This is a genomic window from Synechococcus sp. CB0101 (assembly GCF_000179235.2).
In the GTDB taxonomy this organism is placed as follows: domain Bacteria; phylum Cyanobacteriota; class Cyanobacteriia; order PCC-6307; family Cyanobiaceae; genus Vulcanococcus.
The window spans coordinates 1581540-1639210 of sequence record NZ_CP039373.1 but is presented as its reverse complement, the minus strand read 5'-3'; the positions used below and the strand labels follow the sequence as shown (position 1 = coordinate 1639210).

At 60.1% G+C, this 57671-nt stretch carries 46 protein-coding genes and 2 pseudogenes (2 of these 48 cut by a window edge); 21 read left to right on the top strand and 27 right to left on the bottom strand.

The genetic code is table 11. The features are described from left to right. The 3 genes in view from CB0101_RS08760 to CB0101_RS08750 are tightly spaced (each overlapping or abutting the next) and all read left to right on the top strand, a layout consistent with a single transcriptional unit that may run on beyond the window. Positions 1-1297: the 3' portion of an NAD(P)/FAD-dependent oxidoreductase gene (locus CB0101_RS08760; protein ID WP_010312511.1), read on the top strand. 14 nt of this gene lie to the left of the window's left edge; 1297 of the gene's 1311 nt are visible here — the last part of the coding sequence; its start codon lies off the left edge, out of view; the stop codon is at positions 1295-1297. Next, entirely contained in the window at positions 1294-1716 is a 423-nt protein-coding gene (locus CB0101_RS08755) for a GtrA family protein (RefSeq protein ID WP_010312512.1), read from the top strand. Before CB0101_RS08760 ends, CB0101_RS08755 begins: the two co-directional genes overlap by 4 nt. Beyond that, entirely contained in the window at positions 1716-3272 is a 1557-nt protein-coding gene (locus CB0101_RS08750; RefSeq protein ID WP_010312513.1) for an HAD-IB family hydrolase, read from the top strand. The genes CB0101_RS08755 and CB0101_RS08750 overlap by 1 nt, the downstream gene beginning before the upstream one ends. Before the next feature lie 204 nt (positions 3273-3476). Here CB0101_RS08750 and CB0101_RS08745 read toward each other — a convergent pair. Continuing rightward, positions 3477-5056, bottom strand: a protein-coding gene (locus tag CB0101_RS08745) for an IS3 family transposase (RefSeq protein WP_371413560.1) whose coding sequence is annotated in 2 segments (ribosomal slippage) — positions 3477-4595 and positions 4598-5056 — 1578 coding nt in all. Because the reading frame shifts where the segments join, the coding sequence is not laid out codon by codon here. 96 nt (positions 5057-5152) lie between these two features. Here CB0101_RS08745 and CB0101_RS08735 point away from each other — a divergent pair. After that, positions 5153-6490: a phospholipid carrier-dependent glycosyltransferase gene (locus CB0101_RS08735; RefSeq protein WP_168187968.1), complete on the top strand. Its 1338-nt coding sequence runs from the start codon at positions 5153-5155 to the stop codon at positions 6488-6490. Between the two features lie 8 nt (positions 6491-6498). On the opposite strand, the gene CB0101_RS15795 is transcribed toward CB0101_RS08735, so the two are convergent. The 6 genes from CB0101_RS15795 to rfbA are packed head-to-tail and all read right to left on the bottom strand — an operon-like array spanning position 6499 to position 10921. Further along, complete coding sequence (locus tag CB0101_RS15795) at positions 6499-7818, bottom strand: sugar transferase (RefSeq protein WP_010312519.1); 1320 nt, start codon at positions 7816-7818, stop codon at positions 6499-6501. Beyond that, positions 7805-8704: a dTDP-4-dehydrorhamnose reductase gene (gene rfbD, locus CB0101_RS08725; protein WP_010312520.1), complete on the bottom strand. Its 900-nt coding sequence runs from the start codon at positions 8702-8704 to the stop codon at positions 7805-7807. Before rfbD ends, CB0101_RS15795 begins: the two co-directional genes overlap by 14 nt. After that, on the bottom strand, positions 8701-9114 hold the full coding sequence (locus CB0101_RS08720; protein ID WP_010312521.1) for a type II toxin-antitoxin system VapC family toxin: 414 nt from the start codon (positions 9112-9114) through the stop codon (positions 8701-8703). Before CB0101_RS08720 ends, rfbD begins: the two co-directional genes overlap by 4 nt. Next, the gene (locus tag CB0101_RS08715; protein WP_043718332.1) at positions 9111-9368 is read right to left on the bottom strand and encodes an antitoxin; all 258 of its coding nucleotides are present in this window, start codon (positions 9366-9368) and stop codon (positions 9111-9113) included. Before CB0101_RS08715 ends, CB0101_RS08720 begins: the two co-directional genes overlap by 4 nt. Positions 9369-9407: 39 nt before the next feature. Then, a complete protein-coding gene (gene rfbC / locus CB0101_RS08710; RefSeq protein WP_010312523.1) occupies positions 9408-10025 on the bottom strand; it encodes a dTDP-4-dehydrorhamnose 3,5-epimerase in 618 nt (205 codons plus the stop codon). Beyond that, positions 10025-10921: a glucose-1-phosphate thymidylyltransferase RfbA gene (gene rfbA / locus CB0101_RS08705; RefSeq protein ID WP_010312524.1), complete on the bottom strand. Its 897-nt coding sequence runs from the start codon at positions 10919-10921 to the stop codon at positions 10025-10027. Before rfbA ends, rfbC begins: the two co-directional genes overlap by 1 nt. Positions 10922-11031: 110 nt before the next feature. On the opposite strand from rfbA, the gene CB0101_RS08700 reads away from it, so the two are divergent. Next, positions 11032-11412: a clan AA aspartic protease gene (locus CB0101_RS08700; protein ID WP_029553194.1), complete on the top strand. Its 381-nt coding sequence runs from the start codon at positions 11032-11034 to the stop codon at positions 11410-11412. A gap of 1 nt (position 11413) precedes the next feature. Here the strand turns inward: CB0101_RS08700 and ribH are convergent, their stop codons facing one another. Both ribH and psbZ read right to left on the bottom strand, forming a co-directional pair. After that, entirely contained in the window at positions 11414-11893 is a 480-nt protein-coding gene (ribH, locus tag CB0101_RS08695) for a 6,7-dimethyl-8-ribityllumazine synthase (RefSeq protein WP_010312527.1), read from the bottom strand. A 22-nt stretch (positions 11894-11915) separates the two neighbouring features. Continuing rightward, a complete protein-coding gene (gene psbZ / locus CB0101_RS08690) occupies positions 11916-12104 on the bottom strand; it encodes a photosystem II reaction center protein PsbZ (RefSeq protein WP_010312528.1) in 189 nt (62 codons plus the stop codon). A 146-nt stretch (positions 12105-12250) separates the two neighbouring features. On the opposite strand from psbZ, the gene mutS reads away from it, so the two are divergent. Then, positions 12251-15022 carry a DNA mismatch repair protein MutS gene (gene mutS / locus CB0101_RS08685; protein ID WP_010312529.1) on the top strand — a complete coding sequence of 924 codons (2772 nt, stop codon included), beginning with the start codon at positions 12251-12253 and terminating at the stop codon, positions 15020-15022. On the opposite strand, the gene CB0101_RS08680 is transcribed toward mutS, so the two are convergent. Genes CB0101_RS08680 through CB0101_RS08670 form a run of 3 tightly spaced genes read right to left on the bottom strand, consistent with a single transcriptional unit; the run spans position 15023 to position 18070 of the window. After that, positions 15023-15415 carry a DUF6165 family protein gene (locus CB0101_RS08680; protein ID WP_010312531.1) on the bottom strand — a complete coding sequence of 131 codons (393 nt, stop codon included), beginning with the start codon at positions 15413-15415 and terminating at the stop codon, positions 15023-15025. Beyond that, a complete protein-coding gene (locus CB0101_RS08675; RefSeq protein WP_136644057.1) occupies positions 15415-17373 on the bottom strand; it encodes a tetratricopeptide repeat protein in 1959 nt (652 codons plus the stop codon). The genes CB0101_RS08680 and CB0101_RS08675 overlap by 1 nt, the downstream gene beginning before the upstream one ends. A gap of 28 nt (positions 17374-17401) precedes the next feature. After that, the gene (locus tag CB0101_RS08670) at positions 17402-18070 is read right to left on the bottom strand and encodes a precorrin-8X methylmutase (protein WP_010312539.1); all 669 of its coding nucleotides are present in this window, start codon (positions 18068-18070) and stop codon (positions 17402-17404) included. Positions 18071-18199: 129 nt separating this feature from the next. Between CB0101_RS08670 and CB0101_RS08665 the strand changes: the two genes are divergently transcribed. Genes CB0101_RS08665 through CB0101_RS08650 form a run of 4 tightly spaced genes read left to right on the top strand, consistent with a single transcriptional unit; the run spans position 18200 to position 22709 of the window. Beyond that, positions 18200-18934 carry a type II toxin-antitoxin system Phd/YefM family antitoxin gene (locus CB0101_RS08665; protein ID WP_010312542.1) on the top strand — a complete coding sequence of 245 codons (735 nt, stop codon included), beginning with the start codon at positions 18200-18202 and terminating at the stop codon, positions 18932-18934. Continuing rightward, positions 18934-19911 (top strand): DNA polymerase III subunit delta, encoded by a 978-nt coding sequence (gene holA / locus CB0101_RS08660; RefSeq protein WP_010312544.1) that lies wholly within the window; start codon positions 18934-18936, stop codon positions 19909-19911. The genes CB0101_RS08665 and holA overlap by 1 nt, the downstream gene beginning before the upstream one ends. 60 nt (positions 19912-19971) lie before the next feature. Continuing rightward, positions 19972-21825, top strand: a complete 1854-nt coding sequence (locus CB0101_RS08655; protein ID WP_010312546.1) for an aspartate kinase — start codon at positions 19972-19974, stop codon at positions 21823-21825. Then, complete coding sequence (locus CB0101_RS08650) at positions 21825-22709, top strand: hypothetical protein (protein WP_010312548.1); 885 nt, start codon at positions 21825-21827, stop codon at positions 22707-22709. The genes CB0101_RS08655 and CB0101_RS08650 overlap by 1 nt, the downstream gene beginning before the upstream one ends. 9 nt (positions 22710-22718) lie before the next feature. Here the strand turns inward: CB0101_RS08650 and purF are convergent, their stop codons facing one another. The 8 genes from purF to CB0101_RS08610 form a co-directional block, all read right to left on the bottom strand. Further along, a complete protein-coding gene (gene purF, locus CB0101_RS08645; protein WP_010312550.1) occupies positions 22719-24296 on the bottom strand; it encodes an amidophosphoribosyltransferase in 1578 nt (525 codons plus the stop codon). Between the two features lie 31 nt (positions 24297-24327). Beyond that, on the bottom strand, positions 24328-26682 hold the full coding sequence (gene purL, locus CB0101_RS08640; RefSeq protein ID WP_010312553.1) for a phosphoribosylformylglycinamidine synthase subunit PurL: 2355 nt from the start codon (positions 26680-26682) through the stop codon (positions 24328-24330). 38 nt (positions 26683-26720) lie between these two features. Continuing rightward, complete coding sequence (locus CB0101_RS08635; RefSeq protein ID WP_136644056.1) at positions 26721-27779, bottom strand: hypothetical protein; 1059 nt, start codon at positions 27777-27779, stop codon at positions 26721-26723. A 240-nt stretch (positions 27780-28019) separates the two neighbouring features. Further along, positions 28020-28817 carry an RNA methyltransferase gene (locus tag CB0101_RS08630; protein WP_010312557.1) on the bottom strand — a complete coding sequence of 266 codons (798 nt, stop codon included), beginning with the start codon at positions 28815-28817 and terminating at the stop codon, positions 28020-28022. After that, positions 28814-29944, bottom strand: a complete 1131-nt coding sequence (gene dnaN / locus CB0101_RS08625) for a DNA polymerase III subunit beta (protein WP_010312559.1) — start codon at positions 29942-29944, stop codon at positions 28814-28816. The genes CB0101_RS08630 and dnaN overlap by 4 nt, the downstream gene beginning before the upstream one ends. A 472-nt stretch (positions 29945-30416) precedes the next feature. Beyond that, positions 30417-31475 (bottom strand): threonine synthase, encoded by a 1059-nt coding sequence (gene thrC, locus CB0101_RS08620; RefSeq protein ID WP_050778823.1) that lies wholly within the window; start codon positions 31473-31475, stop codon positions 30417-30419. Positions 31476-31554: 79 nt separating this feature from the next. After that, a complete protein-coding gene (locus CB0101_RS08615) occupies positions 31555-32145 on the bottom strand; it encodes an alpha/beta hydrolase (protein ID WP_010312563.1) in 591 nt (196 codons plus the stop codon). Positions 32146-32172: 27 nt separating this feature from the next. Next, positions 32173-34290, bottom strand: a complete 2118-nt coding sequence (locus CB0101_RS08610; protein ID WP_246833727.1) for an AarF/ABC1/UbiB kinase family protein — start codon at positions 34288-34290, stop codon at positions 32173-32175. Between the two features lie 94 nt (positions 34291-34384). Here CB0101_RS08610 and recN point away from each other — a divergent pair, with 94 nt between their 5' ends. Further along, positions 34385-36058: a DNA repair protein RecN gene (recN, locus tag CB0101_RS08605; RefSeq protein WP_010312567.1), complete on the top strand. Its 1674-nt coding sequence runs from the start codon at positions 34385-34387 to the stop codon at positions 36056-36058. Positions 36059-36104: 46 nt separating this feature from the next. Next, entirely contained in the window at positions 36105-39071 is a 2967-nt protein-coding gene (gene uvrA / locus CB0101_RS08600; RefSeq protein WP_010312569.1) for an excinuclease ABC subunit UvrA, read from the top strand. A gap of 268 nt (positions 39072-39339) precedes the next feature. Here the strand turns inward: uvrA and CB0101_RS08595 are convergent, their stop codons facing one another. Continuing rightward, positions 39340-40518, bottom strand: coding sequence for a hypothetical protein (locus CB0101_RS08595; RefSeq protein ID WP_136644055.1), 1179 nt, complete (start codon positions 40516-40518; stop codon positions 39340-39342). Positions 40519-42301: 1783 nt separating this feature from the next. Between CB0101_RS08595 and CB0101_RS08590 the strand changes: the two genes are divergently transcribed. After that, positions 42302-42853: a hypothetical protein gene (locus CB0101_RS08590; protein WP_168187967.1), complete on the top strand. Its 552-nt coding sequence runs from the start codon at positions 42302-42304 to the stop codon at positions 42851-42853. Here CB0101_RS08590 and CB0101_RS08585 read toward each other — a convergent pair. After that, a complete protein-coding gene (locus CB0101_RS08585) occupies positions 42798-43859 on the bottom strand; it encodes a site-specific integrase (RefSeq protein WP_371413559.1) in 1062 nt (353 codons plus the stop codon). The two genes, CB0101_RS08590 and CB0101_RS08585, sit on opposite strands and share 56 nt — an antisense overlap. Positions 43860-44094: 235 nt before the next feature. Here CB0101_RS08585 and CB0101_RS08580 point away from each other — a divergent pair. From CB0101_RS08580 to CB0101_RS08570, 3 genes and pseudogenes are all read left to right on the top strand, one after another. Further along, positions 44095-44349 (top strand): annotated as a pseudogene (locus tag CB0101_RS08580) (hypothetical protein); the annotation flags it as partial. 100 nt (positions 44350-44449) lie between these two features. Then, a complete protein-coding gene (locus tag CB0101_RS08575; RefSeq protein WP_168187966.1) occupies positions 44450-44971 on the top strand; it encodes a C-type lectin domain-containing protein in 522 nt (173 codons plus the stop codon). Between the two features lie 391 nt (positions 44972-45362). Continuing rightward, positions 45363-45695 (top strand): hypothetical protein, encoded by a 333-nt coding sequence (locus tag CB0101_RS08570; RefSeq protein WP_136644052.1) that lies wholly within the window; start codon positions 45363-45365, stop codon positions 45693-45695. Positions 45696-46129: 434 nt separating this feature from the next. Here the strand turns inward: CB0101_RS08570 and CB0101_RS08565 are convergent, their stop codons facing one another. Further along, positions 46130-47296, bottom strand: a complete 1167-nt coding sequence (locus tag CB0101_RS08565) for a hypothetical protein (RefSeq protein ID WP_136644051.1) — start codon at positions 47294-47296, stop codon at positions 46130-46132. A 1783-nt stretch (positions 47297-49079) separates the two neighbouring features. On the opposite strand from CB0101_RS08565, the gene CB0101_RS08560 reads away from it, so the two are divergent. After that, on the top strand, positions 49080-49631 hold the full coding sequence (locus CB0101_RS08560) for a hypothetical protein (protein ID WP_168187965.1): 552 nt from the start codon (positions 49080-49082) through the stop codon (positions 49629-49631). On the opposite strand, the gene CB0101_RS08555 is transcribed toward CB0101_RS08560, so the two are convergent. After that, positions 49576-50637, bottom strand: a complete 1062-nt coding sequence (locus tag CB0101_RS08555; protein ID WP_371413558.1) for a site-specific integrase — start codon at positions 50635-50637, stop codon at positions 49576-49578. The genes CB0101_RS08560 and CB0101_RS08555 overlap by 56 nt on opposite strands. 236 nt (positions 50638-50873) lie before the next feature. On the opposite strand from CB0101_RS08555, the pseudogene CB0101_RS08550 reads away from it, so the two are divergent. Continuing rightward, positions 50874-51125, top strand: a pseudogene (locus CB0101_RS08550) (hypothetical protein); the annotation flags it as partial. A 28-nt stretch (positions 51126-51153) separates the two neighbouring features. Here the strand turns inward: CB0101_RS08550 and CB0101_RS08545 are convergent. From CB0101_RS08545 to queG, 3 genes are all read right to left on the bottom strand, one after another. Further along, the gene (locus CB0101_RS08545; RefSeq protein WP_010312597.1) at positions 51154-53658 is read right to left on the bottom strand and encodes a DNA topoisomerase (ATP-hydrolyzing) subunit A; all 2505 of its coding nucleotides are present in this window, start codon (positions 53656-53658) and stop codon (positions 51154-51156) included. Positions 53659-53720: 62 nt separating this feature from the next. Continuing rightward, positions 53721-54605 carry a tetratricopeptide repeat protein gene (locus CB0101_RS08540; RefSeq protein ID WP_010312599.1) on the bottom strand — a complete coding sequence of 295 codons (885 nt, stop codon included), beginning with the start codon at positions 54603-54605 and terminating at the stop codon, positions 53721-53723. A 26-nt stretch (positions 54606-54631) separates the two neighbouring features. Then, a complete protein-coding gene (queG, locus tag CB0101_RS08535; protein ID WP_010312601.1) occupies positions 54632-55567 on the bottom strand; it encodes a tRNA epoxyqueuosine(34) reductase QueG in 936 nt (311 codons plus the stop codon). 32 nt (positions 55568-55599) lie between these two features. On the opposite strand from queG, the gene CB0101_RS08530 reads away from it, so the two are divergent. The 3 genes in view from CB0101_RS08530 to nusB are tightly spaced (at most 56 nt apart) and all read left to right on the top strand, a layout consistent with a single transcriptional unit that may run on beyond the window. Further along, positions 55600-56250, top strand: coding sequence for an HpsJ family protein (locus CB0101_RS08530; RefSeq protein ID WP_029553196.1), 651 nt, complete (start codon positions 55600-55602; stop codon positions 56248-56250). A 56-nt stretch (positions 56251-56306) separates the two neighbouring features. Continuing rightward, a complete protein-coding gene (locus CB0101_RS08525; protein WP_010312605.1) occupies positions 56307-57056 on the top strand; it encodes a DUF502 domain-containing protein in 750 nt (249 codons plus the stop codon). Beyond that, positions 57056-57671 carry the 5' portion of a transcription antitermination factor NusB gene (gene nusB, locus CB0101_RS08520; RefSeq protein WP_010312607.1) on the top strand. 2 nt of this gene lie beyond the right edge of the window, so 616 of the gene's 618 nt are visible here — the first part of the coding sequence; it begins with the start codon at positions 57056-57058; only part of the stop codon is in view: it crosses the right edge, with 1 base visible at position 57671. The genes CB0101_RS08525 and nusB overlap by 1 nt, the downstream gene beginning before the upstream one ends.

The following is a 57671-nucleotide window of genomic DNA, read 5'->3' as shown; positions in this document are numbered from 1 at the left end:
CGCGGTGGTGGGCGGCGGCCCCATGGGCCTGGCGGTGGCCTACCAACTGGCCCTCGAAGGCGCCAGGCCCGTGTTGCTGGAGGCCGACGATCGCCTCGGCGGCATGGCGGCCAGCTTCCAGTTCGCCGGGCAGACCCTCGAGCGTTACTACCACTTCCATTGCCTCAGCGACCACGCCTTCTTCCAGCTACTCGAGGAGCTGGGCCTGGCCGATCAGCTGCGCTGGAAGCAAACGTCCATGGGCTTCTTTGTGGATGGGCGCCTCTACCGCTGGGGCAGTGCGGGCTCGGTGCTGAGCTTCCGTCGCCTACCCCTGCTCACACGTGTCCGCTATCTGCTGCATGCAGCCCGCTGCCTCAGCCTGCGCCGCTGGCAGCACCTCGATGGCATCCGAGCCACCGACTGGCTCAAGCGCTGGCTCGGCCCCCAGGGCTATGCCCTGCTTTGGCAAAAGCTCTTTGCCTACAAGTTCTACGAACACAGCGACACGCTCTCGGCCGCCTGGATCTGGAGCCGCATCCGCCGCCTGGGGCAATCGCGCCGCTGGCTCAAGGAAACCCTCGGCTACCTGGAGGGCGGCTCCCAGCGCTGGATCGATGCCCTGGAGCAGCGCCTGCGGGAGCTGGGCTGCGAGATCCAGCTTTCAAGCCCGGTGCAGGCGATCCGCTCCCGGGGCCCTAGTGAGGGAGCGGTGGTGCAAACCCCGGCTGGTTTGCGCCAGTTCGATGCGGTGATCTCCACTGTGCCACTGCCGCTGGTGGCGCCGATGTTGCAGGCCGGCGGAGCCGATGCGGCACTCGTGGGCCGCTACAGCGATCAGCTGTCGGTGGCCTGCGCCTGCGTGGTGCTGCAAACCCGCCAGCCGATCACCGGCAACTTCTGGACCAACATCAACGACGGGCGCTTCGCCATCCCCGGCATCATCGAGTTCTCGAATCTGCGGCCGCTGCAAGGGCATATCACCTATGTGCCCTATTACATGCCCGCCAGCCACCCGGATTACCAGCGCCCGGATGAGGCTTTCATCGCCGATTCAATCGCCTGCCTGAAAGCGATCAACCCCGACCTTGGCGACACCGACGTGCTGGCGGCCCACTGCAGCCGCTACCGCTACGCCCAGCCGGTATGCGGCACACATTTCCAACAAACCCTGCCGCCATTGCAGCCCCTACCCGGGATCACCACGGTGGACACCACCGTCTACTACCCGGAAGATCGAGGCATCGCCGAAAGCGTGGGCTACGGCCGTGAACTGGCCAAGCAGGTCGTTCGTGAGCTGCACACCAGCGGGCGATGACAACCAAGGCCCCTGCCGCCCATTCACCCCGCCGGGAGTTTGTGCTGTTCCTGATCACCGGCGGCGTGGCCGCTCTGGTGAATGTGGTGAGCCGAGTGGGCTTTTCGCAGCTCCTGCGCTTTGAGCTAGCGGTGCTGCTGGCCTACGGGGTGGGGATGCTCACGGCCTATGTACTGGCCCGGAAGTTTGTGTTTCTCAAGAGCCGCACCAGCGTGCGTCGCTCCTTCGCGGCCTTCGCCCTGGTGAACCTATTTGCCGTGCTGCAAACCTGGCTGGTGAGCGTTGGCCTGCGCAACTGGCTGTTGCCCCTGCTCGGCATCGTGGTGCTGCGCGATCTGATCGCCCATGGCATCGGCGTGGCCGTGCCAGTGCTGAGTAGCTATTTCGGCCACAAACACATTTCCTTCCGCGCGCGCTGATGAGCGGAACCAGCCCCGTGGCCACCCGATCCCGGCCTGTGGCGGCCTTCGATTTTGACGGCACCCTTCTCGCGGGCGACACGCTGCTGATCCTGCACCGGCTGGTGCGCTCCCCCCGGGGCCAACTGATCGACGGGCTGCTGCTACTGCCAGATCTCCTGCTCTGGAAGAGCGGCCAGCACAGCACCGCCTGGTTCAAACAGCGGGTGCTGCAACAGCTGCTCACCCCAGCCATGCAGCGGCGCTCAGCGGAGCAGCGCTCAGCCTTGTTGGAGCACAGTCTGGCGAACGCCCTCTGGCGGCAGCTACGGCCCGAAGCCCTGGCCCGCCTGGAGTGGCATCGCCAGCAGGGTCACCGGATCGTGATCGTGTCGGCCTCACCCCGCTGCCTGCTTCAAGCGATCGCCGAGCGGTTGGGCGTGGAACTGATCGCCACCGAAACGAGCGATCCCAGAAACGGCAAACCAATCGAGCTGAGCTCCGCCAACTGCAAAGGCGCGGAGAAGATTCGGCGCCTACAGGCCTGGCTGGAGAACCAGCCCCTCAGCCACACCGAGCTGCATGCCTACGGCGACAGCCGCGGCGACCGCGAACTGCTGCAACACGCCGCACACCCCCACTGGCGCAGCTTCAGCGCCGAGAGTCGTCCCTACCCAACGGCTCAAGGACTGAACCGTTGGCTGACACCCCTCGCTCTGGTGCTGCTGCTTTCGGCCCTGGCTGGTCTGCTGCAGCTCGATCCAGCCACCCAAAGCAGCCTGATCAGCGGCCTCAGGCAGCTCCCCGCCTGGATTCCAGCGATTCTTGCGGTGCTAGCCGTGAGCTACGCAGGCCGCTACCTGCGCTTTCGAATGCTGCTGGGTGCGGAACGGATCGGGCGCATCAGCCGCTCAGAAGCCTGGGTGTGGTTCCAGGGCTTCGCCCTCACCGCCACCCCTGGAAAACTCGGTGAACTGGCGCGGGTGCAACAACTGCACCGCCAACTGGGCTACCCCCGCCAGCCGCTGCTGCATGCCTTCCTGGCGGAGCGGCTCTGTGATGCCGCCGCTGTGGTTGCCTGGCTTGCGGTGCTGGTGCCTGGCCAACTGCTGCAGCGCCTGAGCCCTCCGGCAGCTTCCACCCTGGGCATCAGCGCACTCGCCGCCTTGCTCGGCCTGGGCGCGAGCATCTGGATCTGGCGCCACCGTTCCCACTGGCAACACCACCTACCCAGTGGTCGCCTGGCCCAGGCCTGCCTACCCGCCTGTGCCCTGAGCCTGGTGATCTGGGGTCTGGAAGCCATGATCCTCTGGCTGCTGGTGCAGGCGATCAGCCCAACCGCCGCCTTCAACACCGGCCAGGCCATCAGCACCTATCTGCTCTCGGGCACTGCCGGCATGGCCTCTTTGCTGCCCGGCGGCCTCGGTGTGAATGAAGCGACCACCACGCTGCTGCTCGGGCAAGCGGGCATCCCCACCTCCCTCGGGCTGAGCATCGCGATCCTGCGCCGCCTCTGCAGCGTGTGGCTGATCACGTCGTTGGCGGCCCTTGCAAGCTGGAGTGATCGACGGTCCTGAAGCCATGCGCCAACGATCTCTCTGGATCTGGATGGTGGCTGGCGCAGCAGCTCTCCTGGCCTGTGCGTTCTGGTTAGGCACCCTTCAACAGCCGCTGATCGATCGCCACGAATTCCGGCAAACGCAAACGGCCCTGAGCGCTCTGTTCATGCAGCCCGGCCTCGACGGTGACTTTCAGGAAAGGTGTCACTCCTGGGCTGCCTTTCAGGCGGCCTGCATCAACGGTAGCTGCCCTGGTTCATTGAGCTCATCCGTCGGCTGATTGATCCAGACCACCTCCGGTTGACGCCAACACCTGGTTGATCGTGACCAGCGCCTTGGATTGAGCTGTCGGGCTCGTTCGTAGACGACAGCGCGGTGGCGACTGATCTCCACGGCCTGGCCATCGTGACGTTGCTGGGGCGTCACGAATTTGATGCCACTGTGGCGGTGTTGGTGGTTGTACCAACCGACGAACTCGGCGACCCACTGACACGCCTGTTCTTTGGAGGCAAATGGCCTGCGGGGGTAATCAGGCCGATACTTCACCGTCCTGAACAGTGATTCCGAGTACGGGTTGTCGTTGGAGACCCGTGGCCGAGAGAACGACCTGAGGACGCCCAGTTCTTCCAAGCGGCTTTCCAGCGTGGCCGCACGCATGGCGTTGCCGTTGTCGGCATGGAGGATCAGCGGTTGCTTCCGGCCCTTGCTGATCCGCTCTCTCAGGCAAGCACGGCTGACCAGATCCGCTGCAATGGCTGGATCTTCTCGCTCAGCAACATCCCAGGCCACGACCTTGCGGCTCCAGACGTCGATCACCAAGTAGAGGTACAGCCAGATCCCGCGCACGGTGGTGGGCAGATAGGTGATGTCCCAACTCCACACCTGGTTTGCTCCTGAGGCCCTGAGCCGTGGAACGGGGCGCGGTTCCTGTGGTGGCCTTGCACGACCGCGACGGTGAACCTGGCCATGGGCATGGAGCACCCGGTAGAAGCTGCTCTCCGAGCCGATGTACAGACCCTGATCAGCAAGAGCTGGCACGATCTGCCCTGGTGGCAGTGAGGCGTACTCCGCCTGGTTGCAGGTGAGCAGGATGCGTTGGCGTTCCTCCTCGCTCAGCTTGTGAGAGACCAGGCGGTGACTGCCTTTGCGGCGATCGTGGCCTCCGCCATCACCCAGACATGCCTTGCGCCAGCGTTTGAGTGTGCGCAGGCAGATGCCGATCTCGCCGCAGGCACTGAGAAGGCCTGCGCCAGCAGCATGCGCCTCGCCGATCAGCTCGATCGCCTTGCGCCGGTGAACGGCGCTGGTCAGCCTTCCGCGTCCTCCGAGCAGAAGGCCTCCCACTTTTTTCGCAGAACCAGCAGGGCAGCCATCTCAGCCATGGCCTTCTCCTTGCGCTGCAGCTCCTTCTTGAGGGCCTTGATCTCCCGCTGGTCCTGGGCACGGAGCCTTTCCAGCTCTTTCTGCTCCTTCAACTTTTCGTTGGCATCCTGGGCCGCCTGACGCCAGCGCTCCACCTGCTCCGGGTAAAGCCCCCGCTCACGGCAGTAGGCACTGAGCTCAGTGGCGTTCAGCCCAGCGGTCTCGAGCACCACCGTGAACTTGTCGGCAGCACTCCAGCCATCAGGGTCTTTCTCGGATGCGGGGACCACCTCTCCTTGCAACCGCCAGACCTTTCTCCAGTTGTAGAGGGTGACGATGTGAATGCCCAGCTCTGCTGAGATCTGAGCCACGCTCTGCCTGCGAGGCGGACTCATCCGCCTCCTCACATCAGCTTTAACGGCCTCGCTGTAACGACGCATTGGTCATGTCCTCAAGCCCCCGGGTGTACTGATCAGAGGGGTGACACCTTTCCTGAAACCGGGGGCGACGGCCTGCTGAACTACCAAACCCCAGTGGTGGGAGCACCCTGGAGCATCCCCTTTGAATTTCCGCTGTTTCAGTGGCTGAGCCATCAACTGGCCAACTTCACAGGCTTGAACCTGAGCAGCAGCGGCCGGCTGGTGAGTGTGTTGTTTGGGGCGGGATGCTTCTGGCCAGCCAGCCGCCTGATGCGAAGGGCAGGCCTTGGCGGCACATCCATCGTTGTGATGATCCTGCTTTATTGCACGTCGTCGATTTATTTGTATTGGAACCGGGCCTTTCTGATGGAAAGCACGGCTCTGTTCTTCACCCTGGTCAGCCTGGATTGCTACGGCCAGATTCGCCTAGAACCAACCCCGGGGACCCTCAAACTGAGCCTGCGAAGCAGCGGCCTAGCCCTCACCCTTGCAATCGCTCTGGTGGTGAAAGCCACCACAGCACTCCCGGCCCTGGCCCTGATGGGAGTCGACTGGATCTGGCAAACCCATCAGACCGCCAAAAGGCATCGGCCATTGCAGCGGCAACTCTTCGTCGCGAGCGCCTTAGCCGTGGCATTTGCGCTCCTCTACAGCTGGACCCACCATGCTGATGCCCTCAAACAACTCAAGCCGATCGGAGCCCAGCTCACCTCTTCAGCACTGAAAGCCTGGAACTTCGGCCAACCCAGCCAACGGCTTCAGGCCGAGCTCTGGGATGGTGTGGTGCTGCAACGGATGCTGTTCCCAATCGCGGCACTTCCAATCACCGGGGTTGTGGCAGCAGGGGTGTGGATCAGCAAGCCACCAAGCCGCACGTTTCTGCTGGGCTCTTTGGCACTGGCCTTCGCACCGCTGCTGCTCTTCACCAACCTCCACATCGCCCACACTTACTACCAGGCGAGCAACCAAATCTTTTTGCTGATGGTGGTGGCCGGTGCAGCCGGCCTTCTGCTCGATCAACCACAGCGCCAGCCCTGGACGCAGGGCCTCGTCTTGGCTTCCCTCACAATTATCATCATTGCCAATCTTCATCACTTTGCCCGCGAAGATTGGCCGCGTAGCCAACGCTTCAGCAGCGACAAACTTGCGATCGGCCAATTGATCGACAAGAACACACCAACCAACAGCGCCATCCTGGTCATTGGTGACGACTGGAGCTCAGCCTTCGCCTATCACAGCCAGAGACGTGCCTTCACCCAACCCAACTGGCCGGTGCTCGGTCGCAGCGCCGCTGATGTGCTCCGTGATCCTCAAACAGCGCTCGATGGATCTCCACTGGGTGCCGTGGTGAGCAAACAACCCATCGACACGACCCAGCTACCGCCAGCCTGCCAACCCCGCCAACAGCGCAAGATCAAACGCTGGCATGTGGTGATCTGCGACGCAACCGATTGAGCTGCTCCTCAGCGCCCCCCAGCCTTGAGCACGGTTTTGATGGTGCGGAACAGGATGATCAGATCCAGCCAGGTGCTGAAGTGCTTGAGGTAATAGAGGTCGTAAGAGAGCTTCAGCTCTGAATCCTCCACGCTGGCGGCATACGGGGCACACACCTGGGCCCAGCCGCTGAGGCCCGGACGCATCCAGTGGCGCTTGCGGTAGTGGGGAATGCGTGCTTCCAGCTCCTGCTCAAATTCCGGACGCTCCGGACGAGGGCCGATCAAGCTCATATCGCCACTCAGCACATTCAGCAGCTGAGGCAGTTCATCCAGGCGTAGGCGCCGCAACCACAGGCCCACGCGGGTGATGCGGCGATCACCCGGGACCGTCCAGGCCGGGGGTGCATCGGCGGGGGCCACCTGCATCGTGCGCAGTTTGAGCACCTGAAACGAGCGCCCCAGCCAACCGCTGCGCTGCTGCACATAAAACACCGGACCGCGATCCTCCAACCAGATCAACAGGGCCGCCATCAGTAACAACGGGCTTGTGAGGGTAAGCAGCCCCGCTGCCACCAACAGATCCGCCACGCGCTTCAGCTGACGCTCAAGGCTGAACAGCCGGTTCCAGGGCAGCTCCTGATAGTTGAGCCAAGGCTCAGGCAGCAGAGCGGGGGGCAAGCGCTCCAGCTGGCGCTCCAACAGATTCAGCGGGGTGGTGAGGCTCGTGTCGCGCGGGTCGCGCTCCTCAAGTTGTTCCAGCAAACGGCGCTGCTGAGGGTTCTGCTCCAGCGACGGCGCCAGAGCCAGAACCACGGGCGGTGACAAGTTCATCGCCTGCTCCAGGCTGAGGCACCGCAACGGCTGCCGCACCGGCGTGCGCCGCCAGGCCGCCAGCACCAGCTCCAGCTCTGGCTGAGGGCCCACCAATGCCACCTGAGCCTCCGGCGACAACAGCACCCCCCGCCGCAACAAGCCCCGCATCAGCAGCGACCAGACCATCAGCGGCAGCAGCCATGCGATCTGTGTGCTGCGATGCACTAGCCACACCGTCTCCGCTGGGTTCAGCAACAGGCGTGCCAGCGCCACCACCACCAGGGTGACCACTCCGGTGATCAGCACCCGTTGCAGCACCGCATTGAGGGGCAAGCGCCGCCAACGCAGCACCGTGTAGCTGCCAAACAACCAGCCCAACCCCAGATAGGCCAGCGCGGTGAACACCAACCATCCCAACTGCGGGAACACCGGCAGCGGCTTGAACAGGCTGATCAGCGCCAACAGCCCCACCAGGCCGGCGAGATCCAGGCCGGCACACACCAACAAAATGCGGCGCGGATTACGCCACGACATCACTAATCACCCGCTGCAAAGCGGCCCGCCAATGCAGGGGCGGCAACTGCAAAGCCTCACGGGTCGCCGTGCAATCAAGCAGCGAATAGCTCGGACGCTGGGCCGGGGTGGGGTAATCAGCCGTGGTGATCGGCTGGATGCGCGCTGGGTTGGTGAGCAGACCTGCGTCCTGGCCGAGCTCCGCGATCGCCACGGCGAAGTCGTACCAGCTGGCCGCACCGGCATCACTCCAGTGATGCATGCCGCAAACGCCCTGCTGCAGCACCGCCCAACAGGCGCCAGCCAGGCCCGCCGTGGCGGTGGGGCACCCCACCTGATCCGCCACCACCCCCAGCTGATCCCGTTCGGCCATCAGCCGAAGCATCGTGAGCAGAAAGTTTTTGCCCACAGGGCCATACACCCAACTGGTGCGCAGCAAGCAGAGCCGATCAGCTGGGAGCGCAGCCACGGCGGCTGCTTCACCCGCAGCCTTGCTGGCTCCGTACACCCCCAACGGATCCACTGGCTGATCCGGTCGATAGGGCGAACCTTGCGCTCCGTTGAACACAAAATCAGTGCTCACCTGGAGCAGCCGGCCCCCTGTGCTGGCCAAGGCCTCAGCCAGGGCTCCGGGGGCATCCGCATTCACGGCGTGGGCCAGCTCCGGCTCGCTTTCGGCCTTGTCCACGGCCGTGTAAGCCCCGGCATTGATCACCCAATCGGGCTGATACTCCTCTACGAGCGCCCGGCACGCAGCCGCATCGGCCAGATCCAAGGCGATCGCGCCCTCACCGCCGCTGCGGGTGGTGGTAATCAGCTCCATGGCACGGCCACCGATCGCAGCGGAGGCGCTGCGGCGCAAGGCCTGCCCCAGCTGACCGGCGCCACCGGTGAGGATCACCTTCATGGTTGCTGCACCCAATCCACCACAGACAGCCCGCTCATGCGCGTGAATTCGCGCAGGTTATGCGTAACCAGGGTGGCGTCCACGGCAAGGGCATGGCAGGCGATCCACAGATCGTTGGCGCCGATCGGCGTTCCAGCCCGACGCAACGCCGTGGCCTGCTCGGCGTAATGGCGGCAGATCTGGGAATCCTCGGGATACAGCACCTCCACCTGGCGAGCTAAGTGATCGAGCTGTCGTTCCACAGCATCCCGCCTGGAGCTACCCACAGCCCCCTGCAGCAATTCCGCCCAGGTGATGAACGACATCGCCAACTGGGCGGTGCCGGGCAGTTGATCGATCCGCTCCGCCACCTCGGGAGGACGCTGTTTGATCAGATAAATCAGGATGTTGGTGTCGAGCAGATAGATCACAACCCCTCACGGGTCTGGATCGGCTGAGCCTCCGCACGGGATTGCTCCAAACGTTCAGCGAAATCGGCGTCGAAACCAGCGAGCGCATTGAACAGCGCCTGACCACGCTGCGGCGGACAAGGATGGATCAGCAGATCGCCCTCTGGCGTGCGAGAGATCTGCACCTGATCCGTGCCCAGCCGAAACTCCGCCGGGATCCGAACCGCCTGGCTATTGCCGTTGTTGAACACACGGCTAGGCAATGACGCTGTCATGTGTGTACAGAGCAATACACACATTGTAGGTGCGTTGGCTCAGCTGAACAGATCCTGATCCGTGAGATCGGCCAGGAGTGGGGCGATCGCATCCTTATCCGAGAGCAGCGGGGCCACCGGCGGCGGCGCATCAGCTGCAGCACCCTGCTCTTGCTGCCAAGCGATCGCGAGCTGAGGATCGTCCCAGCGGATGGCGCGCTCGCAATCGCGGCTCCAGAAATCGGTGGTTTTGTAGAGCACTTCGGCGTGCTCGCTCAGAGTGAAGAAGCCGTGGGCAAAGCCTGCCGGCACCCAGAGCTGCTGATGGTTGGCGGCGCTCAAACGAGCCCCCACCCACTGGCCAAAGCTGGCCGAACCGCGGCGAAGATCCACCGCCACATCGAAAATCTCGCCCAACACGCAGCGCACGAGCTTGCCCTGGGGATGGGGCGGCAGCTGATAGTGCAGCCCCCGCAGCACCCCCTGGCTGGAGCGTGAGTGGTTGTCTTGCACAAACTCGGGCACCGGCTGCCCGTCAGCCTCCAGTGCAGCAGCGAAAGCCCGCTGGTTCCAGCTCTCGAAAAAGAAGCCGCGATCGTCGCCAAACACGCGGGGCGTGATCAGCAGCGGGCCTGCCAGGGGAAGGCCCGCGGTGGTGTGGAGCCGTTCTGCATTCATCAGCGCACCTGCGGCAGTGACTGATCCTGCTCCAACAGCTGCAGCAGGTAATCGCCGTAGCCGCTTTTACGCAGCGGCTGGGCCAGCTCGCTCAGCCGCTCGCCGCTGATCCAGCCCATCCGCCAGGCCACCTCTTCTGGGCAACCCACCTTGAGGCTCTGACGGTGCTCAAGGGTGCGGATGTAGCTGGAGGCCTCGTGCAGGGAGTCGCAGGTGCCGGTATCAAGCCAGGCCATGCCGCGGCCCATCAGCTCCACCTGCAGCAAGCCTTCCTCCAGGTATTGACGATTCAGATCGGTGATCTCCAGTTCGCCGCGAGCGGAAGGAACCACACAGCGAGCCCGATCCACCACCGAATCGTCATAGAAATAGAGGCCCGTTACGGCATACCGCGATTTGGGCTGGGCTGGCTTCTCTTCGATGCTCAGCACCCGGCCGCTGCCATCGAACTCCACCACGCCGTAGCGCTCGGGATCTCGCACGGGATAAGCGAAAACAGTGGCACCCGCTGCGGCCGACACCACGCCGCTGCCGAGCTGAGTGTCGCCATGGAAGAGGTTGTCGCCCAACACCAGGGCCGCCGGTGCCCCCGCCAGAAATTCGGCGCCGATCAAAAACGCCTGAGCCAGGCCATCGGGGCTGGGCTGCACGGCATAGCGGATCTCCATGCCCCAGCTCGCTCCATCCCCCAGCAACCGCTGAAACGCAGCTTGATCATGGGGCGTGGTGATGATCAACACCTCGCGAATTCCCGCCAGCATCAATGTGCTGAGCGGGTAATAAATCATCGGCTTGTCGTACACCGGCAGCAGCTGTTTGCTCACCGCCTGGGTGATCGGATGCAAACGCGTACCACTGCCGCCGGCCAGGATGATGCCCTTACGCGCTTGGCTCATCGAAGCGTGGCTGCTGCAGGGATCGTCGCATGCAGGTCTACCACTTCACGCTGAAACAGTGGTGGCATTCAACGGTTGAAAGCCAGCTACGTTTCCAGGAGATCGCACCCATGGGCTTGATCCACGCCAGCGTGCAACTGCTGAACCCCAGCAATCCAGACGTGCAGGGGCTGGACGTGAGCGCCCTCGCCGACTCAGGCGCCGTGCACCTCTGCATCCCGGAGCATGTGGCCCTGCAGTTGCAGCTGAGGGAGCTGGAGCGCCGAGAGGTGGTGCTGGCTGATGGCCGCAGGCGCAGCGTGCCCTACATGGGCCCTGTGGAGGTGCGCTTCGCCAACCGCCGCTGCTTCACGGGCGCAATGGTGCTCGGCGATGAGGTGTTACTCGGAGCGATCCCCATGGAAGACATGGACCTTGTGCTGCAACCGCAGTTTCAGAAGCTCAGCGTGAACCCTGCCAATCCAAACCTGCCACTGAGCGTGGCTAAGTGAATCAGCCCGGCAACGCTGCCATCAGGCTGCCCATCTCGATCGCCTGCAGGCCGTAGCTCCAGCCCAGGTTGCTCTTGATGCCAGCGCGCTCAAGGGCCTGCTGCATGGTGTCGGTGGTAAGCACACCGAAGATCACCGGAACGCCGGTGTCACGGCTCACCGCAGCCACACCCTTGCTCACCTCGGCCACCACAACATCGAAATGAGGGGTGTCGCCACGGATCACAGCGCCCAGGGTGATCACCACTTGATAGCGACCACTGGCAGCCAGCTTCTGTGCCACCAGGGGAATCTCAAAGCTGCCGGGCACCCAGGCCGTATCGAGCTGGGTGCTGCTGGCGGAGGTGTCGATGCCGTGGCGCGATAGGCAATCGAGGCAGCCGCTCAGCAATTTGGCGGTCACCAGATCGTTGAAGCGAGCCACCACAATCGCAACGCGCAGCGACTGGGAACCAACGAACTGGCCTTCAAAAACGGTCACGCGGACTGGCCGTGAACTCGTCTCACACTACGAAGAAGCTCATGCCCCAGTTCACCAGCACCAAAGCCACCCAGGCGAGACCACCCAACAGGATCAGGCGGTTGGAGCGGCCACTGGTGTCTTCGCTGGCGTAGAGCACGGGCACGGCCACTATCAGGGCGAACGACATCACCACCAAAGCCAGAACCGTGAGGGTGTTGAGGATCGTCATGGAACAGCGGCGGCGCCGGCCGATCAGTTGAGGGATTCTCCCACGCGGGTTCATGGCGAACGGCGCCTGCGCGAGGGTTCCTTCACATGTTGTGGCCGGTGAACGCCAAAACGGCCCACCTACGATCAGGCACCCGCTCCTGAGCCTTGACCGCGTCTTCCCCGCAGCAGCCGGAACTGGCCCTGCAGGGAACGCTGTTCGGCCTCGAGCCCGTTGATTCAGCGCCCCAAAAACGGGGCCAACAAGAAAGCCAGAGATCAGCTGCAACCGGCGAAGCCAGCTGCGATCCACTGGATGAAGCCGCCCTAACCGAAGACGCCAACCGCCGGCCGCGGCAACGCCAGCAACCGCAAGCAGCAGCAGCCGAGGACTCCACCCCAGAAACGCCAGGCGCCGAGACCCCCGACTCCGACCTGCCCCCCTGGCACCACCACAGCCTGGTGGAAGCGGAGCAGCTCACGCCGATGCTGCGCCACTACGTGGAGCTCAAAGCCGCCCATCCCGAGCGGGTGCTGCTCTACCGCCTGGGCGACTTTTTTGAGTGCTTCTTTGAAGACGCCATCCAGCTCTCGCGCCTGCTGGAGCTCACCCTCACCGGCAAGGAGGGCGGCAAGGCTGTCGGACGCGTGCCCATGGCGGGCATCCCCCATCACGCCGCCGAGCGCTATTGCGCCGAACTGGTGAGCCGCGGCCTGAGCGTGGCCCTCTGCGATCAGGTGGAAACCACGCCCGCCAAGGGTGCCCTGCTCAAACGCGAAATCACAAGGGTGCTCACCCCGGGCACTGTGCTCGAGGAGGGGCTGCTCAGCGCTCGCCGCAACAACTGGCTCTGCGCCGTGTTGTGTGAGCAGTCGCGCTGGGGGCTGGCGGTGGCCGATGTGAGCACCGGCGAATTCCGCGTGACCGAACGCGACGGCAGCGATCAACTCCACCAGGAGCTGCTGCAGGTGGATGCCGCGGAGGTGCTGTGGCCGGGCGACGGCGAGCCCGCCTGGTGTCCAGATGCGCTAAGGCTCACCCCCCTGCCCCGCACACCGTTCAGCGCCGAGGAAGCGCGGGTGGCACTGCTGGAGCGCTTCCGGCTGGCCAGCCTCGATGGCCTCGGGCTCGGCGAGATGCCCCTGGGGATGAGAGCCGCCGGCGGTTTACTCCGCTATCTCGACGACACCCAACCCGGCAGCGCGGTGCCCCTGGAGCTGCCCACCACCTGGCAGGCGGGCGATCAGCTGGTGCTCGATGCCGCCACCCGGCGCAACCTTGAGCTCACCCGCACCCAGCTAAACGGCGGGCTGCAGGGCTCCCTGCTCTGGGCCCTGGATCGAACCCACACCGCCATGGGCGGTCGCTGCCTGCGCCGCTGGATTGAAGCGCCACTGGTGGACCGGATCGCAATCCTGTCCCGGCAAGACGGCGTGAGCGAGCTGGTTCACAACCGCCGGCTGCGGCTGGGCCTGCGCCGGCTGCTGCGCCCCATGGGGGATCTAGAGCGGCTGGCCGGCCGAGCGGGCGCGGGCAGCGCCTCAGCCCGTGACCTGGTGGCCCTCGCCGATGGCCTGGAGCGGCTGCCGCAGCTGGCCAGCCAGATCAGCGCCGCCGCAGCCACAAGCCCGCCGCTCTCAGCCCTGGCGCGCTCTTGGCCCGAACTCGATGCCCTCGCCGCTGAACTGCGCCACCAGCTGCTCGATACCCCGCCCCTGAGCCTCACGGAAGGGGGCCTGATTCACGACGGCGTCGATACCCAGCTCGATGGACTGCGCAACCAACTCGACGACCAGGAGGCCTGGCTCACCGAGCAGGAGGCCGCCGAGCGCAGCGCCAGCGGCATCAACACCCTCAAGCTGCAATACCACCGCACCTTTGGCTACTTCCTGGCGGTGAGCAGGGCGAAGGCCCGCAGCGTGCCGGAGCACTGGATCCGCCGCCAAACGCTGGCGAACGAAGAGCGCTTCGTCACCCCCGAGCTCAAGGCCCGAGAGGGGCGCATCCTGCAGCTGCGAGCCCGGGCCGCCCAACGGGAATACCAACTATTCTGCGAGCTCCGCAACCGCGTGGGCGAACAAGCAGGCCCGATCCGCGCCGCCGCCCGGCTGGTGTCCGAACTGGATGCGATCGCGTCGCTGGCAGAGGTGGCCGCCACCAGCGGCTACTGCAAACCGGAACTCACTGATCCAGAAGGCCAGGAGGCGCGCGTGCTTCAGATCGAAGCCGGCCGCCATCCGGTTGTGGAACAACTGCTGGTGGAGGAACCCTTCACCCCGAACAACATCCAGCTCGGTTCAGCCACGGGCTCGCAAGCGACTGGCCATCCCGACCTGATCGTGCTCACTGGCCCCAATGCCAGTGGCAAGAGCTGTTACCTGCGCCAAACGGGCCTACTGCAACTGATGGCCCAGATCGGCAGCTGGATTCCAGCCCAGAGCGCCCGGCTGGGGATCACCGATCGGATCTTCACGCGGGTGGGGGCCGGCGACGATCTGGCCGCAGGCCAATCCACCTTCATGGTGGAGATGGCCGAAACCGCCAACATCCTTCACCACGCCACGGAGCGCTCCCTGGTGTTGCTGGATGAGATCGGCCGCGGCACCGCCACCTTCGATGGCCTCTCGATCGCCTGGGCCGTGGCGGAATACCTGGCCGACCAGATCGGCGCCCGCAGCGTGTTTGCCACCCACTACCACGAGCTCAATGAGCTGGCCGATCAACTGCCCAACGTGGCCAATGCACAAGTGCTGGTGGAAGACACCGGCGAAGAGCTGCGCTTCCTGCACCGCGTGGTGAACGGCGGCGCCAACCGCAGCTACGGCATTGAAGCGGCACGGCTAGCCGGTGTACCCCCAGCCGTCGTGCGGCGCGCCCGCCAGGTGCTGGGGCGAATCGAGGCCAATAGCCATGTAGTGGTGGGGCCAGCGGCCGCCTGATCAGTAAGCCGCGTAGGACTTCTCCTCCACCAACTCCGAACCGCACTGCTCATTGATGCGCCGCTTCAGGGCAGCACGCTCATCGTTGCGGTGATACACAGCACGGGCCAGCTCCACAAAACGAGTCCCAAAATCCGCCTGACGCTCACATTCGCGAATGTCGTCTTCAATGTCCCAAAGCTGCTGATTCACAGCCGAAAGCTGTTGACCGAGTTCTGCCAGAGCACCGGAGTGATAGCCCAGCTCCTGCTCCTCCACCACTGCCATCAAGGCCTGCAGCTCTCGACTGATGTTCAGCTGCTTGGCTGCATCGGCGATGCGCTGCTGCTTGATCTCGAGGATGGTGATCTTGTCGATCAGCTCACCCACCGAAGCCGGAATCAACAGGGGCATCAGCTTGCGCGCTCCGAAGCAGCCAGTATCTCAAGCTCCAAATCTTGTCGCATCGCCTGAACTGGGACCGACCAATCACCGTCGCGCTCCTGGCGAAACAGGGTGGCGGTTGGATACCAAGGGCTGGTGGAGCCGCCGGTGCCCCAGCGCCACTCAGGGACCCGTTTCAGTGGCATCCACAACCGGGCTCCCACCGCTCCTGCCAAATGGGCAGCGGAGGTATCCGAGCTGATCACCAGATCGGAGCAAGCCATCAACGCTGCGGCATCTTCGAAATCCCAAGCGGCGTCAATCTCGTCCTGGCACGACACAAACTGTTCCTTGAAACTACAGGTGGCTAGCTGCTCAGATCCGTATCCTTTCTGGAGGGAGATGAAGCGAACACCGGGCAGCATGGCCAAAGGAGCAAATGCTTCGAGCGGAATAGAACGCCCGCGAGACGTTGTTTTTTCGTGCTCAGGATTTCCCTGCCAGTTCAAAGCAATCAGACAACAGCAAGAATCGAGCTTCTTCCGCCAGAACTTGACCCGCTCTCCATCAACAGGCAGATAAGGAATCGCTTCACCGAAACTGGATTCCGAAAGCCCAAGCACCGCCGGCAGGCTCATCAACGGCAACCAGACGGCATCACGCGACAGTTGCTCTGAATCCACATCGATCGGCAGTACCTCATCCACCAAGCCGGATGAGGCAAACAACGCCATCAACGGCTTTGGACACGTGAACACAACGCTCTTGGCATAGGCGCTTAGCAAGGGTGCAAACCGAATGAATTGAAAACTGTCACCCAGACCCTGTTCATGCAACAAAACGATTTGCTGAACATGAGATTGCTGTTGAGGTCCTAACCAGCGAGGTCGATCACTGACCTCGCGCACGATTGGATGACGTGCATTGTGAGTGAAACGCCATTCATACTCAAGCCAGCCCTGCTCATAATCACCCTGCTGAAGCAGGATTGAGGCCAAGCTGAAATGGGATTCAGCATGATCGGGCGCTAACTCCAGAGAACGTCGCAAGGCCGCCTCAGCCTCTCCCCATTCCCCACGCTCATGGCAAATCACTCCCAAATTGCTATGCACGTCGGCATGATCGGGCGCTAACTCAAGTGCTTTGAGGGCAGTGTCGAGAGCCTGATCCAGCTGTCCAAGGGCTCTCTGAGTAATGGCGAGGTTGGAATAAGCCTGAAAGTAGCTTGGCTCAGCTTCCATCGATCTCCGAAACATCTCCTCTGCCTCCAACAACTGATCCTTGGCGCGCAGTGCATTACCCAGGCTGGAGAGTGCAGGCGCAAAGAGAGGCCTCAGACGAATCGCCTCTTGAAGTGCCTGAATCGCATCATCCCAACGCTCCTGCGCATGCAAGGCATTTCCTAAGTTGAGAAATGCTTCTGGCAGCTCAGCATCGTTCTGAACGGATAAACGAGCATGATGCTCAGCCTCAGAACTCTGACCAAGCGCCAGAAGAATCATCGAATGGTTCGCATGCGCTGCCGCTGAATCCGATTGCAGATCGAGGGCGCGCGTCGAGGCCTTGATCGCCTCCAGATAGCTTCCTTGATCATGGAATAAAACCGACAAGGTAAGCCATGCTGGAAATTGATGTTCATCCAGCTCGAGCGCTCTCTGCAAACACTCCAACGCTGCTTGAATTTCACCGAGGCGGCGCTTTATGGTTCCGCGCAGAGCCCAAGCGACTGCGAGATCCGATTGCATCTTGAGAGTCTGATCCAGGCAATGATCAGCACGCTCAAGCTCACCGGCTGCGAACTCCAGCTGAGCCAGATTGAAAGCAAGAACGGGATGCTGAACTCCGCGATCCTGTAGATCACGATAAGCCGATAAGGGATCGGTTAACTGGCCAGCGGCATGGTGTTGAACCAGTTGCTGAAGTTCAGCCAAACCTGTTGGTGTTGAACGCTCTCGAATCTTGCGGCTGGGCTGAAATCCGCGACTCACCGCAACTCAATCATTCAGACGCCCATTATCAAGGCCTGCGCTGTCCGCTGAACACCGGCTCGAGCCAAGCCCGCCGCAGCAAGGCGTTCACGGCAGCACCCACCAAACTCGCTCCCCCTCGGCTGCCCTCCAGGCGGATTTGGGGTAAGGCGCTTTGCGCCAGGTGGCGCTTGCTCTCGGCCACCCCCACAAACCCCACCGGCATACCGATCACCAACGCCGGTGGCGCCGATTGCCCCGCAGCCACCTGCTCCAACAACAGCTCCAAAGCCGTTGGCGCACTGCCGATCAACACCACGGCAACTGGATGGGCCTGCAACGCCTCAGCCATGCCAGCAGCGGCTCGGGTGCTGCCCTCGGGTGCTTGAGAGGGCGCCCAATCCAGCACGCTGTGCACGGCGTTACCAAAGGTGCGCCCAGCCATCGGAGCCACAGCAGCGGCCGCCATGGCGGTGTCCGTGAGGATCGCAGCGCCAGCTGCCAACGCCTGAAGACCAGCAACACAGGCCCCTTCTGAGAAGTGCACGTCGTTGGCGAGGGTCAGATCACCGCTGCTGTGGATCAGACGCAGCAGCACGTCTTGCTCCACGGGAGACCAACGCTCGAGGCTGAAAGCGGTATCCGCCAGGGCGGCACGAATCAGCCGAATGCTCTCGCTGAAGATCGGATGGTCAAAGCTGGCCCGGGCCTCAGCCACACCGGAGCCTCCCAGAGAGATCCAGGCAGCTTGATCGTTCGCTGAGCACTTGGAGGACTGACCGGCCCAATCAGCAACGTTCTCCTTCTTTCGTACCGTCTGTACAGAACCCTGAACACGGCGTGAACGATGCAGGACACCCCCCTGGGCGTTGAAGAAGCGCGCCGTCGCCTGCCGGAGCTGTTGGAACGCGCATCCGCTGGTGAGGCGTTTGTGATCCAGCGGCACAAAAAGCCCATGGCCGCTCTGGTGCCCATCGGTGGCCAGCCGCCCAACGATCCCCTGGAGCGCCAACGCCAAATCCAAGGCCTGATGACCCTGCAGGGCAGCGGCCGAGGCTGCTGGGATCCGAACCAGCGGCACCCCGCCAGACCCGCTGCCACGGCTCCGAACCTCGTTCAACCCCTCGAGACCCCCAACGCCTTCAGCCCAGGACAGCTGGTGCGGGGCAGTCGGATCGCCCTGGATGGATCAGCGCTGGTGGCCTTCCTGGCGGATGCCAAGGGGACCGGCAAATACCTGAAACCGATCATGCAAGGCATCGCCCAGGGCACCTGGCAGGGGGTGATCAGCAGCGTGAGCCTGGCGCGGGTCTTGGAGGGTCCGCTGGCGCAAGGGGATGAAGTCCTGACACAGCGCTATGCCACCGCCTTCACCAACCCCCAGCAATGGAGGCAGGTACCCGCGGATGGTGCCCTCGTACTCGCCGCAGCGCGCCTGCAGCGCCAGGAACCGCAGCTCGAAGCGATCCAAGCCCTGGAACTCGCCACCGCCATCGCTTCGGAAGCGGCCGTGTTGGTGACCGATCACCCCGCCCTCGCCCAGACTGGCCAGCACCCGGTGCTCAGCGCCCTGCGCCTCTGATGCCCATCCATTTGCTCTGGGGCGACGACGAAGCAGCCCGCACCCGGGCGGTGGACACCCTTATCCGTGAGCACACCGATCCGGCCTGGCAGAGCATCAACTTGGCCCGCCTCGATGGCAACGACACCAGCCAGGCCACGCAAGCCCTCGAAGAGGCGCGCACACCACCCTTCGGCGGCGGCGATCGAGTGGTGGTGCTGCAGCGCAGTCCCTTCTGCAACCAGTGCCCAGCTGAGCTGGCGGAGCAGCTGGAGGCCTCACTGGCCCTGATCCCCGACAACTGCCATCTGCTGCTGGTGAACAGTGGCAAACCGGATGGCCGCCTGCGCACCACCAAAGCGCTGCAGAAGCTCGTCAAGGCTGGCGAAGCCAAGGAGCAAAGCTTTCAGCTGCCGGCCGTGTGGGATGGCGCCGGCCAGGTGGAGCTGGTTCAGCGCACCGCCCGGGAGTTGGGGCTGCAGCTCGAGCCAGCAGCGGCCGAAGCCCTCAGCGAAGCGATCGGCAGCGACAGCGCCCGCCTGGCGAGCGAGCTGGAGAAGCTGGCCCTCTATGTGGGCGCACAAGCGATCACCACCGCGGCCGTCGAAGCCCTGGTGGGCAGCCACGCCACCAACGCCCTCCAGGTGGGCGATGCCCTGCTCGCCGGCAAGCCCGCCGAAGCCGTGGCCTTGGTGGATGCCCTGCTGGAGGCCAATGAGCCAGCGCTGCGGATCGTGGCCACCCTTTGTGGGCAGATCCGCGGCTGGCTGTGGGTGAGCCTGCTGGATCAACAGGGCGAAAGCGATGTGAATGCCATCGCCAAGGCCGCCGGCATTGGCAACCCCAAACGCATCTATGTGATGCGCAAACAGATTCGCGGCCGTCAGCCGGCCCGGTTCCTGGCCTTGCTGCGGCAACTGCTGGAGGTGGAAGCCGCCCTCAAACGCGGCAGCGATCCGGGCGATGCCTTCCGGGATGGCTTCCTGCTCACGAGCTGAGAACACCATCGCAACGCCACATACGACAATCACCCGTTAACGCTTCACGCGCTCCTCGCCATGGCCCTGCTGGTCCAGAAGTTCGGCGGCACCTCCGTGGCCGATGTGGAGCGGATCCAGGCCGTGGCCCAGCGCATCGCCGCCAGCCGCCAGGCCGGAAACGATCTGGTGATCGTGGTGTCGGCCATGGGCCACACCACTGATGAGCTCACGGGGTTGGCGCGGGCGATCAGCAGCAACCCGCCCCAGCGGGAGATGGACATGCTGCTGGCCACCGGTGAGCAGGTGTCGATCGCGCTCCTGGCGATGGCGCTCAACGCCCTGGGGGTGCCGGCCGTCTCGATGACCGGCCCCCAGGTGGGCATTCTCACCGAATCAGCCCATGGCCGCGCTCGCATCCTCGAGGTGCGCACCGACCGCCTGCAGCGGCTGCTGGGCGACGGCAACGTGGTGGTGGTGGCTGGCTTCCAGGGGACCAGCAGTGGGTTGAGCGGCCTGCCCGAGATCACTACCCTGGGCCGCGGCGGCTCCGACACCTCGGCTGTGGCCCTGGCAGCCGCGCTCGGCGCCGATGCCTGCGAGATCTACACCGATGTGCCGGGGGTGCTCACCACTGACCCGCGCAAAGTGGCCGATGCCCAGCTGATGGACACGATCACCTGCAACGAAATGCTCGAGCTGGCCAGCCTCGGCGCAGCGGTGTTGCACCCGCGGGCCGTGGAGATCGCCCGCAACTACGGCGTGCCCCTGGTGGTGCGCTCCAGCTGGAGCGATCAGCCCGGCACCCTGCTCACCAGCGATGCCGCCAGCCGCCGCGGTAGCGGCGAGGGCCTCGAGCTGGGGAAACCCGTGGATGGCGCCGAACTCGACACCGACCAGGCCGTGCTGGCCCTGGCCCATGTGCCCGACCGCCCCGGAGTGGCAGCCCAGCTGTTTGAAGCGCTTTCAGCCGCGGGTCTGAACGTGGATCTGATCGTGCAATCCACCCATGAAGCCGACACCGCCTGCAGCGGCGATCATTGCGGCTTCACCAATGACATCGCCTTCACCGTGGCCGAGGCGCAGCTGGATCGCGCTCAGCTGGTGTGCCGCGAGGTGCTGGCAGCCATGGGACCCGGCGCCGAAACCGCCACGATCAGCGCCCAGGGCGGCATGGCCAAACTGAGCATCTCGGGTGCCGGGATCATGGGTCGCCCCGGAGTGGCGGCCCGCCTGTTCGACACCCTCGCCAAGGGCGGCATCAACCTGCGCCTGATCGCCACCAGCGAAGTGAAGGTGAGCTGTCTGGTGGCTGGCCATCAAGGCAATAAGGCGCTGCAGGCGGCAGCCCAGTGCTTCGAGCTGAACGAGCGCCAGCTGCATCTCAACCCGCCACCCTCCGGCGCCGGCGAACCGGAAGTGCGCGGCGTGGCCCTGGATCGCGACCAAGCCCAGGTGGCCGTGCGCCGGATCCCCGACAAGCCGGGCACCGCCGCAGCCGTGTGCCGCGTGCTCGCCGATGCCGGCATCAGCCTCGATGCGATCGTGCAATCAGAACGCAGCCACGGCTCCGGCGATCAGCAAAGCCGCGACATGGGCTTCTGCCTCAAGCGCGAGGAACTGGAGCGAGCCCGTACCGCTCTGCAGCCTCTCCTGAATCAATGGCCCGGCGCCAGCCTTGAAGAGGGCATGGCCATTGCCCGCGTGAGTGCCGTTGGCGCCGGCATGCCCTGCACCGCCGGCACCGCCGCGCGCATGTTCCGCTCCCTGGCGGAAGCGGGGGTGAACATCGAGATGATCGCCACCAGCGAGATCCGCACCAGCTGCGTGGTGCCAGAGGGCGATGGCGTGAAGGCGCTGCAGGTGGTGCACGCGGCCTTTGGCTTGGGCGGTGCAGTGCAACACCAGGCGCAGGGCACGGAGGCCCCCGTGTGATGCGGGTTCAGGTCTGCATCCCGCACTACTTCCGCGAACACGCCGATCCCGGGGATAACCCCAACGGCTATGGGTCCCTGCGCAGTGGCGCCCGGCTGCAACGCAGCATCGCTCTGTCGCGCTGCATCACAGGGTTGCTCAATCTTCAGCGAGCTGCCGAAACCTGCCAGCTGAACATCAGCCGCAAAAGCATCGACCATCTCGCCAACAGCGCGGAGCCGCTAGAAATCAAGATCAGCATCTGCACCGATGGTGAAAACAGGCTCGATGATGTGCTCGATCTCTATCGCAATCGGATCGAGGTCATCACACTGGCCTTGGACAACCCTCGTGAATTACCACTGGCCTGCCGCGATCATCTAATCCAGAAGCATGGCGACGCCGATCTGTTGAGCTACATGGAAGATGATGTCGTGATTCATGATCCACTCTTCTTCGATAAGCTGGCCTGGTTTCACGAGAAAACCAACCATCAATTCTCCTTGATGCCTCATCGCTACGAACGGATCGATGCCGGCTCGATGGAAACTCTGATGGTGGATGGGCCTTTATCACCTGACTTCATTCGACAATTCTCCCAACCACAAGCCAACGTGGCCAATGGTCAATTCCGCGGGGTTGAAACCGTGTCGTTCGACATTGCGGACAACCCACACTCCGGCACGTTCTGCCTGAGCCAAACGCAAGCGGCGTTGTTGCGAGGTTCAGAGCTACCGCGAGAAGGATTTGTTGGTCCTTTGGAAACAGCAGCCACCCTCACCGTTCTGCATCGCTTCCCCGTGATGAAGCCGAGCCGAGAGTGCTGGCGGTTCCTACGGGTGGAACATGGCCACCCGTCATTTCTCCACTACATCAACAAGCTTCCACATCAAGCCGCCAGCTGATCAGCAGCGTCACACCGTGGCAGCAATCCCCTTGGGCTCGAGCATCAGCTTGCTACCGCTCACGCTCTCATCCATGTCGATCGGATAGGCGCCATCGAAGCAGGCCGTGCAGAAGTGGCCCGCGTTGGCCTGGGCGGCTTCCACCATGCCCTCCTTGCTCAGGTAGGCGAGGGAATCCACGCCGAGGTGGGCGGCGATCTCCTCGAGGGTGAGGCGGGCGGCAATCAGCTGATCCTGGGTGTCGGTGTCGATGCCGTAGAAGCAGGGGTGGGTCACCGGCGGGGAACTGATCCGCATGTGCACCTCGGTGGCACCGGCATCGCGGATGGCGGCTACGAGCTTGCGGCTGGTGGTGCCGCGCACGATGGAGTCGTCGATCACGACCACGCGCTTGCCGGCGAGCACATCCGGGAGGGGGTTGAGCTTCACGCGGATGCCGGCTTCACGCATCGCCTGGGTGGGCTGGATGAAGGTGCGGCCCACGTAGCGGTTTTTGATCAGGCCATCGCCGAAGGGGATGCCGCTGTACTGCGAATAGCCGATCGCCGCCGGGATGCCGGAATCGGGCACGCCGATCACGATGTCGGCCTCTACCGGCGTTTCGCGCGCCAGCACTTCGCCGATGCGCACGCGGTAGCTGTACAGCGATTCGCCGAAGAAACGGCTATCAGGCCGGGCGAAATAGATCATCTCGAACACGCAGAGCTTCGCGGGCTCTGTGATCCAGCGGCTGCGGCTGGGCTCGGGATCGCCGAGGCGAAAGTGCATGAGTTCGCCGGGCTCCACATCGCCGTCGAAGCTGGCGCCGATGATGTCGAGCCCACAGGTTTCGCTGCTCACCACCCACTGGGCCTCGCTGCGCTCGCCCATGTGGCCAAACACCAGCGGCCGAATGCCGTGGCCATCGCGCAGGGCATACAGCCCCTCCGGCGTGCCGATCACCAGGCTGAAGGCACCGCGGCAGCGGCTGGCGGCCTCGCGGATCGCCGCTTCCCAACCCAGGCCCTGATTCACGGCGTGCTGGATCGCAAAAGCGATCAGCTCCGAATCGGTGGTGGAGGTGAACTCCACCTCGGGGATATCGGCAGCAATTGCTTCGCGCAGTTCGCCGGCATTCACCAGGTTGCCGTTGTGCGCGAAGGCGAGGGGGCCGAGGCGAGTGTTGAGCAGCACCGGCTGGGCGTTGCAAGCCTTGCTGCTGCCGGTGGTGGAGTAGCGGTTGTGCCCAATGGCCAGTTGGCCGGGTAGACGCTCCAGCACGCTCTGGTCAAACACCTGGCTCACCAGGCCCATGTCCTTGTGCATGCGCACCTTGGGACGCGCTGCCTCGCCGGGATCGGCATCAAACACCGCAATCCCCGCCGACTCCTGGCCGCGGTGCTGCAGGGCGTAGAGGCCGAAATAGGTGAGGTTGGCCACAGGCTGATCCTTTGCCAGCACTGCAAACACACCGCAGGCCTCTTCCGGCTTGTCGGGGCGCTCGGGGTTGAAGGCCTCAGATGAGAGCTGTTCAGTCGTGGGACGCGAGACGGAGTGCACGTCGGTCACCGCAGTTCCCACCTTCTGGTTTGTTTCAGCATTGTGCATCAGTGCGGCCTTCGTGCTGGAGGGTTGGGATTCAGGCAGTCGGAGGCAGGTCGACACCCATCCGGCGGGGAATGGCCTGCTCGAACTGGGTCTCCAGCTGAGCCACCGGCAGCTGCACCAGAGGCTGACCGGCCTGCTGGATCTGCAGTTCAGCCTCTGCAGCCACCACACCCAGACATTGAGCCGGAACGCCGGCCGCATCCAGCGCCTGCTGCCAAGCAGCGCCCTGGGCCGGAGCCACGCTCACCAGGATGCGGGCTCCGCCTTCGGCAAACAGCAGGCGATCAACCCGGGCGGCGCTGGCAGGGATCTCCAGGTGGGCGCCGAGGCCGCTGGCGATGCAGCTCTCGGCGGCAGCCACCGCCAGGCCGCCATCGCTGAGGTCGTGGGCGGAGCGCACCAGGCCCGCCGCGATCGCCTGGCGCAGGAAGCCCTGCACGGAGCGCTCCAGCGGCAGATCAATCTCGGGCGGGCGCCCTGTGACGGCTCCATGCACCCGCTCAAGATAGCTGCTGCCAGCCAGGCTCAGGCGGGGATCGGCGGGAGCCTCTCCTGCCTCAAGCGGCACCCCCAGCAGCCAGATGGCATCGCCGGCTTCCCGCCAGGCCTGGCCGCGCACGTGGGCCAAATCGTGCACGAGGCCCACCATGCCCACCACCGGCGTGGGGTGAATCGGCTGCATGCGCCCATCGGGCAGGCGGGTTTCGTTGTAAAGGGAGACATTGCCGCCGGTGACGGGCGTGTCCAGCGCGGAGCAGGCCGCCGAAAGGCCACGGCAGGCCAGAGCCAGCTGCCAGTAGCCGGTAGGGGTTTCCGGGGACGGGAAGTTGAGGTTGTCGGTCACGGCCAGGGGCTCGGCCCCCGCACAGCTGAGGTTGCGGGCCGCCTCAGCCACGGCCGCCATGCCACCGCGCTCGGGGTCGAGGGCCACCCAGCGGTTCGGGCAATCGACCACAGCCGCCACGCCACGGGTCGCGGCCTCCGTGGTGGCTTGGGGCCGCAGGCGCACAACAGCCGCATCGGCGCCACCGGGGGGCACCACGGTGTTGGCCTGCACCTGGTGGTCGTATTGGCGGTAGACCCAGCGCTTGGAGGCGATGGTGGGATCGTCGAGCAGCTGCAGCAGGGCCGCATTCCAGCTCAGGGCGGTGCTCCCTGCCGGGGTGATGCCGCTGGCACTCGCGGGGGGCAACTCGGATTCACTCCAGCGCCAGTGGGCCTGGATCTCGACTGGTGGCTCGCTGATCAGCTCATGGCGGTTGATCGGGGTGTCGTCGGCCAGGGCGCTGGCGGGCACTTCAGCCGCGACGGAACCGTTCTGGAGCACGCGCACAATGTTGTCTTCCAGCACGCGGCCCACCACAGCGGCCTGCAGGCCCCAGCGGGTGAAACGATCCATCAACGCCTGCTCACGGCCGGGCTTCACCACGAACAGCATCCGCTCCTGGGATTCGCTGAGCAGGAATTCGTAGGGAGTCATGCCGGCCTCGCGAGCGGGCACGCGATCGAGATCCAGCTCAATCCCCAGCCCCCCTTTGGCGGCCATCTCCGAGCAGCTGCAGGTGAGGCCGGCGGCGCCCATGTCTTGCGCAGCCACCACGTCACCGGTCTGGAAAGCCTCGAGGCAAGCCTCGATCAGGCCCTTCTCCAGGAAGGGATCTCCCACCTGCACGGCGGGGCGGTCGTCGAGGGAGGCCTCGGTGAGCTCGGCGCTGGCGAAGCTGGCGCCGCCCATGCCGTCGCGGCCGGTGGTGCTGCCCACATAGACCACCGGATAGCCCACGCCCTCGGCACCGGAGCAGACGATCTGCTCGGTTTCCATCAGCCCCAGAGCCATGGCGTTCACCAGCGGGTTGCCGGAGTAGCTGGCATCGAACGCCACTTCACCACCCACGGTGGGCACGCCCACGCAATTGCCGTAGTGGGCGATGCCAGCCACCACGCCCTCCATCAAGCCCACATTCCGCTCGTCTTCCAGGGGCCCAAAGCGCAGGGCATTGAGCAGGGCGATGGGCCGGGCGCCCATGGTGAAGATGTCGCGCAGGATGCCGCCCACGCCCGTGGCCGCTCCCTGGAACGGCTCCACGGCCGAGGGATGGTTGTGGCTCTCGATCTTGAAGGCCAGGCGCTGGCCTTCGCCCAGGTCCACCACCCCGGCGTTCTCACCGGGGCCCACCAGGATGCGCGGGCCGCTGGTGGGGAAGCCCTGGAGCAGTGGGCGCGAGTTGCGGTAACAGCAGTGCTCCGACCACATCACGCCGAACATGCCCAGCTCAGCGCGGTTGGGGGCGCGCCCGAGGCGGCGACAAATCTCGTCGTAATCCGGCTGGCTGAGGTTCTCCTTCTTGAGAGCGTCGGGAACGGAATACTCGGGAGCGGCGACCACGACCTACGGAGCAGATCAGTCCAGTCTCGCTGAGCGACTCACCCGAGGTCGCCGGTGTAGCTGGCGGGCAAACCCTCGCTGAGATCGCGCAGGTCAGCACGGCTGAGATCACCGCCGGTGTACACGGCTTCTAGGCGCTTGCCCACGTAAATCCCCGTGCCCTCAAGCGAGCCATAGGCCGTGCTGTTGATCAGCGTGGACCTGAAGCGCAGCCGGCGGGTGGAGGCGCCGAGGATGCCCACCCGATCCTCAGGGCCGAGCTCAGCAATCTCATCGACAGTGCCTCGGTTGCGACGGGGTTTTGAAGAGCCATCGCGGCTGATCAAGAGCCAGTCCGTGGCCTCGTCGGCACCGCTGAAGTACTGGTTACTGCCTTTATCACCCCAGAGCTCGTCGGATGCTCGTCCTCCGGTGAGGATGTCGTTGCCGAAATACCCAAGGATGAGATCGGGCCCAGAACCGCCGGTGAGCACATCGTCGTTGCTGGTGCCAGTCAGCTTTTGCGACAACGGTTTGGGCTGTGTGTCGGCACCGGTGGCTTCGCCCCAGATCGCTTTCAGCGCCGCCAGATCATTGCTGCTGAACCAGATCGGCCATTGATCCCCCAGCGGCGATCGGTAGGCCATCAGCGTTTCTTCGGGATAGGCGCTGCGGGAGGAGTTGGCACTCACGAACACATCGCCATCGGAGCTGTCGAAGGGATGCTCCAGGCCCAGGGTGTGGCCAAGCTCGTGCAAGGCCGCGTAATAGAGGTAGTCGCTCTCGCCGTTGAAGGCGGGGGTATTGAGCATCACCTCCCAGAAATCACGCTCCGGTGTGTCGTTGGAGAGAGCGATTCCCAACGTGACGCCGCCGCTATCTCCAAGGTTGATCTCAGTATCGAGATAGAAACGCACATCCGCCAGAGCAGGATCTTGAACCAGGCGGAAATCGAGGGCAAGTTCAGCATCCAAACGCTCAATTGCAGCGGTGAAAAAGCTGTAAAACACCTCGTCCATCGCGAGGGTTTGAATGGTTTGGGCGCCATAGCCACCACCATTCACCGCAACCGGCCCGGCTGGACGATGGAGGTAGAGGTCCAGAACCCCGTCAGTCACCACCTGCTGCTGACTGAAGTCCCGAAAATCGTTCGCGATCAGCTGTTCTGACGGAATCGTGCGAATCGAACTCTCACCCAAAGCATGAGACAAGCCAAGGGTGGTGCTGTCACCTCCAGCCAGGAAACATCCGTAACACACGTGATCCGTCGCAGCCTGATCTGTTCAAGCTAAACCCGGTGAAGGGGCATTCGGCAGCCGAACGGTCTGTACGGAATGCCGACACGGGGATCACACGAGCTACAACCAGGGATCCTCTTCCGCGTCTTCAGACCGACGGCGACTCGGTCGGCGGACATCCCCTACGGGAGCATCCCAGTCGTCCCAGGCATCGCGGGGCTCACTCACCTCCTGCTCAGGCCAACGTTCATCGGATTCATAGGGCTCCGCTTGCCGTTCAGGCTCCTCCTCTAACCAGCCCTCCAGACGCTCTTCAAAGCGATCGCCAGCCTGCTGGAACTGATCGCGCAAACGCTCGGTTTCCTCCTGCAGCTGATCGCGCCAGCGGCGGCCGCGACGCAGGAACTCCTGGCGCACGCTGGCGCGGGCTAGCGGCAGATCATCGAGACCGTTCAACGCCGTGAACACCTGGCCGGGCTGTTGATCGGTGATGCGATCGGGGCTGAGGCGCCAACGGCTGCTACCCGGGAGGCGTGGATCGCTTCGGGCCACCAGGTAGTGGGCGATGCAACCAGTGCTGAGCTCAACGGCCGCATCGGCCACGGTGCCGATCAGCTCGCCACGGCGATCGAGCAGGACCGCTTCGATCAGGGTGGGCAACCGATCCACAGTGGGGAGATCGGTATCAGCCCCAGGCCCTTTCACCAGCGCCTCCAGCTCGCTGAGGCCCCGGAGCTGATCCAATCGCCAGGCCTCACGGCGATCGCCAAAGGCGGAGGGCTTACTGATCCAACCCAAGAGGCGATGCACCGGTGGATGCATCCACGCAACGGCCCCGGCGCCGTGATCCAAGCCTTGATCACAGCGCACCCGCCGTCGCAGCAGATCGCTCAGCAGCAGTTGCTCCGGCAGGCTCACTGACGAATCTGCACAGGCATCACCAGGTAGGTGAAAGCCGAATCATCCTGGGGGGCGAGCACCACCGGCGTAGTTGGCGCATTGCAGCGCAGCTCCACACGCTCAGCAGCCATGGCCTTGAGGCCCTCCAGCACATAGCGCACGTTGAACGCGATCTGGATGGCATCGCCACTCACATCGGCCGCGATCGCTTCAGACCCGCTGCCCACGTCTTGAGCATCGGCGCTGATCGCCAACTGACCGGCCACTGGATCGCTAGTGATTTTCACCACGTTGTTGTGCTGATCAGCCAGCACCGCCACCCGCTCCAGCGCTCCCAGCAGGCCCTTGCGATCGAGCTTGAGGCTGCGGGCAAAGCTCTCGGGGATCAGCTGGCGGTAGTTGGGGTAAGTGCCATCGAGGCTGCGGCTGGTGAGCACCTGATCAGCGAACTGAAACACCACCTGGCCGCGATCACAGAACAGGCTCACAGGATCGCCACCGCTGCGGCTGGAGAGCAGCCGCTCGAGCTCACGCAAGGAGCGCGCTGGAACCGTCACATCCAGTTCCGCTTCGCCTTCGGCATTGTTCTCAAGGCGCAGCACGGCCAAGCGGTGACCATCGGTCGCAGCACACTCCAGCCCTTCGGCATTCAGGCCCAGGTGCACGCCGGTGAGCAGTTGCTTGGCTTCATCGCTGCTGCTGGCAAAGAGAGTGGCGCGCAGCCCCTTCGCTAACACGTCGGGATCCAGCTTGATCGGTGTGGCGGCCTGGGCCAGGGGCAACTCGGGGAAGTCTTCGGCCGGCATGCCGCGCATCTGATAGCTGCCGGAGGCGCTGGTGAGCTCCACCTGCTCACCACCCTCTTCACAGCTGAGGCTGATCGGGCTGTCCGACGGCATCCGGGCCACGATTTCGCCAAAGAGGCGTGCCGGCAGGGTGATGGCACCGCTCGTGTGCACGGAGGCACTGAGGCTGGTCTGAATGCCCAGGCTCAGATCGAAGCCGGTAAGGCTGAGCCGGCCCGTGCCGGCGTCGGCGGTCAGCAGCACGTTGGCCAACACCGGGTGGGTGGGCCTGCCTGCCACGGCGCGACTGACCAGCTGAAGGCTGGCGTTGAGTTCGGCCTGGGAGCAGACCAGCTTCATGGCAGGGGCTAAGCGGCCCCCACGCTTCCACAACGCGCTGGGAAGTGCAACGGGCCGAGCGAGCGGTTTCCCCGCTTCTCCCGAACACCACGTCTATCGGATTAAAGGATCAAGAACAAACAATCCCAATCCGTAGTCGTAGAGCGTGGGGAAACTCAGAGAAAGCCACTAAACCCATTGCAGCACAACCGATCTTGTTTCCACAGGCCTGGTGATTCCTGTTGAGGAGTTGGCACTTGGCGAGCCCTTTCCCAGGTTTCCCGGCGATGTGGAAAACCTCGCACTGGAGCACGGGTTTGCTCGTGCTGGTTTTCCAGGGCTTCGGAGCCAGGTTTTCCTCAGGTTGCGGGCAGACGCTTTCGAGATTGGTTGGGTTGGAAGCGGATCGTTGCGCCATCAAAAAACCCCGCTGGCCAAGCCAAGCGGGGTTGAAAGAAGGGTTGGATCGCCCGCTGAGGGCCGGTGTTCAGCCTCAGAAGCCCATCACCCGGGCCACGGTGGCCGTATCGGGTTCCAGGCCGGTGTGGAACTTGGAATCGTTGTGCTCAATGGCCGTGGTGGGGTCTTTCAGGCCGTTGCCGGTAAGCACGCACACCACCGTGGCACCCGCGGGCACCTCCTCGCGGCGCTTGAGCAGGCCCGCAACGGAGGCGGCGCTGGCAGGCTCGCAGAACACCCCTTCACCGCTGCCCAGCAGCTTGTAGGCCTCGATGATTTCGGCGTCGGTGACGGCCATGAAATCACCGTTGCTTTCGGCCCGGGCTTTGAGCGCCCGCTCCTTGTTCACAGGGTTGCCGATGCGGATGGCGGTGGCGATCGTGTCGGGCTGCTCCACGGTGTGGCCGAGCACCAGAGGGGCGGATCCCGCGGCCTGGAAGCCCATCATTCGCGGCAAGCGGCGGCTGTGACCGGCCGCCTTGTATTCGTTGAAGCCCATCCAGTAGGCGCTGATGTTGCCGGCGTTGCCCACGGGGATGCAGAGCCAGTCGGGAGCTTCGCCTAGGGCATCCACCACTTCGAAGGCGGCGGTTTTCTGGCCCTGCAGGCGGAAGGGGTTCACCGAGTTCACCAGGGTGATCGGGTATTGGTTCGCCACCTCCTGCACGATCGCCAGGGCCCGGTCGAAGTTGCCCTTCACCGCCAGCACTTCAGCGCCGTAGAGCAGGGCCTGGGCGAGCTTGCCCTGGGCCACGTAGCCATCGGGGATCAGCACGAAGGCCCGCATGCCGCCCCGGCGGGCATAGGCGGCGGCAGCGGCGGAGGTGTTGCCGGTGCTGGCGCAAATCACCGCTTCTGAGCCTGCTTCCTTGGCCTTGGAAATGGCCATGGTCATGCCCCGGTCTTTGAAGGAGCCGGTGGGGTTGAGGCCATCGTATTTCAGGTACACCTTCACGCCCTTGCCGATCCGCTCGGCGATTACCGGGGCCGGGATCAGCGGAGTGGCGCCCTCGCGCAGGGTGATCACCGGCGTTTTGTCGCTCACCGGCAGCCACTTGCGGTAGCCCTCGATCAGGCCTGGCCAGTCCTGCATGGCCGGGCGGGTTTGTCCCAGGCGCCGGCGAAGGGAGGACAACAGGGCCACGGGCAGCAGGGACGGTCTGGAGCCGAATCTACGGGGCGGGTTTCGCAGCAGCGCCGCCGCTGTTGCCGCGCAGGCCGTCGAGCGGCGACTCCATGAAGAACTGGATCAGATCGCTCACCGATTTCGCCTTCTGCAGCACCGCCAAGAGCGCCGGGATGCTCACTTCCATCTCATCCACTGGATAGGCCTTCAGGAAGCTGATGGCGCTGAGTTTGCCGTCGGTGGCCACCAGGGCATTGATCACGCCAGCCCGCAGGGCCGGGATCCCGGCTCGCTTGGCGTAGAGCGGATAGATGATCTGAGCGATGCGAGCCAGGAGCGCTTCGCCCAGGCGGGTGCTGAGCAGCCGGCTGGTGAGCAGCAGCGGAATCGAGAGCTCGGCCTTCAGCAGCTTGCTCACCTCCTCAGGCTTCTGCTTGGCGATCATCAGCACATCGACCATCAGGCCCCGCGCTTTGCCCGTGTCGGCCAGGTATTCCAGATCCGCCACGGCGATCGAGCGGCGGAAGGCCCCAGTGACGAACACCACGTTTTCGGCGGCGATGGCGGCTGGGCTGCTGCCGATCAAGCCCAGGCTCAGCACCGCAGCGGTGAGGCGCTGACGCTTGCTGATGGGCATGGCAAGTGGTGGTGCAATCGCCAGACCCTAGGCCGGCTTCCGCTGCAGATCAGCGCCCACCAACACATCGCGCACCAGGTGCACCACACCGCGTTCCGCCAGGCCGCGGGCCAGTTCGGCTCCCATGCGGCGCAACTCCGTTTCCTGCAGCAGGCGTGGCACCCGCTTGAGCAGCAGCTGGGGATCGAAGCCCGGCAGCTGCCCCAGGATTGCCACCAGCCGTTGGATCGGCTCGAGCGAGAGCAGTTCGGCGTCGTTGGCGCTCATGGGCAGCCGGTCGCGCAGGCCGGGCGGCCGCAGCGGCCTTGGCAGCCGCTGGCTGATGCGCAGGGCCGTTTGCCAGCCCAACGCATCCATTTGGTTCACCGCGGCCTCCACGAGCTGGCTGCGGAGCATGCCGGCGTTGGGGGAGAACAGGAAATCGAGCACCTGATCCAGCAGGCCATCGAGGTCGAGTTGGCTGCCGCTGGCGGCACTGCTGATCAGGTTGTCAAGCCGCTGCCAGCGGAAGATCTCGCCGTCGAACAGCATTTCTTTGAGGCTGTTGCGCAGTTGTGGGTCGGGATCTTCCATCAACCGGCGAGCGAAATAGGGATAGGCGGCGCCGAGGATCTTGAAGTCGGGGTCCACGCTCAGGGCGATGCCTTCGAGCGTGACCAGTGAGCGGATGATCAGGGCGTAGTAGGGCGGCACCTGGAAGGGGAAGCGGTACATCACGCCACTGAGGTCGTCGGTGACGGCCTTGAAATCCATCCGGCTCACGCCCATCTCTAGGGCCTGGCCGAACACGCTCTCGAAGGCCGGCACGATCGGTGAGAGATCCACGTCTTCCGCCAGGAAGCCGAGGCTCACGAAGTCTTTGGAGAGCTTGCCGAAGTTGCGGTTTACGAGGTGCACCACCGCCTGGATCAGGCCGGTGCGGCTCTCGCGGCTCACCTCACTCATCATCCCGAAATCGAGATAGGCGAGGCGTCCATCGGGGAGGGCCAGCAGGTTGCCGGGGTGGGGATCGGCGTGGAAGAAGCCATGCTCGAGCAGCTGTTGCAGCGAGCAGTTCACTCCCACGGTCACCATGTCGTCGGGGTCGATGCCGAGATCGCGCACCGCTTCGAGGTTGGTGAGCTTCACCCCATCGATCCATTCCATGGTGAGCACCCGCCGAGCAGTGGCATGGCGATAGATGCGCGGAACGGCAATGCGGGGGTTGTGGGCGTGCAGGGCCGCAAACGCTTCGGCGTTGGTGGCTTCATTGCAGTAATCCATCTCCTCAAACACCCGCTTGCCCAGCTCATCGATCAGGGCCACAAGATCGGAGCGGATCAGGCCGATGTTGCGGTTGAGCCAGGCGGCGATGTTCCGCACGATGTAGAGATCGAGCGTGATCTGTTCACGCAGGCCCGGCCGCTGCACCTTCACGGCCACCTTCTCGCCGCTGAGCAGCACACCTCGGTGCACCTGACCAAGAGAGGCAGCCGAGATCGGCTCCTGCTCGAGCTCGGCGTAGATCGTGCTGATCGGAGCGCCGAGATCTTCTTCAATGCAGGCCATCGCCAGGGCCGAATCAAAGCCTGGGAGCTGGTCTTGCAGGCCTGCCAACTCTTCCAGGAGTAGGGGCGGAATGATGTCGGGTCGGGTGGAGAGGGCCTGGCCGGCCTTGATGAAGGCGGGGCCCAGGGAGGCCACGAGATCAGCGGCTTCTTTGGCCCGGGCGCGGGCATGTTCGGGGTTCTTGAGGCGGCGGGTGAGCCAGTCAATCCCCACGCTGAGTAAGTAGAGGCCGATCGGCACCAGCGTTTGCCAGAGACGCCGGATCAGGCGTTGGGGGGCGCCGGCATAGATGCGGCTAATGGCGGCCGGGTCGTACTCGAGCAGGCCCGAGACCTCGATGAAATCGCTGAGGTCTGCCTGGGAGGTGTTCGTGTTCGTGTTCGCTTCGGGCGCAGCGTGTTGCACAGCTTCTGTACGACCTGTACAGATCTCGGGTTCTGCTTCGCGGGGTGGTGCGTCGAAGCGGGGCGTCCCAGTGGCCGTGTCGGTAGCGGAGGCTTCGATCTCAACGCCAGCGGCCTCGCTGCCCAGCACGGTGCGGCGCATGGCGGCGCTGGCGGCTTCCAAGGGAGTGAGCGAAGGCGTTGGATTCGGCATGCCGCGGGTTGGGGCCCCGGGTGCCCTTTGAGGGTTGTCCCTCTTCTAAACGAAAGACACAGCCGCTACGGTCGGGCCGACTACCCGGCTGCCTGTGCTCACCGGTCTGCGCCTGCAGAACATCGCGCTGATTGAGCAGTTGCAGCTCGATTTCAGTGGTGGATTCACGGTGCTCACCGGTGAAACCGGCGCCGGTAAATCCATACTCTTGGATGCGCTCGATGCGTTGCTCGGCGGCAGCGGCCCGCGGTTGTTGCGCCAGGGCAGTGATCGGGGCGTGATCGAGGCCAGTTTCAGCCTTACGCCACCGCTGCAGAGCTGGCTGGAGCAGCAGGAGCTGGAGGCGGAAGAAGACGAAATCCTGCTCAGCCGTGAATGGCGCCTCAGCGATGACCGCCTCAGCAGCCGCCATCGCCTTAATGGGGTGGCGGTGAACCGCGCCCAGATCCAGGAGTTGCGCCCGCTCCTGCTGGATCTCACCGTGCAGGGCCAAACCCAGCAGTTGGCGCGCCCTGGGCAGCAACGCCGTTGGTTGGATCGCTATGCCGGCGAGCTGCTCCAGGTCCTCTTGATTCCGGTGTCGGAGGCCTACCGCCGCTGGCGTTCTGCTGCCCAGCAGCTGGAGCAGGCTCGCAGCAACTGGCAGCTGCTGCTGCAGGAGCGTGAGCGCCAGGAGCAGTTGCTGGTGGATCTCGAGGCTGCCCAGCTTGAGGATCCCGCCGAGCGCGAGCAGCTCCAGGCCGAAGAAAACCGTCTCGCCCATGGGGTGCGCCTGCAGGAAGGGGTGATGACCCTCCTGGGACGTTTGGTGGATGGGGCCGATGAAGCCCCGTCGGCACTCGACCATCTGGCCGCTTGCGAAGGGGAGCTGGCTGCGATGCAGCAACTCGATCCCTCGATCGCTGCGCTTGCCAGTTGCGCCAGCGAGGCCCTCGCGCAGCTCCAGGATTTGGCCCGCGATCTCGATCGCTATGGCTCCTCCTTGGAGAGCGATCCAGACAGCCTCGGCCAGCTGCAGGAGCGCATCGCCCAGCTCAAGGCGCTCGAGCGGCGCCATGGAAAAACCTTGGCCGAGCTGATCGAGTGGCGTGATCAGTTGCGGGATCAGCTGGCGCCCGGCGGCGCTGAGGCCAGCCTGGAAGCGTTGGAAGCAGCTGAGTCGGCGGCTCGCGCGCAGCGCGACCGATGCAACGGCGACCTCACCACGGCGCGCCAAGCCGCTGCCGCGCGCCTGGAGCACCAATTGATGGAGGCCCTGCGCCCGATGGGTCTGGCCAATGTGCGCTTCAGCGTGGCGATCGAGCCGGCGGCTCCTGGAGAGGAGGGGGCCGATGCGGTGCAGTTCCTGTTCTCAGCGAACCCCGGCCAGCCCCTGGCGCCGCTGGCGGAGGTGGCCTCCGGTGGTGAGATGAGCCGCTTCCTGCTGGCCTTGAAAACTTGCCTGGCCGCGGCGGATCAACACGTGACGCTGCTGTTCGATGAGATCGACACCGGCGTGAGCGGCCGCGTCAGCGGCGCCATGGCCGAGCTCCTGCAGCGCCTGGCCCAGCAGCGCCAGGTGTTTTGCGTCACCCACCAGCCCCTCGTGGCCGCGGCAGCCGACCACCACTTCCGTGTGGCCAAGGAGGTGCGGGGCGGCGTCACCCACACGCAAGTGTCCCAACTGCGGGACACTCAGGCCCGCCAGGCTGAGTTGGCGGAACTTGCCGGCGGCGATTCGGGTGAAACCCGCAGCTATGCGGCCAGCCTGCTGAAGCGGGTGGGCTAAGCAACCAGCCAATCCCCGTAGACTCCCCTATTCCCGAGCCGCCCGGATGCCCCGCGCCCTTGCCAAGAGCGTGAACGAGAAAGCGGCCCTGCAGGCGCTGAATGGCGGCTCGCTCGAGGACGTGATCCGGGTGCGAGGCGCCCGGCAGCACAACCTCAAAAACGTCGACGTCACCATCCCGCGCAACCAGCTGGTGGTGTTCACCGGGGTGAGCGGCAGCGGAAAGAGCTCACTGGCGTTCGACACGATCTTTGCGGAGGGTCAGCGCCGCTACGTCGAAAGCCTGTCGGCGTACGCGCGTCAGTTCCTTGGGCAGGTGGACAAGCCCGATGTGGATGCGATCGAAGGGCTTTCACCCGCCATTTCGATCGACCAGAAATCCACCAGCCACAACCCGCGCTCCACGGTCGGCACGGTCACGGAGATCCAGGACTACTTGCGTCTGCTGTTCGGCCGCGCCGGTGAACCTCACTGCCCGGATTGCGATCGCTCGATCCGGCCCCAGTCGATCGACGAGATGGTCGATCAGATCCTCACGCTGCCCGAGGGCACCCGCTACCAGCTGCTGGCGCCGGTGGTGCGCGGGAAGAAGGGCACCCACGTGAAGCTGCTGAGCGGCCTGGTGGCCGAGGGCTTCGCGCGAGTGCGCATCAACGGTGAAGTGCGGGAGCTCGCCGACAACATCGAGCTCGACAAGAACCACGCCCACAACATTGAAGTGGTGGTGGATCGCTTGGTGTCCCGCGAGGGCATTCAGGAGCGGCTCACCGATTCGTTGCGCACCGCCCTCAAGCGTGGCGATGGCCTCGCGTTAGTGGAGGTGGTGCCCAAGGCGGATGAGGAGCTGCCGGAGGGCGTCGAGCGCGAGCGGCTCTACTCCGAGAACTTCGCCTGTCCGGTGCATGGCGCCGTGATGGAGGAGCTCTCGCCGCGGCTGTTCTCGTTCAACAGCCCATACGGCGCCTGCGCCGATTGCCACGGCATCGGCCATCTGCGCCAATTCACGATGGAGCGGGTGATCCCCGATCCCTCGCAACCGGTGTATGCCGCGGTGGCGCCCTGGGCTGAGAAAGACAACGCCTACTACTTCTCGCTCCTTTATTCGGTAGGCGAGGCCTTCGGCTTCGAGATCAAAACCCCCTGGAACGAACTCACCCCGGAGCAGCACGAGGTGCTGCTGCGCGGCTCGAAGGAGCCGATCGCGATTCAGGCCGATAGCCGTTACCGCAAATCGCAGACCTACGTGCGGCCCTTCGAGGGGATCCTGCCAATCCTGGAGCGGCAGCTCCGGGATGCCAGCGGTGAATCGATGCGCCAGAAGCTGGAGAAATTCCTGGAGCTGGTGCCGTGTTCCAGCTGCCAGGGGTTGCGACTCAAGCCGGAAGCACTCGCCGTGCGAGTCGGTCCCTACCGCATCCACGAGCTCACCAGCACCAGCGTGGGCGAGAGCCTGCGCCGGATCGAAGAGCTGATGGGTGTGGGCGCCCACGAAGGTGATGCGCCGCTGCTCAGCCCCCGTCAGATCCAGATCGGTGATCTGGTGCTGCGCGAGATCCGCATGCGCCTGAAGTTTCTGTTGGATGTGGGCCTCGACTACCTGAGCCTCGATCGCCCGGCGATGACGCTATCCGGCGGTGAAGCCCAACGCATCCGCCTAGCCACCCAGATCGGCGCCGGCCTCACCGGCGTGCTCTATGTGCTCGATGAACCGAGCATTGGCCTGCACCAGCGCGACAACGATCGCCTGCTCAACACGCTCATCAAGCTGCGCGATCTCGGCAACACCCTGATTGTGGTGGAACACGACGAAGACACGATCCGCGCCGCTGATTACATCGTGGATATCGGCCCCGGCGCGGGCGTGCATGGCGGCCACATCGTGGCGGAGGGTGATTACAACGCCTTGATCAGCGCTGAAGACTCGCTCACCGGCGCCTACCTGAGCGGTCGCCGCGCTATCCCCACCCCGGCTGAGCGGCGCGACACCGGCTCCCGCAAGCTCACCCTGGTGGGCTGTGCGCGCAACAACCTCTCCGGCTTCGATGTGGAGTTTCCGCTCGGGCGCCTCGTGTGCGTGACCGGCGTGAGCGGCAGCGGCAAGAGCACGATGGTGAATGAGCTGCTGCACCCGGCGCTCGAGCACAAGCTCGGCATGAAGGTGCCCTTCCCCTCCGGCGTGGAGGAGCTGAAGGGGATCAAGGCGATCGACAAGGTGATCGTGATCGACCAGAGCCCGATCGGCCGCACCCCCCGCTCCAACCCCGCCACCTACACCGGTGCCTTCGATCCGATCCGCCAGGTGTTTGCCGCCACGGTGGAGGCCAAGGCCCGCGGCTATCAGGTGGGCCAGTTCAGCTTCAACGTGAAGGGCGGCCGCTGCGAAGCCTGCAGCGGCCAGGGCGTGAACGTGATCGAGATGAATTTCCTGCCCGATGTCTACGTGCAGTGCGATGTGTGCAAAGGCGCGCGCTACAACCGCGAGACGTTGCAGGTGAAATACAAGGGCCACACCATCGCCGACGTGTTGGAGATGACGGTGGAGCAGGCTTGCGAGGTGTTCTCCGCCATCCCCCAAGCCGCTGATCGGCTGCGCACCTTGGTGGATGTGGGCCTTGGTTACGTGAAGCTGGGCCAACCGGCGCCCACCCTCTCAGGCGGTGAAGCCCAGCGGGTGAAGCTTGCCACCGAGCTCTCCAAACGCGCCACCGGTAAAACCCTCTATTTGATCGACGAACCCACCACCGGTCTCAGCTTCTACGACGTGCACAAGCTGATGGACGTGATCCAGCGGCTCGTCGACAAGGGAAATTCTGTCCTGGTGATTGAGCACAACCTCGATGTGATTCGCTGCTCTGACTGGATCATCGATCTGGGCCCAGAAGGGGGCGACAAAGGCGGGAAGATCGTGGTGACGGGTACTCCTGAGGAGGTAGCGGAACATCCCACTTCCCATACGGGGCGCTATCTCAAGCAGGTGTTGGAGCAGCATCCGCCGACCGTGGAAGCGGCGTAGGGACTGGGCAAGGGTTGGATTGTGGCTACGGGAGTGGCTTAGACTTTATAAAAAAACTGGCGCAGACACATCACATCGCTGATCTTCAAAAATAAGTAGTGAATTGCAGTTATCATGTGACAGCAAACTCTTGCGTAGAACAATATAAAAATATAATTAGAGAACCACTAATTAGTACATTAAAGTCGTCCGTTACTCAAGTTGAACATATACTTGTTGTTCGCGCTTATTGGCAACTCAACGTATATCATTTACAATAATTGACGAGTTACACAAAAAAGTCTAGCCATGATGATTGGAACGGAATCGTCTCAGGTCCAACAGGATCTACGAAGGCAACAATCTGACCGTTGATTCCAGCACTATTGTATTTGCTTGGTGAACCTTTAGGGGTTAGACCTTGTTCTTTGCCATTTGTATCAATCAAAATCTTTCCAGCATCATTATAGTAAACATTTTCGCCTGTTTTATAAGAATCTCCAAATATCTGTTTGAAGCGAAGCTGCGTTTTCTTGTATGGTTTTGCCAATTTTTTCGACGCTTTTGATTGAGGTGTTTTAGGGTTTAGAAGTGAACGGTGGATTAAAATCTTATCACCCTCGTCGGGATTAAAGTTAGCCACATATGATACATTGTAATTATTATAGATAGGGCCAAGATCGTCATATTGTGTTCCTGAGTCTTTTTTTAAGATCATGCCCTTGGATGTGAGTTTAAATATATCCACTACGCCGTCTGTGCCGATCATCAAATCCTCCTTTATTCTTTGGATATGAGTCCTTGAACCGCTGGGTGAGGGCGTTAAAGGAGCACCAAAAATAGTCTGGATAGCTGCCTGGTCATCAGCAGTAAAGAAGAATGTAGCGCCGAACGAGCCTAGTCCACCATCATACTGAGACATGAGCGTATTATCCCAGCTGTAATTTGGATCACCTGGGTATCCATTAGGCGCGGTAATACCAATCGCCTCAAGTATTGTTGTCTCGATAGCACGAATATCTTCTATAGCTCCGTACTGCTTCTTATTGTGTTTACTGTACATTTGACCGTAACCATTTAAGTAACCAACTCCACCAATGAACTCCGTATTAGTAACAGGATCAACAGCTTTACCATTTTTGAAGGCATCCCCTTTAAACTTCCTATTTTCTTTGTATGGGACAAAATTTAAATGAATCTCACCGCGTTGCCCTTCTACTTTTTGGAAGCTAACCCCTGTAATTGAATCTATGAATTCAAAGATGGCGTCAATATAGTTGGATTGCTGAGGGTCTGCGGCAACTGGATTTTGCGTAATAGTTGAATTAGTCCAGCGATTGGAGCTATCAGTGTCAATCCACTTAAAATTCTTGGTTGAATAAGAGTATGTAATGACACCATCAGACGCTGCTTGTCTCGCATACTCCCGCTGAGGATCTCCAACAGAATGCAAAAGATACTCAGGCATGCTAGTAATGCAGATCTGACTATATTAACATGACTTGACCCAAATTCGAGGTATATGCATTAAGTGCATTCACCCCTTGATCAGTATCTCTCATGAGTAGTTCTTAAAATAACTAATTTAGATACTCCTCCTCTTCATATGATTTGGCGTAGGACAGTCATGACCCCATCCAGTTGTACCTGAACACCACCGATCATGTTGATATTGTCTAGCAAGACTACTATCCAATAATCCGAGATACTTAAACATGCTTATTCCTTGCCTATGACATTTAATGCAATTAATTCTCCAGCTGTTGCTCTGTTGATGCCAGAATATTGCCCCCTTCTTCTGAGCATACTTCTTCTTGTCACGATCATACTGACAAAACGGACAAAAGAATCTTGCTTTGTACCTCTTATTCACACTCTCTTCGTATCCATCAAGCCTGTTAATTAGTAATTGTCTGTAGTTGTAGTCTATAGGAGATTCCATTATCCTCTTGATTGCCTTGTCTAATTATAACAGTTAGGCTTTAATCCTGTCAACTTGACATGTTCGTCAAGTTTGACTAGAATTAGTACGTGGGTACGCAAGAGAATCTTTAGGTTCTTAAAGTATACATTCTTATAAATAACTACGTAGTAGTTGATCAGGTTGTAAGTAGCTGTAGAGTTCTCTAGATGCCCCAAGAGAGCAGTATCAATAAACACTAGAGATGCCCGAAGGGCAAATCCCGAAGGGATTTGATTCAAAGCTCCCCATAAAGCATATTTTAAACATCATTGTGCTGAGTATTCTGTCCACGACTAGTCATCTAAGACTGAAGAAATAGGCACTCTTGCATAAATCATTTAATCATAAATACCCATAGGATCCACAGAAAATCCATGATGACCAATCTAGTACATCCTAAACCTTTGAGAGATCAAATCTCCTTTAAGCAGCATGAGAACTACATTCTTGATATGAGAGATAGATTATGTGATCACTATCGACTCAACAAGAGTGACTTAATCAAATATCTGATTAAAAAAGAAGAGTTTGCATTGAAGAATCCCGCTGGAGTGCTGAACGTTCATCCATGAATAAATCAATATCTCTATCAAAAGTCGACTATCTAATGCTGGAATATATCGCTATGCACAGTCGCAGAAAACCTATAGAATGTCTACGGGAGTGGATTCATAAAGAATACAGTCAAATCAAGAAGTGATGAACCGTATGAAGGAGAAAATCATAGCAAAAATCAAGTATATAGAGGAACAGCTAGAGTCGCTTGATCACTATCTCCCTGAAACATATCAATACCTAATGGCAGAGTTGGATGTGCAGAGGCGCTTACTTGTAGAGATTGAACTCTCGGAGATGTTTAAGTAGACTGAATTGTACCTCTTGGGTCAGAACCTGTTTGTCATGATCGCGGCGGTTCTAACTATCTGCGACAAGAATAGAATCGCTTCAATAAAAGATCTATGACTCTAACCTACAAAGTCTTGCTTTTGCCTGAGTGTATCAGCGTTGTAGGTCAGCATAAATATAGATCCCTGCCCTCAATCTCATATCTATCAGGTCAAAGTGTTGACAGTCCAGAGCAAGGGTGATAAAATAAGGGCATCGATTTAGGCAATCGATTACGCAATACTCCTATTATCCTTGTCCAAAAGCCCATGACTTAATCACTGCAGAATAGATCTGTCTTGAATTATTACTCTTGAATTCAAACGTCGGTTCGCAGATCGTAATCCTAAGATTATCAACATATTAGTCCCAGCGACTACTATCCAGATCAAAGCTTTTTAATTTGTTCACGTTATTTACTCCTTCTATTATGTCCTGGAATATTATCCATTATTATTCATCTCTTCGCTTGATTGGCATCACGGATCATGATCACTTTGAATTGCTCTTGCTTGGGTTTAGCAAGGAACTTCTGAGTCTTATCCGAACGAATCCATCCAGCAGCATAGAATTTGGCGACCTTGATCTAGACCTCGAACTCCCTGATGAGGATCTGATCCCAGAGATCAATGAAGCTTTTAAGCGATACGTAAAAGAGACTTCCGTCGATGATTCTGTATTCTATTTGAGTCTCGAGTCGGAATATGACTCCGAGAATTCTTGTGATGCTGTCGTTGACTTCTTATGTCAAAAGCTCTTTGACTATTCTTGTGATCTATACTTCGTTCTGAGTACTGCAGCATTTGATCGCGGTGGTGGATATTCCCATCAGCGAGTGTGCTACCAGTTAAATAATGAGTTTGTCGTTGCTCCAATCCATGATTTTTTTGATAAATTCTTTAGTCAACCAAATCATGAATTGAACCGAGTTCTGTCTGCCATTCAGGCAGTCTGATTCTTCCAGTTGGTTTGGCGTAGGTTTTGAGAAGCATCTGTGTGCTGTGACCTGCCATTTGTGCCAAGTCAGCTGGTGAATTGCCCATTGCAAGTGCATGGGAGAGGAATGAATGGCGTTGCGCATAAAGTCTCCTCGGCTTAATACCGCAACGCACTAAACTTCTCTTCCAGACTCTGCCAAGCAAAGAATCGTATACGTTCTTGTGTGTTATAGGTGTGACAAATACAAGTCCATTGGAATCGTAGATTCCTTTTGACACCATTAAAGACTTATGTTCTTTAAGTACCTTGATAACTGAATAACCTATCGGCACAACCCGCTCTTTGCCTGTCTTTGTCGTGGACCAGAAGTATCGATGAGTGTTCAGACCATCGACCCTCAGGGTCTTGTGAATGATAATCTCGCCGCTGTCCCAGTGGATGCAGTCCCAGGTGAGTCCTCTGATCTCTGCGTTCCGCATTCCACTGCTCAACCACAGGAAGAATAAAGGGTAAAACCAGACCTCGTTCACTCTCAGATCTTCAAGTACAAGGGTGATCTCTTCTGTGCTTAGAACATCCGATAGTGAAGACCCCTTATTCACTTTGAGTTTGTGTTTGAAGAGGTGCTTGCTGTTCTCTGGGCACACACGTCTGAACTCACAAAGAATCCCGTCAACGGTTCGATTCTGGAGACCATTAGCGAGCATCCATTGTACGAACTCATCAACGTCACTTTTGTTCCTGAGGGTTTTGCCGTACTTCCTCAGAGTTCTGTAAGCATGGATAGTCCGCCCTTGTCTGTTCGCTTCAGAGAGGTGCTTTAAAGCTTCAAGTAAATCCGCATCTGCGTGCTCGTTGATGGGTTGGTATGAGCGAAGAGTGGTATCAAAAGTCCCTCCGCAATTGTCTGCCCAAATCTTCGCGCTTAGTGCTGATGCCCTTGCAACATCGCTAGGATCGTTCCATCGCCCAAGTCGATTGATAAACGCATCCTTGCCTTGGATTCTCACACGTAGCTGCAACGCCCCATTGTTGTTGCGTAGGGATGGTGGTTTACGCATCGCAGAGATGGCGGATACACCATGGCTAATTCATGAGGACACTTCAGCCAAGCCGCCGAGCCTGCTTTGAAGCCTTTGTTAGCCAACTCCGCAAATGTTGGTGTATGCGGGGGATTTTTGGAAATCTGGCTTGGGTTCTGGCTTTGGAGTGCTTTTTGTTCCTCTGATCCCTGATCACAGAACCACTCTGAAGGGGGTGCATCACTTGATGGACGTGATCCAGCGGCTCGTCGACAAGGGAAATTCTGTCCTGGTGATTGAGCACAACCTCGATGTGATCCGCTGTTCCGACTGGATCATTGACCTCGGTCCAGAAGGTGGCGATAAAGGGGGGCAGATTGTGGTTACGGGAACCCCTGAAGAAGTAGCAGAGCATCCCACCAGCCACACGGGGCGCTATCTCAAGCAGGTCTTGGAGCAGCATCCGCCCGAGCTGGTGGTGGTGGAGTGACTGGGTAATGGTTGGGTTGTGGCTTGGATTGTGGCTGTAGAAGCCGAGTTGGTCTTCAGAATTATGTTATAATTGGACAAGCTTTATCGCATAGATGGTCATGCCAAAATCTAAAAAGTCAAAATCTCTTCCAAAGAGTGCTCTATTATTCTCTACTTCGGATTCAGATTATGCACTAATACTGAAGCCAGCAACATTTGCTAAGGCAGAGAAAAAAGCTCTCAAGTTTGGGGGATATCTCGCAGATTTGTCTACCCCTGATGAGAACCCTGAGGTTTTTGACTCTATTACAGGGCTATTAGATCGGTCTCTGTATAAAAAATCAACAGCTTCGGATGGAGGTGGGTCTTCCTATGTCTGGCTAGGAGGCTCTGACTCCGGGTCCGAGGGGGTCTGGCGGTGGTCAAAATCAGGAGCATTAATTCCCACCGATAGCCCCGAATGGGGAAAAGGTGCTATGGGTCGTGAGCCTGATAACTTCCAAGGCACTCAGCACTATCTTGCTTTGGGTCTTGAGAACTGGCCATATGGTTCAGCAGATGGCATGGGATTTGGTAATGCTGGAATGTGGAATGATATTCAGGGAGGCAACAAGCTATTTTATCTTATTGAATTTAACTAAATCAATGCAATCCGCCGACTTGTATATCTACAAAATATCCTAGTCAATACAAGGTGTGCCATGCGCGCGCCAACCAACTATAGCTAGATGGTGGTTGTTCAGATAGCTGACTACCAACACTTTTTATTTGATAAGAGTCAGGAGCTTATTCTTGATCGACTATTAGACAAAGTCTATGATCACTGCATCTCGCTTATGCGTTTAACTTAAGTAGTTGATGGACTATTCTCATGAAACCGTTATATTTGAGTCCACTATCTATGTGAGCTAGTGCTTAATCCAGGCTGAATTCATATTCATCACCATCCAGGGGCAAGACTATGCATTCTCTGCATAGTCGCGGGAATCAAAGCGCAACTGCTACAATGACATTGGTTATATTCTTTTTGCAATGTCCCCAGACGTTATTACCGGAATCTGGAATGAAACCAAAAATCCCTTTATTGCAAACTGGGAAACTGATGATTCTTCTACTCAAGGCTATGTGAAGATCAATCAAAAAGGCAAAGGCAAGATGTATGTAGACAGCAATAAAAATGGCAAAAGAGACAAAAGTGATAAGGTAATCGCAAAAGTAATCGTTCTAGAATCGGCATCTGATCAGAATAATATCGGCTTTGGCACATGGACGGCAGACTTGGAATCTAGAACAGGCACTATCTTTAATCAAGATGGGGTCGAATTAGCAATTACACGTTACAAGGATGTATCGTACTTTATCTAATACTCTATTAGCATCAAGAGATTCTTAACGGAATAATTATTCTAAGATGCACCTACCTCCTCTTGAGTTAAACTAAATCAAAAAAGAACGACTGTTTTAAAAACCTGTAGTATTAATTCAGTTGACATGAATCTTTATCATGTCAACTGAATTTACGCGCTTTAATGATTAAATTGATCCAATCTATATCGTATTTAAATGCCATGGTGCAATATCTGCCCAATGCTGCTATTAATTCGTATATACAATTCTATAGGATATCTTAGCTACACTGCCATAAATACTTACTGTAATCAATCGAGCACTTATGGTTTAATAATAATGTTAAAACTGAGTTCACTTTGTAAGTTCTAAAGTGAACGACCCAACAAACTGGCGTACGTTAACAATCAAGTTATCAGACTAACCATATACCTGCTGTTGCAATATGTAGACTACCCAAAGAAGCCAAGCCATTCTGATTGGAATGGGATCGTCTCTGGGCCAATCGGATCAACAAAAGCAGCAGTCTGGCCAGCAAGACCTGCACTGTTGTACCTAAAATTAGAGCTCAAACCAGTCTTCTTGCCGTTTGTATCAATGTATATCTTACCTGCGTCATTGTAATAAACATTCTGACCAGTTGTGTATTGGTCTCCAAATATCTGCTTGAAGCGCAGCTTTGTTTTTTTAAATGGTTTTGCTAGCTTTTTTGAAGCTTGTGACACCGGACTCTTCGGATTAAGAAGCGACCGATGAATTAAAATCTTGTCTCCATCATCAGGATTGAAGTTCGCGACATACGGAATATTGTAGTTGTTGTATATAACGCCAAGGTCGTCATACTGTGTCCCTGCATCCTTCTTGAGGATCATACCCTTAGAGATGAGCTTAAAAGTATCAACAACCCCGTCCGTGCCCAGCATCAGATCTTCTTTTATTTTTTGGATATGAGTCTTTGAACCACTGGGGGAAGGACCGGATGGACTACCGAGAATTGTCTGGAGTGCTGCCTTGTCATCAGCAGTTAGGAAGAATGTTGCACCGAACGATCCAAGTCCGCCATCATTATACGACATAAGTGTATTATCCCAACTATAAGCTGGATCATCGCCATTTCCATTGGGAGTAGTAACGCCAAGGATCTCGAGTAAGGTTGTCTGGATGCCACGAATATCACTTAGAGCACCATACTGAGCTTGATTATGGAAGCTATAAATTTGACCATAACCATTTATGTAACTGCTGCCACCGTAAGACTCCGTGTTAACTACGGGGTCGACTATATTGCCTTCAGTGAAGTTGCCCTTGAACCTCTTATTGACCAGGGTTGGGACAAAGTTTAAATGTATCTCACCGCGTTGCCCTTCTACTTTTTGGAACTGCACACCCGTAATCGAATCAATAAACTCAAAAATAGTATCAATCCAAGTTGCTTGCTGCTGATCAGCTGCTTGAGGATTTTGAGTAATGGATGAACTAGGCCATCGTAAAGAGCTATTGGGTTCAACCCATCTAAAGTTGTCGGACGAATAAGAATATGTAATTACCCCATCAGACGCTGCCTGTCTCGCATATTCCCTTTGAGGATCGCCACTGGAATGCAAAAGGTATCCAGGCACGCTAGTAATGCAGATCTGACTATATTAACATGACTTGACCCAAATTCTAGGTATATGCATTAAGTGCATTCACCCCTTGATCAGTATCTCTCATGAGTAGTTCTTAAAATAATTAATTTAGATACTCCTCCTCTTCATATGATTTGGCGTAGGACAGTCATGACCCCATCCAGTTGTACTTGAACACCACCGATCATGTTGATATTGTCTAGCAAGACTACTATCCAATAATCCGAGATACTTAAACATGCTTATTCCTTGCCTATGACATTTAATGCAATTAATTCTCCAGCTGTTGCTCTGTTGATGCCAGAATATTGCCCCCTTCTTCTGAGCATACTTCTTCTTGTCACGATCATACTGACAAAACGGACAAAAGAATCTTGCTTTGTACCTCTTATTCACACTCTCTTCGTATCCATCAAGCCTGTTAATTAGTAATTGTCTGTAGTTGTAGTCTATAGGAGATTCCATTATCCTCTTGATTGCCTTGTCTAATTATAACAGTTAGGCTTTAATTCTGTCAACTTGACATGTTCGTCAAGTTTGACTAGAATTAGTACGTGGGTACGCAAGAGAATCTTTAGGTTCTTAAAGTATACATTCTTATAAATAACTACGTAGTAGTTGATCAGGTTGTAAGTAGCTGTAGAGTTCTCTAGATGCCCCAAGAGAGCAGTATCAATAAACACTAGAGATGCCCGAAGGGCAAATCCCGAAGGGATTTGATTCAAAGCTTCCCATAAAGCATATTTTAAACATCATTGTGCTTAGTATTCTGTCCACGACTAGTCATCTAAGACTGAAGAAATAGGCACTCTTACATAAATCATTTAATCATAAATACCCATAAGATCCACAGAAAATCCATAATGACCAATCTAGTACATCCTAAACCCTTGAGAGATCAAATCTCCTTTAAGCAGCATGAGAACTACATTCTTGATATGAGAGATAGATTATGTGATCACTATCGACTCAACAAGAGTGACTTAATCAAATATCTGATTAAAAAAGAAGAGTTTGCATTGAAGAATCCCGCTGGAGTGCTGAACGTTCATCCATGAATAAATCAATATCTCTATCAAAAGTCGACTATCTAATGCTGGAATATATCGCTAAGCACAGTCGCAGAAAACCTATAGACTGTCTACGGGAGTGGATTCATAAAGAATACAGTCAAATCAAGAAGTGATGAACCGTAGGAAGGAGAAAATCATAGCAAAAATCAAGTATATAGAGGAACAGCTAGAGTCGCTTGATCACTATCTCCCTGAAACATATCAATACCTAATGGCAGAGTTGGATGTGCAGAGGCGTTTACTTGTAGAGATTGAACTCGCGGAGATGTTTAAGTAGACTGAATTGTACCTCTTGGGTCAGAACCTGTTTGTCATGATCGCGGCGGTTCTAACTATCTGCGACAAGAATAGAATCGCTTCAATAACAGATCTATGACTCTAACCTACAAAGTCTTGCTTTTGCCTGAGTGTATCAGCGTTGTAGGTCAGCATAAATATAGATCCCTGCCCTCAATCTCATATCTATCAGGTCAAAGTGTTGACAGTCCAGAGCAAGGGTGATAAAATAAGGGCATCGATTCAGGTAATCGATTACGCAATACCCCTATTATCCTTGTCCAAAAGCCCATGACTTAATCACTGCAGAATAGATCTGTCTTGAATTATTACTCTTGAATTCAGGCGTCGGTTCGCAGATCGTAATCCTAAGATTATCAACATATTAGTCCCAGCGACTACTATCCAGATCAAAGCTTTTTAATTTGTTCACGTTATTTACGCCTTCTATTATGTCCTGGAATATTAACCATTATTATTCATCTCTTCGCTTGATTGGCATCACGGATCATGATCACTTTGAATTGCTCTTGCTTGGGTTTAGCAAGGAACTTCTGAGTCTTATCCGAACGAATCCATCCAGCAGCATAGAATTTGGCGACCTTGATCTAGACCTCGAACTTCCTGATGAGGATCTGATCCCAGAGATCAATGAAGCATTTAAGCGATACGTAAAAGAGACTTCCGTCGATGATTCTGTATTCTATTTGAGTCTCGAGTCGGAATATGACTCCGAGAATTCTTGTGATGCTGTCGTTGACTTCTTATGTCAAAAGCTCTTTGACTATTCTTGTGATCCATACTTCGTTCTGAGTACTGCAGCATTTGATCGCGGTGGTGGATATTCCCATCAGCGAGTGTGCTATCAGTTAAATAATGAGTTTGTCGTTGCTCCAATCCATGATTTTTTTGATAAATTCTTTAGTCAACCAAATCATGAATTGAACCGAGTTCTCTCTGCCATTCAGGCAGTCTGATTCTTCCAGTTGGTTTGGCGTAGGTTTTGAGAAGCATCTGTGTGCTGTGACCTGCCATTTGTGCCAAGTCAGCTGGTGAATTGCCCATTGCAAGTGCATGGGAGAGGAATGAATGGCGTTGCGCATAAAGTCTCCTCGGTTTAATACCGCAACGCACTAAACTTCTCTTCCAGACTTTGCCAAGCAAAGAATCGTATACGTTCTTGTGTGTTATAGGTGTGACAAATACAAGTCCATTGTAATCGTAGATTCCTTTTGACACCATTAAAGACTTATGTTCTTGAAGTACCTTGATAACTGAATAACCTATCGGCACAACCCGCTCTTTGCCTGTCTTTGTCGTGGACCAGAAGTATCGATGAGTGTTCAGACCATCGACCCTCAGGGTCTTGTGAATGATAATCTCGCCGCTGTCCCAGTGGATGCAGTCCCAGGTGAGTCCTCTGATCTCTGCGTTCCGCATTCCACTGCTCAACCACAGGAAGAATAAGGGGTAAAACCAGACCTCGTTCACTCTCAGATCTTCAAGTACAAGGGTGATCTCTTCTGTGCTTAGAACATCCGATAGTGAAGACCCCTTATTCACTTTGAGTTTGTGTTTGAAGAGGTGCTTGCTGTTCTCTGGGCACACACGTCTGAACTCACAAAGAATCCCGTCAACGGTTCGATTCTGGAGACCATTAGCGAGCATCCATTGTACGAACTCATCAACGTCACTTTTGTTCCTGAGGGTTTTGCCGTACTTCCTCAGAGTTCTGTAAGCATGGATAGTCCGCCCTTGTCTGTTCGCTTCAGAAAGGTGCTTTAAAGCTTCAAGTAAATCCGCATCTGCGTGCTCGTTGCTGGGTTGGTATGAGCGAAGAGTGGTATCAAAAGTCCCTCCGCAATAGTCTGCCCAAATCTTCGCGCTTAGTGCTGATGCCCTTGCAACATCGCTAGGATCGTTCCATCGCCCAAGTCGATTGATAAACGCATCCTTGCCTTGGATTCTCACACGTAGCTGCAACGCCCCATTGTTGTTGCGTAGGGATGGTGGTTTACGCATCGCAGAGATGGCGGATACACCATGGCTAATTCATGAGGACACTTCAGCCAAGCCGCCGAGCCTGCTTTGAAGCCTTTGTTAGCCAACTCCGCAAATGTTGGTGTATGCGGGGGGATTTTTGGGAATCTGGCTTGGGTTCTGGCTTTGGAGTGCTTTTTGTTCCTCTGATCCCTGATCACAGAACCACTCTGAAGGGGGTGCATCACTTGATGGATGTGATTCAGCGTCTTGTCGACAAAGGCAATTCAGTGCTGGTGATTGAGCACAACCTCGATGTGATTCGCTGCTCCGACTGGATCATCGATCTGGGTCCAGAAGGTGGCGACAAAGGCGGGAAGATCGTCGTCACGGGTACGCCTGAGGAGGTGGCGGAACATCCCACCTCCCACACAGGGCGCTATCTCAAGCAGGTGTTGGAGCAGCATCCGCCTCAGGCAGTCGCCGCTTAACCCCACAACGAGGTCATTCGGTTGTTGATTAGGTCAACAACGGAACCAGTTCTGCCATGGCTTCATTCCCAGCGATGCCCAAGAGCTGACCAGAGCCCGTGTCGTCTTCCGCCTGCAGCTCGGCTGTATCCAGCCGCAGGCTGCGACCGTCGTTCAACACCGCGGCCACCACAGCACTGCGATCTTCCCGGAGATCGATCAGCTGATCACCCCGTTGGCTGAAGCGTACGCCGATTTGCCCGATGTCGCCCCGCTGGCAACGGCGCAGGCTGTTGGCCGCCAGGCGCTTGAGTTGCCCGGAGCGGCTGGCCAGCAGCACACAACCATCGGGGCTGACGCCGGCAGCCCCCACCACGCTTTCACCGGGGAGCAAGCGCAACAGCACGGGCCCTTGCGCGTTGCGGCCCATCACGGGCAGGTTGGCGTCGTTCACTGCCAGCCGCAGCATCCGGCCGGTGGAGCTGGCCACCACCAGCTCCTCATCGTCGCGGCAGAGCACCACCCGCTGCAGGGTCACGCCGTCTTTGAGCTTCAGCACCGAGGTGGCGCGGCCGGAGAGCTCCTGGAAATCCTCGATCGGCAGTCGCTTGAAGCGCCCATCGCTGCTCAGCAAACCCACGCTGGCTCCCGCTGCTTGCTCACCACTGGGCAGAGGCAGCAGTTGCACCACCTGCTCGCCATTCATGCCCTCCGGCAGGAATTTCTCGAGCGTGCCCGGTTGCTGGCCGGCGAATTCCCAACGCAGCAGCGCCACCCGGCCCGCATCGGTAAAGGCGAGCAGCGCCGGCTTCTCGCTGATCGGCAGGATCAGACGTGCCGGTGAGGGGTTGTCGCCCAGCGGTGCTGGCTCATCCAGGTGGAGGCGACCGAGCAGCTGCGGACCCACCACCTTCACCTGTCCGTCGGCCTGGATCACCAGACGGCCGTCGCTGGGCAGCCCTTCGAAGGCGCGCTGGCGCAGGACTTCGGTGTTGGGGCGTTGGGCGGCGGTGCGCTGGGCCACCAGTTCGTCGCCCCCTTCCACCAGGCGTGTGCGGCGCGGAGTGGCAAAGCGCTTCTTCAGGGCCTTGAACTCGGCCACCATCGCGTCGAGCAGGGCTGGACGCTCATCCAGCAGGTGCCGCAGGCGGGCGCGCTCCTGGCGCAGATCTTCGGCTTCTTTGCGCAGGCTTTCCTGCTCGAGGCCGGTGAGGCGCCGCAGCGGCATGGCGAGCACCGCATCGGCCTGGCGCTCGTTGAGGTCGAGATGCACCTGCAGGCTGGCCCGGGCGCTGGCGGCATCGGGGGCGGCGGTGATCATCTCGATCACCTTGGGCAGGGCGTTGAGGGCGGTGATCAGGCCTTCCACCACCTCGAGCCGGTCTTCGGCGCGCTTGAGGGCGTGCCGGGTGCGGCGGATCAGGGTGAGCTCGCGGTAGTCGAGGAATTCCTGCAGCAGCTGGCGCAGGGTGAGCTGGATCGGCTTGCCGTGCACCAGGGCCAGCAGGATCGCGCCGTAGTTGCTTTGCAGGGCGGTGCGGCGTTGCAGTTCGCCCAGCACTGTTTCCGGGTTGGCATCGCGGCGCAGTTCCACCACCACCCGCATGCCTTCGCGGTCGGATTCGTCGCGGATGTCGGCGATGCCGTTGATCTTTCCGTCGTTCACCTGCTCGGCCAGCTTTTCGATCCAGCCGGCTTTGCTCAGCTGATACGGCAGCTCTGTGATCACCACGGCGCCGCGCTTGTGGCGGCCCTTACCGGGCTGGATCTCTTCGATGTGGGCCACGCCCCGCATCGGGATGCTGCCGCGGCCGGTGAGATAGGTATCGCGCACACCGCTGCCGGTGAGCACCTCGCCGCCGGTGGGGAAGTCTGGCCCGGGCACCAGCTCCAGCAGCTTCTCGTCGCTGAGATCCGGTTTACGCACCAGGGCGATCAGGGCGTCCACCACTTCGCCCAGGTTGTGGGGCGGGATGTTGGTGGCCATGCCCACGGCGATGCCGGTGCAGCCGTTGAGGATCAGGAACGGCAGCTGGGCTGGCAGCACCGTGGGCTCCTGTTGGGAGCCGTCGAAGTTGGGGGCGAAATCAACGGTGTCGTCGCCGATTTCATCGAGCATCGCCTCATTGGCGATCGGTGCCAGGCGCGTTTCCGTGTAACGCATGGCGGCCGGTGGGTCGTCGTCCACCGAGCCGAAGTTGCCGTGGCCATCCAGCAGCGGGTTGCGGCTGGCGAAGGTCTGCACCAGGCGCACTAGGGCGTCGTACACGGCCTGGTCGCCGTGGGGGTGGTACTTACCGAGCACGTCGCCCACCACGCGGGCGCACTTGCGGTAAGGGCGATCCGGGGTCAGCCCCAGCTCGTGCATCGCATAGAGGATGCGGCGCTGCACCGGCTTGAGACCGTCGCGGGCGTCGGGCAGGGCCCGGCCCACGATCACGCTCATCGCGTATTCGAGGTACGAGCGCTGCATCTCCTGATGCAGCTCGATCGGCTGGATACGCCGGTCGTCGGATGGATCCGGCAGCGGCTGTTCGGGGCGCGCCTTGGGCATCCGTGGCTCAGGCCGGGGGGCTGAAAGTGGCGCTCAGCCTACAGATCCTGGGCTGAGTCGGCTTATTCGCCGCCCAGGTCGTCGTTGCCGCCGGCGTTGGCCTGGGCCCGTTCCACATCGGCTTTGAGGGCTGGGTCGGTGAACAGCCGCGCTGCGGCGCTGCGCAGTTTCGGTCCCCAGAGTTGCTCCTTCTGCCAGCTGTCGAGCACGTAGTTGGGCTCTTCAGCCAGGGCCTTGGCCGCCAGCTCCAGGCTTTCGGGATTGCCGGGCGTCTTGCTGTTCAGGGCTGCGGCCAGGGCCAGGTTGGGTTCGGCAGCAGGCTTGATCTCCAGCACCCGCCGCCAGCGCTTGATCGCTTCAGCGTCTTTGTTCTGCTCGTAGAGCACCAGGGCCTGGTTGTTGATCGCTTCCCAGAAATCACCACGCAGCTTCGACGCCCGCTCGAACGCCCCCAGCGCATCACTGGGTTTGCCCATCAGGATGAAGGCGTTGCCCAGATCGAAGTACGCACCGGCGTTCTTGCCGTCGAGCTTCAGGCCGTCGCGGATCAGCTCAGCGGCTTCCGAGGGTCGGCCGTCCTTAAGGGCCAGGGAGCCTTGGGCAAACAGGATGCCGGCATTCTTCGGGTCGAGTTCCCGAGCTTTGGCCAGCGACACTGCCGCGGCCTTGTCTTGGTTGCTGCGCAGCTGCGCTTCCGCTAGCAGCACCCAGCCGCGGGGGTCGCTCGGGATCAGCTGCACGGTGAGGGCCGCGAGCCGGGCTGCGTCTTCGGCCTGGCCAATCCGCAGCAGCCGCGCCGCCGCCTGGGCGATGCCGAGGCCAGCCCCCTCGAGGTTCTGCTCGCTTGGCACCACCACGTAGGGCACCAGCGCCTGAGCCGGGGCGGCGCTGAGGGCCGAAAGCATCAACGGTGCCGCCGCCAGAACCTTCAACCAGCGCGCAGCCATCGATGCAGGGCGATCACAGCCGCAGGTTAGGCAGGGGGGGCGGTGCTGGCCGCACGGATGTTGCGCCGCCACATCGCCGGTTTGATCCGCCGCAGGGCGGAGGCCCGCAGCTTTTCGTCCCACTCGGCATCGCTCCAGTCCAGTGCCTCCTCGCCGCGTAGGTCCAGCCACCAGGCGCGCGGCTGCAGATCGGGATCACTGCTGCTGGACAGCGCGCGCTGATTCCAGGGGCATACGTCCTGGCAGATGTCGCAGCCGGCCACCCAGCCCTCCAAGGCGCCCGCAATCGCCTCGGGCAGCTCGGGATCGCGGTTTTCAATCGTGTGAAAGGCGATGCAGCGGCGGGCATCCACCACGAATGGTTCGGTGATGGCGGCAGTAGGACAGGCGTCGAGGCAAGCGCTGCAGGCGCCGCAGCTCGGCACCGCGGGCCGGTCGGCCGGCAGCTCGGCGGTGGTGAGCAGGTGCCCGATCAGCAGCCAGGAGCCGTGCTCGTGGCTGATCAGGTTGCTGTGTTTGCCGATCCAGCCCAGACCCGCTTCTTCGGCCCAGGCCTTGTCGAGCAGCGGTGAGCTGTCCACGCAGGCGCGCCAGCCCACACCGGGCATCTCGCTTTCCAGCCAGCGCCCGAGGGCCCGTAGCCGCCCATCGATCACGCGGTGGTAGTCGCGGCCCCAGCCGTAGCGGGCCACCTTCAGGGAGCCCGGAGCGCGCTCCGCCTCCACGTAATAAGGCAGTCCCACGGCCACCACGCTGCGTACCCCCGGCAGTAAGGCCTGCACATCGCGGCGACGCGGGTCAGCCATCCAGGCCATGTCGGCCTGGTGGCCCGCGGCCAGCCAACGCTGGAGTGCCGCGCTCCGCAGTTGCAGCCGTTCGCTGCCGGCTGCTGAGGCGATCCCCACCGCTGCAAAGCCCAGCTGCCTTGCCTGTTGCTTGAGGGTGTCAGCGAGATCCACCACCCCTACGATTGCGCGATTGCGTCACCACCACTGTGAGTTCAGCAGCGTCCGGCCGTTTCGGCAGCTTGTTCCGTTGGCTGGGCATCACCCTGGTGGTGTTGCTGGCGCTGCAATTGGTGGCCGTGCTGGCGGTGAACGGCTGGGGCGAGGAGAGCTTCCGCCAGCTGCTCTCCACCACCCTGGTCACCCAGTCGCCCATGGCCTTCGTGGGCATGTTGCTGATGTTGATCGGCCAGCGCCTCGATGAGCCCGTGCCCGGCCGCACGCCCCTGCGCTGGTTTGTGGCGGTGGTGAGTGGCCTGTTGGCGTTGGCCCTGCTGATCACCATCCCCGTGAGCATCAGCGGTGATCGCGCCGTGAGCGATCAGGCCAACCAGGCCCTGTTGGCCCAGCGCGGTCAGCTGGAGATGGCGAAGGCTCAGCTGGAGAACCCCCAGGTGCTCGAGCAGGTGATCGCCCAGGGCGAGCAGGCCGGCCAAATCCCCGCCACCGCTAGCGATGCCGAGAAGAAGAAGGCCGCTCAGGCCTTCATGAGCCGCCAGCTCGATCAGGCTGAAGATCAGCTCAAGCAGGCCGAAAACCGCCGCGATCTGGCGGCCAACCAGCGCCGCATCGGCGGCACCGGCACCGCTGTGGTGTTGCTGGTGGCCTTCACCCTGCTGGCGGTAGTGGCCGTTCTGTGAGGGCGGCTGGCTAAGTTGCAGGTTGGACTCTTTTCACCGGACGCCCCGGCCTGTCATTGGTGCAATCCAGTCCCAGACCTGAGCAACCCCTGGGCGATCGCCTCCAGCAGGACCTCAAGAACGACCTGATCGCCGGCCTGCTGGTGGTGATCCCGTTGGCCACCACCATCTGGTTGGCCACCACGGTGACGCGCTTTGTGCTGGCGTTTCTCACCTCGATCCCCAAGCAGCTCAACCCTTTCAACACCCTGGATCCGATCCTCCAGGAGTTGATCAACCTGGGGCTTGGCCTGTTGGTGCCCCTGCTCGGGATCCTGTTGATCGGCCTGATGGCCCGCAACATCGTGGGCCGCTGGTTGCTCGAATTCGGCGAGGGCACGCTGCAGCGCATCCCCGTGGCGGGCAGCGTCTACAAAACCCTCAAGCAACTGCTGGAAACCTTCCTGCGGGATAACTCCAGCCGCTTCCGCCGGGTGGTGTTGGTGGAATATCCCCGCGAGGGCCTCTATGCCCTGGGGTTCGTCACGGGCGTGCTCGGCGCCACCCTCTCCGCCGGCTTTGATCAGCCGATGTTGAGCGTGTTCATTCCAACGGCCCCCAACCCCACCACCGGCTGGTACGCCGTGGTGCCTGAAGCTTCGGTGAAAGACCTCGACCTCTCGGTGGAGGATGCTTTCCGCACGATCATCTCGGCCGGCATCGTCAACCCCGACGAGCGTGAAACCCCCGCCAGCCGCAGCTTCTCCAGCTTGCTGGCCCAGCTCCGGGCCCCGGCCTATTCCCCCCTTCCCTCCAACAAGGCCTGATGCAGAGCCGCACTGTTGCCCGTGAACTGGCCCTGCTGATGCTCGGCCAGATCAGTGATCGTCAGCCGGCGGCTGACATGCCCCTCGATGCGCTGCTGCAGCAGGCGCAGGCTTCGCTGAGCCAGCACGTGCGCGAAGCCCTCGATCAGGCCGCCACCGACCTCCAGGCTGCCCAGCAACAGCTGCTCGACAGCGAACTTCAGGATCAAGGCGGCACCGAGGAACTGCCCAAGATTCGCCAACACCTGCAAGACGGCCTCGCCCATGCCGAGCAGGGCCTCAACCGCCTCTCCGCCAGCCTCGAGTTGCCCCGGCTGCTGATGCTCTCCGATCAGGATGAAATCCGCCGCGGTGCTGTGGATCGTGCACGCGCCGTGTTGCGCAGCCGTGAGGATCTCGATCAGCGCCTGGATGCCGTGATGGAAGGCTGGCGCCTCACCCGCCTGCCTCGCATCGACCGCGACATCCTGCGCCTGGCCGCCGTCGACATCGAGCAGTTCAACACCCCTGCTGCCGTGGCCTGCAATGAAGCCGTGGAGCTGGCCAATCGCTACAGCGACGAACAGGGCCGCCGCATGATCAACGGCGTGCTGCGCCGCTTCACCAGCGCCGGCT

Excerpts from the sequence above, each read along its gene's own strand:
- dnaN (WP_010312559.1), bottom strand. The coding sequence starts at position 29,944 with ATGAAGCTGGTCTGCTCCCAGGCCGAACTCAACGCCAGCCTTCAGCTG.
- CB0101_RS15795 (WP_010312519.1), bottom strand. The coding sequence starts at position 7,818 with ATGTCGTGGCGTAATCCGCGCCGCATTTTGTTGGTGTGTGCCGGCCTG.
- CB0101_RS08655 (WP_010312546.1), top strand. The coding sequence starts at position 19,972 with ATGGCCCTGCTGGTCCAGAAGTTCGGCGGCACCTCCGTGGCCGATGTG.
- psbZ (WP_010312528.1), bottom strand. The coding sequence starts at position 12,104 with ATGACGATCCTCAACACCCTCACGGTTCTGGCTTTGGTGGTGATGTCG.
- CB0101_RS08610 (WP_246833727.1), bottom strand. The coding sequence starts at position 34,290 with ATGCCGAATCCAACGCCTTCGCTCACTCCCTTGGAAGCCGCCAGCGCC.
- thrC (WP_050778823.1), bottom strand. The coding sequence starts at position 31,475 with ATGCAGGACTGGCCAGGCCTGATCGAGGGCTACCGCAAGTGGCTGCCG.
- CB0101_RS08595 (WP_136644055.1), bottom strand. The coding sequence starts at position 40,518 with ATGCCTGAGTATCTTTTGCATTCTGTTGGAGATCCTCAGCGGGAGTAT.
- CB0101_RS08540 (WP_010312599.1), bottom strand. The coding sequence starts at position 54,605 with ATGGCTGCGCGCTGGTTGAAGGTTCTGGCGGCGGCACCGTTGATGCTT.
- holA (WP_010312544.1), top strand. The coding sequence starts at position 18,934 with ATGCCCATCCATTTGCTCTGGGGCGACGACGAAGCAGCCCGCACCCGG.
- CB0101_RS08615 (WP_010312563.1), bottom strand. The coding sequence starts at position 32,145 with ATGCCCATCAGCAAGCGTCAGCGCCTCACCGCTGCGGTGCTGAGCCTG.
- purF (WP_010312550.1), bottom strand. The coding sequence starts at position 24,296 with ATGCACAATGCTGAAACAAACCAGAAGGTGGGAACTGCGGTGACCGAC.
- CB0101_RS08665 (WP_010312542.1), top strand. The coding sequence starts at position 18,200 with ATGCAGGACACCCCCCTGGGCGTTGAAGAAGCGCGCCGTCGCCTGCCG.
- CB0101_RS08680 (WP_010312531.1), bottom strand. The coding sequence starts at position 15,415 with ATGCCCCTGTTGATTCCGGCTTCGGTGGGTGAGCTGATCGACAAGATC.
- rfbD (WP_010312520.1), bottom strand. The coding sequence starts at position 8,704 with ATGAAGGTGATCCTCACCGGTGGCGCCGGTCAGCTGGGGCAGGCCTTG.
- CB0101_RS08750 (WP_010312513.1), top strand. The coding sequence starts at position 1,716 with ATGAGCGGAACCAGCCCCGTGGCCACCCGATCCCGGCCTGTGGCGGCC.
- uvrA (WP_010312569.1), top strand. The coding sequence starts at position 36,105 with ATGCCCCGCGCCCTTGCCAAGAGCGTGAACGAGAAAGCGGCCCTGCAG.
- CB0101_RS08755 (WP_010312512.1), top strand. The coding sequence starts at position 1,294 with ATGACAACCAAGGCCCCTGCCGCCCATTCACCCCGCCGGGAGTTTGTG.
- CB0101_RS08700 (WP_029553194.1), top strand. The coding sequence starts at position 11,032 with ATGGGCTTGATCCACGCCAGCGTGCAACTGCTGAACCCCAGCAATCCA.
- CB0101_RS08545 (WP_010312597.1), bottom strand. The coding sequence starts at position 53,658 with ATGCCCAAGGCGCGCCCCGAACAGCCGCTGCCGGATCCATCCGACGAC.
- rfbC (WP_010312523.1), bottom strand. The coding sequence starts at position 10,025 with ATGAATGCAGAACGGCTCCACACCACCGCGGGCCTTCCCCTGGCAGGC.
- CB0101_RS08570 (WP_136644052.1), top strand. The coding sequence starts at position 45,363 with ATGTCCCCAGACGTTATTACCGGAATCTGGAATGAAACCAAAAATCCC.
- CB0101_RS08575 (WP_168187966.1), top strand. The coding sequence starts at position 44,450 with ATGCCAAAATCTAAAAAGTCAAAATCTCTTCCAAAGAGTGCTCTATTA.
- rfbA (WP_010312524.1), bottom strand. The coding sequence starts at position 10,921 with ATGAGCCAAGCGCGTAAGGGCATCATCCTGGCCGGCGGCAGTGGTACG.
- CB0101_RS08715 (WP_043718332.1), bottom strand. The coding sequence starts at position 9,368 with ATGACAGCGTCATTGCCTAGCCGTGTGTTCAACAACGGCAATAGCCAG.
- CB0101_RS08650 (WP_010312548.1), top strand. The coding sequence starts at position 21,825 with ATGCGGGTTCAGGTCTGCATCCCGCACTACTTCCGCGAACACGCCGAT.